The organism is Kitasatospora sp. NPDC057223 (assembly GCF_042669755.1).
In the GTDB taxonomy this organism is placed as follows: Bacteria; Actinomycetota; Actinomycetes; order Streptomycetales; family Streptomycetaceae; genus Kitasatospora.
Map to the genome: position 1 here is coordinate 1 of NZ_JBHUWW010000036.1, position 55557 is coordinate 55557.

Consider the following 55557-nt stretch of genomic DNA (forward strand, 5'->3'; position numbering starts at 1 on the left):
GAGGACGACCGTCCTCCCGCCCCCGGGCCGCCGGGCGGGTCAGCCGATCGCGCGCAGGTGGTCGCGGTAGCCGGTGCCGAAGTTGGTCGGCGTGCCGTCGAAGTTGCTGATCAGGGACGGGCCGGAGCCGCAGTCCCAGGTGTTCCAGGTCCAGCCGAGGTAGGACAGCTTCTTGGCGTCCAGCCAGGACATCACCTGGTCGATGAAGCCGTGGGCGCAGTCGTTCTCGCCGATCTCGCCGGCCATCAGCGGCACCTGGGCGGCCACGGGGGACAGGGTGGAGTCGAAGCAGGCCACCGTGGAGCAGGTGTTGAAGTTGTACACGTGCCAGGCCGCGCCGAGGTTGCCGGTCGGGTCCACCGGCTTGTGGGCGAGCCACTGGCCGAGGTCGTTGGAGTAGGCGAGCCCGCCGAGCAGGATGACGTTCTTGGCGCCGGTCGCGCGGACGGTGTTGACCAGCGTCTGCATGCCGCTGACCGGGTAGGAGATGCCGGGGCAGGCGCTGCCGCCGTCACGCCAGCAGAGCCAGGCCTGGGCGACGGTGGACACGGCGCGGTCCGGGTAGGGCTCGTTGAACAGGTCGAAGACGATCGAGTTGTCGCTCTTGAAGGTGTCAGCGACGGAGGTCCAGAACGGGACGGCCTCGGCGCCGGGCATCGGCTTCTGGCAGGTGGCGTTCACGTCGGAGCAGCCTGCGGAGTTGCCGGTGTAGAGGCCGTGGCTCCAGTGCATCTCGACGATCGGGGTGATGCCGTTCGTGCGCAGGGCGTCGACCCAGCTCTTGATCGCGGCACGGTAGTTGGCGCCGCCGTACTCGGGCTTGACGTTGGACGCGCCGAGCCAGCAGTCCTCGTTGAGCGGGACGCGGACGGCGTTGACCTTCCAGCTCTTGATCGCCGCGATGGAGGCGGCGTCGACCGGGCCGTCGAAGAAGCCGTAGCCCTGGACGCACATGAACTCGGTCCCGGAGCGGTTGACCCCGTGCAGGGTCACGGTCTTGCCGGCGGCGTCGGCCAGGGTGTTGCCGACCACGTGCAGGGCGGGGGCGTTGCCGCTCGCGGTGGGTGTCGCGGTCGCGGTGGGCGTGGCGGTGGCCGTCGGCGACGCGGTCGCCGAGGGGCTTGCCGTCGCCGAGGGGCTGGCGCTGGCGGTCGGGCTGGCCGTGGCGGTCGGCGAGGCGGTGGCCGAGGGGCTGGCCGAAGGACTCGCGGCGGCGCCGGTGCAGCTCACGCCGTTGACGGCGAACGCGGTCGGGGCCGCGTTGGTGCCGCTGTAGGCGAAGTTGGCTCCGGCGCTGACCGAACCGCCGGGGTTGATGGTCCCGTTCCAGGACAGGTTGGTCACGGTGACGTTCTTGCCGGACTGTGCCCAGGTGCCGCTCCAGCCGCTGCCGGAGAGGGTCTGGTTGCCGGAGTACGCGTAGCTGAGCGTCCAGCCGTTGATCGCGGCGGTGCCCTTGTTGTTGACGGCGACGTTGGCGGTGAAGCCACTGCCCCAGTCGTTGGTGGTGTAGTCGACGGTGCAGGCGGTGGTGGCGGCCGCGGCGCTGCCGGGGCCGATCAGGGTGAGCGTGGCGGCGGCGGCCGCGGCCAGCGCGGACCCCATCGCCAGGGCTTTTCTACGGACGGACATGGGTGGCTCCTAGCGGGGGAAGATCGCGTCATTTCATGGGCGCGCTCCCACAGGCCCGACAGGGAAGATAGCGACCGACGCCTGTCATGACAATGCGTCATGCCGTATGACTTCGGGTTTAGCCGTCCAACAGGGAAGTCTTGGGTGTTCTCGCGCACCCCCTTGACACCTCCCGTAACCGGTCCGATTCTTGGGAGCGCTCCCACAGTGCCGGGTCCGATCCCACTCGGAACGACCCGCAGTCCCCCACCGCTCCACCCAAGGTCTCGTGAGCAGAGTGCCTGTTCCGCAGGCTGCGGTGCTCGCGAAAGCAAGGCAAGGACAGCAAGGACAGCAAGGCAAGGACAAGCAAGGCAAGGACCCGCTTCCCCCCACCTCATGGAGCTCGTCTTGTCACCTCCCACCCTGCACTCCCGCACGCCCGGAAGGCGTCTCACCGGTTCCCTCGGTGTCTCGCTCGCCCTGCTCGCCACGGGCCTGACCACCGCCGTCGGCACACCGGCCTCGGCTGCCGCCCTCCAGTGCACCGTCGACTACACCACCAACGACTGGGGCAGTGGCTTCACCGCCAACGTCGCCGTCAACAACAAGGGCACCGCCGCGATCAACGGCTGGACGCTCAGCTACGCGTACTCCGGCAACCAGACCCTCTCCGGCAGCGGCTGGAGCGGCACCTGGGCACAGTCCGGCAAGAACGTCACCGTGACCAACCTGTCCTGGAACGGGACCATCAACCCCGGCGGTTCGGTCAGCGCCGGAGCCAACTTCGCCTACAGCGGCACCAACGCGGCCCCGACCGCGTTCGCCGTCAACGGCGTGAGCTGCACCGGCGCCCACGCGGCGCCCGTCACCACGCTCACCAGCCCGGCCCCCGGGTCGAGTTACGCCGCCGGCGCGAGCGTGCCGATCGCCGCGACCGCCTCGGCGTCCGACGGTGCGACCATCAGCAAGGTGGAGTTCTACGACAACACCACCCTGCTGGGCACCGACACCACGGCTCCGTACAGCTTCACCTGGACGGGGGCGGCCGCCGGCAGCCACTCGGTCTACGCGAAGTCGTACGACAGCACGGGTGCGACCGGGGAGTCCGCCCCGGCGGGCATCACGGTGGCGGCCGGTCCGGCCATCTCGGCCGTTCCCACGGCGGTCTCGGTGGCGCAGGGCAAGACCGGGACCTTCGCGCTGAAGCTCTCGGCGCAGCCGACGGCGAACGTCACCGTCACCACCGCCCGCACCTCCGGCAACACCGGCCTGTCCGTCACCGGTGGCGCGAGCCTGACCTTCACCCCGGCCAACTGGGCGACCGCGCAGACCGTCACGCTGACCGCCGACGCGGCCGGCACCGGTGCGGCGACCTTCACCTCGACCGCGCCCGGGTACACCTCCTCGGCCGTCACGGTGACCGAACTGGCCGCCGCCAGCGGGGTCTACAACGACCGGTTCCTGCAGCTGTACAACAAGATCAAGGACCCGGCGAACGGCTACTTCTCACCCGAGGGCATCCCCTACCACTCGGTGGAGACGCTGCTCGTCGAGGCGCCGGACCAGGGCCACGAGACGACCTCGGAGGCGTACAGCTACCTGCTCTGGCTGGAGGCCCAGTACGGCCGGGTCACCAAGGACTGGACGAAGTTCAACTCGGCGTGGACGCTCATGGAAACGTACATGATCCCCACCCACGCCGATCAGCCCACCAACAGCTTCTACAACGCGTCGAAGCCCGCCACCTACGCCCCCGAGCGCCCGCTGCCGAGCGACTACCCCGCTCAGCTGGACACCTCGGTGACGGCTGGTCAGGACCCGATCGCGGCCGAACTGACCAGTACCTACGGCACCAGTGACATCTACGGCATGCACTGGCTGCAGGACGTCGACAATGTGTACGGCTACGGCAACTCGCCCGGCAAGTGCGAGGCGGGGCCGACCGACACCGGCCCGTCGTACATCAACACCTACCAGCGCGGTGCGCAGGAGTCGGTGTGGGAGACCATCCCGCAGCCGACCTGCGACAAGTTCGCCTACGGTGGCAAGAACGGCTACCTGGACCTGTTCGTGAAGGACACCTCGTACGCCAAGCAGTGGAAGTACACCGACGCGCCGGACGCCGATGCCCGTGCCATCCAGGCCGCCTACTGGGCGGACACCTGGGCCAAGGCGCAGGGCAACGGTGCCACCGTGGCGACCACCGTCGCCAAGGCCGGCAAGATGGGTGACTACCTGCGCTACGCCATGTACGACAAGTACTTCAAGAAGATCGGCAACTGCACCGGGCCGAGCACCTGCGCGGCGGGCTCCGGCAAGGACTCCTCGCACTACCTGCTCTCCTGGTACTACGCCTGGGGCGGTGCGAGCGACACCAGTGCCGGCTGGTCCTGGCGGATCGGCGACAGTGCCGCGCACGGCGGCTACCAGAACCCGATGGCGGCCTACGCCCTGGTGAACGACGCGGCGCTGGCGCCCAAGTCGGCCACCGGCAAGACGGACTGGACGACCAGCCTGGGCCGGCAGATGGAGTTCATCCAGTGGCTGCAGTCCAGCGAGGGCGCCATCTCCGGTGGTGCGACCAACAGCTGGGAGGGCAGCTACGCCACCCCGCCGACCGGTACGCCGACTTTCTACGGGATGTACTACGACGAGGCGCCGGTCTACCACGACCCGCCGAGCAACCAGTGGTTCGGCTTCCAGGCCTGGGGCATGGAGCGGGTCGCGGAGTACTACTACGCGAGCGGTGACGCCAAGGCCAAGGCCGTGCTGGACAAGTGGGTGACCTGGGCGCTGTCCAAGACCACCTTCAGTGCGGACGGCAGCTACCAGATCCCGTCCACGCTCGCCTGGACCGGCAAGCCCGACACCTGGAACGCGACCACGCCGGGCGCCAACACCGGCCTGCACGTGAACGTGGTCGACTACACCAAGGACGTCGGCGTGGCGGGTTCGTACGCCAAGCTGCTCTCCTACTACGCGGCGAAGTCCGGCAACACGGCGGCGAAGACGGCCGCGCAGAAGCTGCTGGACGGTATGTGGACCAACAGTCAGGACGCCCTGGGCATCGCGATTCCCGAGACCCGGACGGACTACAGCCGCTTCAACGACTCACTCTCGGTGCCGTCCGGCTGGACGGGCACGATGCCGAACGGTGACGCGGTCAACTCCTCGTCGACCTTCCTCTCGATCCGGTCCTGGTACAAGGCCGACCCGTCCTTCGCCAAGGTGCAGACGTACCTGAACGGCGGGGCCGCTCCGACCTTCACCTACCACCGGTTCTGGGCGCAGGCGGACATCGCGACCGCGATGGCCACCTACGGGGAGCTGTTCAACGCCTGACCGTACCTCCGCAGGACCCACCAATAGCTGGGCGCACGGTCCGACCGACACGGACCGTGCGCCCTTCCTGCGTGGCCGAATTGTGCTGACCGTGTGTCGACCTCTTGCGGAATGCGACACCTGTTCACTAGCGTCCCGATCATTCCCATGGACCTGCCAACCCGTAGGTCCATCTGAAACTCGGGAGGGTCAACCCCTATGAGAGTTCCTCGGATACGCCGGACCCGGACGGCCGTGGTGGCACTCACCCTCGCCACCGCAGGCGCACTCGCGCTGCCGGCCGGTACCGCCGTCGCGGCCGCCCCGGCCGCCGCGGGTACGACCGGACCACTGCTCAGCTACGTGGTCAACACCAAGGCCAACCACGGCCAGGTGCAGAAGGTCGAGCGCGCGATCACGGCCCTCGGCGGCACCGTGGTGTACTCGTACGAACAGATCGGCGTCGTCATCGCCCGGTCCGACGACCCGCAGTTCGCGGCCGGTCTGCGGACGGCCAAGGGTGTCGACTCGGTCGGGGCCAGCCGCACCGCGGGCATCGTCCAGAGCGACGTCGAGACCACCGTCGCCGCCGCCGCGCCCGCCGCCGCCCCGGCGGACGGCAGCGAGCCGCTGGAGGCCAACCAGTGGGACATGCGGCAGATCGGCGTGGACAAGGCCCACGAGCTGTCGCTCGGCAGCCGCGACGTCACCGTCGGCGTGCTGGACTCCGGCATCGAGGCCACCCACGAGGACCTCGCGGCCAACGTGGACGCCTCGCAGTCGGTCTCCTGCATCGACGGCGGGCGGCCGAACACCGACTGGAACGCCTGGCAGCCCACCGCCAGCGACCACGGCACGCACGTCGCGGGCACCATCGCCGCCGCCAAGAACGGCAAGGGCATCGTGGGCATCGCCCCGAACGTCCGGCTCGCCGCCGTCAAGGTCGTCGACGACGGCGGCTTCATCTACCCCGAGTACGCGGTCTGCGGCTTCGTCTGGGCCGGTGAGCACCACTTCAAGGTGACCAACAACAGCTACTACATCGACCCGTGGCTGTTCAACTGCAAGAACGACGCCGACCAGGCGGCCGTGATCACCGCCGTCCGCCGCGCGGTGGCGTTCTCGCAGCGCAACGGTGTGCTGAACGTCGCGGCGGCGGGCAACGAGAACATCGACCTCGCCCACAAGAGCGTCGACACCTCCAGCCCCGACGACACCACGCCGGGCACCCGCCCGGTCGACGCGGACTGCCCCTCGCTGCCGACCGAGCTGCCCGGCGTCGTCGTCACCACCTCGGTGGGCGTCAACGGCGACAAGTCGTACTACTCCAGCTACGGCAAGGGCGTGGCCACGGTGGCCGCCCCCGGCGGTGACTCCCGCTACCAGATCCCGGCGACACCGGACAGGAACGGCCGGGTGCTCTCCACCGTCACCGGTGGCGGGTACGGCTACAAGCAGGGCACCTCGATGGCCTCCCCGCACACCACCGGCGTGGTCGCGCTGCTGGCGAGCACCCACCCGTGGGCGGACCCGGAGGAGCTGACCGAGCTGCTGCTCGACCAGGCCGAGTCGCACGCCTGCCCGTCCGCCCCGTACAACCCGGGCGGCGCCGGTGCGTGGACGGCGACCTGCGAGGGCGGCGAGAACGACAACGGCTTCTACGGCGCCGGCATCGTCAACGCCCAGAAGGCCGTGCAGTGGTGGCGCGGCTGACCGGCTGACCCGCCGTACCCGTGACGTGGGGACATCGCCTCGGGCGGTGTCCCCACGGTGCGTCATACCGGCGCGGATGAGTAGCCGTACTCATGCCGGGTGCCCCGGCGGCGGGCCACCATGGGGGCCGAGCGTACGAGCGGCGGAGGCGGCACATGACGGCACCGACCCGGACGGGGCAGCAGCCCTCCGGACCAGCACCCGTCCCGCGGGCGGGTGACCGGGCCCGCGGGCTCTGGCTGGTAACCGGCTTCGCCTGTCTGCTGGGCGCGGTGGCGATGCTGGTGCCGACGGTCATCGCGGTGCTGGTCAGTGCGGCCTTCATGGCCGGCGACGGCTCCGGCGTCCTGGACGTCCTCGGCCTGCTCCTGCTGCCGGCGGCCGGCCCGGCGGCCGGTCTCGCGCTGGTGGCGGTGGCGCTCGCGGTGCCGGACGTCCGCCGGGCGAACCGGGCCGCGCTGTTCGCGCTGTTCGCCGCGGGACTGCTCTGCGGCACGGCGGTCGAGTGGTTCGGCTGGATCCGGCCGGCCGTGCTCTGAGCCCGGAGCCGGCCGGCGGGCCGGGTCAGTCGAAATGCGCGCGCCCGTCGAACTCCACGGCGGGCTTCCCGTGCAGGTCCGGGACCTGCTGGAGCCAGGCGGGCCGCCCGGCCAGCGAGGCCGCCGCTCGCCGGGCCTCGGCCTCGCGCCGCTCCTCGGGGGTGGCGAAGCCGTCCGGCAGCCAGCCGGCCGAGTCGGCGGCGCGGGCGGCCAGGTGCCGGACGTACGCCTCGCGCAGTTCGGCGGGCGAGGCGAAGCCCGGCTCGTCGGCCAGCCACTCGTCCGGCACCAGGCCGACCACCTCGCGCAGCAGCTCCTCGCCGACCAGGGGCGCGAGCTCGGCGTCGGCGAGCCGCACATCGGGCCGGTAGCCGCCGAGAGCGTGGTTGCTGAGGTCGTAGCGGCGGCCGACCGCGGCGCCGGCGCCCGACCAGCGGTGGTGGAAGACGAGCGCGGCGCCGTTGTCGATCAGCCAGAGCCGGCCGTGCCAGGTCATCAGGTTCGGATTGTGGACGGTGCGGTCGACGTTGGCGGTCAGGGCGTCCAGCCAGACGATCCGCCCGGCCTCTGCCGGGTCGACGTCGATCATGCCGGGCTTGAAGTCGAGGGCGCCGGGGAGGTAGTCCATCCCCAGGTTGAGGCCGCCGCTGGCACGCAGGATGTCCTGGATCTCCGGGTCCGGTTCGTGCGCGGCCACCGCCGGGTCGAAGTCGACCAGCACCAGCGGGGGCACCCGCAGCCCGAGCCGCCGGGCCAGCTCGCCGACGATCACCTCGGCCACCAGCGCCTTGCGCCCCTGCGCGGCACCGGTGAACTTCACCACGTAGGTGCCCAGGTCGTCGGTCTCCACGACGCCGGGTACGGATCCGCCCGCGCGCAGCGGGTCGACATAGCGGACTGCGGTCACCTGATCGAGCACACCGGCCAGCCTAGACCCTCCGCTGATCAGCGCGGGTGAGCGGAATGTCCTCCGGCGGCCGGCCAGGCCTGCGGGCGGGCGCCGCCGCAGCTCGCGGGTCGGGTTTGGCGGCCGGACGCGCCGGTGGTTGGCTTGTGGGGACAACCGGAGCCAAGTCGAGGAGTGCAAGGCCATGGGACAGGTGTACGCCACCACCGAGCGGGTCTACGAGGCGTCCCCCGAGCGGGTGTACGAGGCGCTCGCCGACTACGAGGTGACCCGCCCGAAGCTGCTGCCCGCGCAGTACAGCGAGTACGAGGTGCGGGCGGGCGGCACCGGCGCGGGCACCCAGGTGCACTGGCGGCTGCAGGCCACCGAGAAGCGGGTCCGGGACTGCCTGTTCACCGTCTCGGCGCCGAGCCCGGAGAAGCTCGTGGAGACCGACGCGAACTCCAGCATGGTGATCACCTGGACGGTCTCGGCCGTCGGCGAGGGCAGCACCCGGGTGACCGTCGAGACCACCTGGAAGGGGGCCGGCGGCATCGGCGGCTTCTTCGAGCGGACGTTCGCGCCGAAGGGCCTCAACCGGATCCACGACGAGGTGCTGGCCGGCCTGGCCAAGGCGATCGGCTGACGGTACTTCAGGCCAACCGCCGCGGCGGGTAAGCCCGTTCGATCGGGTCGGACACCCGTGCGGCCGATCGTGCCGTACGGGTGGACGCTGCCACGGGGGAGTGGCGGCGGCCTGCCGGCGGGGTGGCCGGAGCCTAGGCTCGCCGCCGTGCCCATGACGATCCTTCACATCGCCCAGCCCGTCGACGGCGGCGTGGCCCGGGTGCTCGTCGACCTGGTCCGCGGCCAGCAGGAGGCGGGCCACCGGGTGCTGGTGGCCTGCCCACGGGGAGGCAGGCTGGCGGACGGCGCGGCCGCCGCCGGCGCCCTCGTCCAGGACTGGCCGGCCCGGCGGTCGCCCGGCCCGGCGACCGCCGCCGAGGTGTGGCGGCTGCGCCGGATCGTCCGGGGCGCCGCACCGGACGTGCTCCACCTGCACAGTGCCAAGGCCGGGCTGGCCGGCCGGCTGGCCGTGCGCGGCGCCGTGCCGACCGTGTTCCAGCCGCACGCCTGGTCGTTCGCCGCGGTCGAGGGCCCGGTGGCCGCGGCGACCCTGCGCTGGGAGCGGTACGCGGCCCGCTGGGCGGCCCGGGTGCTCTGTGTCAGCGATCAGGAGCGGCAGGACGGCGAGGCGGCCGGCGTCCGTGCCGCCTGGGCGGTCGTCCCGAACGGGGTGGACACCGCCCACTACGCGCCCGCCGAGCGGCGCGCGGCCCGGATGTCGCTCGGGCTGGACCTGGAGGCGCCGCTCGCGGTCTGCGTCGGCCGGCTCTGCCGGCAGAAGGGCCAGGACGTCTTGCTGGCGGCCTGGCCCGAGGTGCTGCGGCGGGTGCCCGCGGCCCGCCTCGCGCTGGTCGGCGGCGGCCCGGACGAGGCCGTGATCGCTTCGACCGTACGGGAGTTGGCCGCGCCGTCCGGGGTGCGGCTGGCGGGGGACGTGCCGGACCCGCGGCCCTGGCTGGCGGCGGCCGACCTGGTGGTGCTGCCGTCGCGCTGGGAGGGGATGGCGCTCGCGCCGCTGGAGGCGATGGCGTCCGGGCGGCCCGTGCTGCTGACCGACGTGCCGGGTGCCCGGGAGTGCCTGCCGCCGCAGGAGCGGGTGCGCGGGGTGGTGCCGGCCGGGGACCCGGCGGCGCTCGCCGTCGGGATGGCGCGGGCCCTGGCAGATCCGATCGAATGCGAACGGCGCGGATCGGTCGCGCGTGATCATCTGGAGCGCTGCCACGACGTGCGCGCCGTGGTCGAGCAGGTCGACGAGCTGTACCGGACTGTTGTGCGGACGGGCCGGGCGCCGGCGGCAGCCGGGCGCGGGGACGGCCGTGTCCCGGGGCGGATCTGATCGTTTTACCAGCCGTGAATGCTCGCTGCCAGGGTGCTGCCGTATTCGCACCTCAACCGAATAGGACGAGGCGTCAAGTCGGAAATTCCTATTAATGGGCGGGTGGAATGAAGTGGCACGTCAACTTCCGGGAAACAAGCCAGCGTTCGGTACTGTCTGAATTTGCCTGCTTCGTTTCCTTTCGCCACGACATTCTGCGAGAAATGCCGGAAGTCGTTCGCGGCAGCAGGTACTACCCGGACCGCGCCCAGCGTGCCGGGAGCGCGGCGCCAGGCCATTCGGCGCCGCACTCCCGACGACACGGGCACACAACAGGGGAGTTCGTGCGCTGATGAGCATTGACCACGAGAGCGTGCCGAGGGCGGGCCGGCCGCTGCCCGGCGGCCGCCGGCCCGCCACCGGAGTCCTGGACCGGCCCGCCGCCGCGCAGGCCCGCTGCGCACCGGCGATCGGCCGCCACCGCCGCCCGTTCCGCTCCCGACTCGCCCTGCCGGCCGGTCTGGTCACCGTCGACGTCCTCGCGCTGGGCGGCGCGACGCTGCTCAGCACCACCACCCTGGGCACCGCCGGCCGCGCCCACCCGCTGCTCGGCATCGCCACCCTGCTGCCGCTGCTGCTCGCGCTCAACCTCGCCGGCGGCCTCTACCGCACCCGGCTCACCCTCTCCGTCCTCGACGAACTCCCGGCCCTGACCGCCCGGTCCGTCGTCGCCACCGCCTTCGCCGTCACCCTGGCGGGCTGCCTCGACGGCCACTGGCCGGGCCGCGGCACCGCCACCCCGCTGCGGCTGCTCACCCTGCTCGCCGTCTTCCTGCTGCTCGACACCCTGGGCCGCGCCCTCGCCTACCGCCTGGTCCGCCGGGCCCGCCGCCGGCGCCCCAGCCCCGTGCTGCTGCTCGGCGCCGGCCAGCTGGGCCAGCGCGTCGCCGCCGCCCTCACCGAGCGCCGCGAGTACGGCCTGCGGCCGGTCGGCTTCCTCGACCCCGACCCGGTGCTGCTGGCCGGCAGCACCGGGCTGCCCGTCCTCGGCGGCCGCGAGGTGCTGGAGCGGGAAGTCCGCCGCCACCGCGTGCACCACGTCGTCGCCACCGAGGGCGCGGCCGACGAGGGCGAGACCGCGGCCGCGCTGCGCGACGCCGCCCGCCTCGGCTGCCAGGTCTGGCTGGTCCCCGCGCTGCGCGAGTACGGCTCCGTCGAGGCCGGCCCCGGCCGGCGCGGCGGCGACCACCTCTGGGGCTACCCCTGCCTGCGGATCGGCCGCCCCGCGATGCGCCGCCCCGGCTGGCCCGCCAAGCGCGCCCTGGACATCACCGCCGCCGCCCTCGGCCTGCTCGCCCTCGCCCCGGTGCTCGCCGCCTGCGCGCTCGCCGTCCGCTTCGACACCGGCCCGGGCGTGCTGTTCCGCCAGCAGCGCACCGGGCTCGACGGCAAGGCCTTCACCCTGCTCAAGTTCCGCACCCTGCGGCCCAACAACGAGCACGAGTCGGCGACCCGCTGGAACATCTCGCAGGACCACCGGATGGGCGCCGTCGGCCGGCTGATGCGCCGCAGCTCGCTCGACGAACTGCCGCAGCTGTGGAACATCCTGCGCGGCGACATGAGCCTGGTCGGGCCCCGCCCCGAGCGCCCGTACTTCGTGATGCGCTTCGGCCAGGCCTACCCCGAGTACGCCGACCGGCACCGCGTCCCGGTCGGCCTGACCGGCCTCGCCCAGGCCAACGGCCTGCGCGGGGACACCTCCATCGAGGACCGCGCCCGCTTCGACAACCGCTACATCGAGAGCTGGAGCCTCTGGCAGGACGTCAAGCTCCTGCTCCGCACCGCCGCCCTGATGCTCCACCCGGACGGAAGCTGACGCCGTGGCCCTCACCCTTCCCGCCGCCGCCCGTCCGGCCCCGGCCTTACAGCGGGCCGGGGCGCTGCTGGCAGCCCGGCCCAGCCTGCTCGCCGCCGCCACCGTGCTGCTGGTGTGCGTACCGACCGGCGAGAAGGACGTCGCCGCCGCCGTCCACATCACCCCCGCCGACCTCGCCTCGCTCGCCCTGGTCGCCCTCACCGCGCTCGACCTGCTGCGCGGCCGCACCCCCGTCCTGAGCCGGACGGTCTGTTCGATCTTCGCCGCCGTCGTGTTCGCCGCCGCCGTCGCCACCGTCGGCTCGATCGACCCGGCGGCCAGCCTGACCGGCTTCGTCCGGCTGAGCCAGGTCTTCGTCCTCGTCCCCGCCGCCGTGCTCTGCTCACTGCGGGACGAGACCGACCGGCGGCTGATCCTCGGCTCCTTCGTCGCGGCCGCGCTGCTCCAGGGCGTGGTCGGCGCCGACCAGTACCTGACCCGCACCGGCGCCTCCTACACCGGTCAGCCGATCAGGGCGGTCGGCACCTTCGGCGCGCTGGACATCATGGCGATGTCCAGCGTGGTGAGCTACGGCCTGCTCAGCGCGCTGGCGCTGGCCCTGGCCGAGCGCCGCCCCGGCGGCAGCCGGCGGCTGCGCCGGGCGATGTACGCGGCGGCCGCCTTCCTGGTGTTCCCGCTGGCGGTCTCCTTCAGCCGGGGCAGCTGGATCGCCACCGGCATCGCGGCCGCCGTCCTGCTGCTGCGCGCGGACGCCCGGCTGGCCGTCCGCAGCGCGCTGGTGACGGCCGCCGCCGCCGTGGTCCTGATCGGCGGCCTCGGCCTGGGGGCCTCCGGCGTGACGGCCCGGCTGACCAGCATCGGCTCCGTCTCGGCGGCTCCCGACCACTCGGTGAGCGACCGCTACGACCTGTGGTCCACCGCGCGGCAGATCTGGCAGGACCACCCGGCGACCGGCGCCGGCCCCAAGGCCTTCCAGCAACTACGCGACAGTCACGCCCCGTTGAGGCTCTCCTCGGGCAGCGACGCGGAGGACGCGGGCCTCAAGTTCCAGCGCGAACCGCTGCTCTCCCCGCACAACATGTACCTCCTGGTGCTCAGCGAGCAGGGCCTGATCGGGATGGTCGCCTACGCGGCGCTCTTCCTCGGCCTGCTGCTGGGCTGCCTGCGACGGGCAAGCGGCGCCGGGGCGGCCGCCCTCGCGCTGCTCGTCTGGGTGATGGTCGACTTCCTGTACGCGGACATCGGCGGCACCACCACGGTGCTGACCTCCGTCGTCCTGGGCCTCGCCGCCCGCACCGCGCTGCCCGCCCGCACGGACCTGCCCGCCGGTCCGCCGGCCGAACCGGCCGGGGCGGCCCGGAGATGAGTACCGAACAGCCCGCCCGCACCGCCCCGCCACCGCTCCCGGCCGCCCGCACCGCCCCGGACGCCCCGCCGGGGGCCGACCCCGCACCCGGCACGGAGCCACCGCCCGGCCGGCCCCGGCGCGGCTTCATGGCCAAGGCGTTCGGGGTCACCGCGCTGCTCAGCGCGGCCGGTTCGGCCCTCGGGCTGTTCCGCGACCTGCTGCTCGCCCGCTACTTCGGCGCCAACCAGGGCACCGACGCCTTCCTGGTCGCCTGGACGGTGCCCGAGACGGCGGCGCCGCTGCTGATCGAGGACGCGATGGCCTTCCTGATGGTGCCCGCCTTCAGCCTGGCCCTCGTCCTGCGCGAGGAGGACCCGGACGGACCCGACCCGGTACGGCAGTTGGTGCGCGCCACGATGCCCTGGCTGCTGGCCGCGCTGTGCGCGCTGTCGCTCGGCGCCGCGCTCGGCGCCCCCCAGCTGGTCGAGCTGCTGGCCCCCGGGCTGCCCGACCCGGGCCTCGCCGTCACCTGCACCCGGATCACCGCGCTCACCATCCTGCCCTTCGGTGTGGCCGGCTACCTCGGCTCCGCGCTGCGCGCGCACCACGACTTCACCGCCCCGGCGGGCATCTACGTCGTCTACAACCTCGGCATCCTGGCCGTGCTGCTGAGCGCGAACGCGGTCTGGGGCGTCCGCTCGGCCGCCGTCGGCGTCGCGGTCGGCAGCCTGCTGATGGCCGCCCTGCTGGCCGGCCCGTTCGCCCGCCGGCTGCGCGCCGGCCGGCCCGCCCGGCGCCCGGCTGCGGGCAGCCCGGCGGCCGGCCGCCGGCTGGTGCTGATCCCGCTCGCGATACTCCCCGTCGCGGTCTTCACCCTCACCCGCCAGGCGCAGGTCTTCATCGAGCGCTACCTCGGCTCCGGCCTGCCGCCCGGCACCATCTCGCACCTCAACTACGCCGCCAAGGTGTCCCAACTGGCCATGACGGCGGCCATCCTGATCTGTACGGTGACCTTCCCGCTGGTGGCCAGGGCGCTCGCGGCGGGCGACCTCGTCACGGCCAGGAACCGGGTGGAGAAGGACCTCGGCCAGGCCGCCGCCGTCGTCCTGGTCGGCACCGCGTTCCTGATGGCCTGCGCGCCCTCGGTGGTCGCGCTGCTCTTCGAACGCGGCGCCTTCGGAGCGCAGGACACCGCCGCCACCGCCGCCGTGATCCGGGTCTACAGCGTCGGCCTGCCGGCCCAGGCGCTGATCGGCGTGATGGTCCGCCCGTACTTCTCGGTCCGCCCGGTGGTCCGCCGGGCGGACGACCCGGGGGCGGACGGCGGCGGCCGCAGCCTGCTCGACTGGTACCCCGCCGCCGCGATGGTGCTCGGTCTGGGCGTCACGATCGCCGTCGGACTGCTCGCCACCCCCGGCTACGGCGCCCTCGGCCTCGCCGCGGGCAACGCGGCCGGCATCACCACGACCGCCGCCCTGCTGCTGCGCGGGCTGCTGCTGCGCGGCATCGCGGTCCGGGTGCCGAAGGTGCTCGGCGGCCAGGCCCGGCTGCTCGCCGCCGCCGTCGGCGCGGCGGGCGCCGGCGCCTTCACGGCCGGGCTGCCGGCCGACCCCCTGCTCTCGACGCTGCTCGGGGGCGTCACCGTGGCGCTGGTCTTCGCCGCGCTCGGCGCGGGCCTCGGCGCCGCCGAGGTGCGGGGTCCCGTTCTCTCCGTCGTCCGGGCACTGTGCCCGCCAACCGTCGCCGATGAAGGGAAGCTGCCCCATGGACGCTGAACGGGGCCCTGTCCGCTCGGTCCTGTCAGGTGCGCGCCGTCGCTCCGCCGCCGCACCGCAGGCCGTACCGGACGGCCGGAGCCCGAGCCCGGCCCGCCGGCCGCTGCCCTACCCGCGGCGGCCCGTGGCGGCCGAGCCGTGGGACGGCCCGCCGACGGCGCCGTGGATCCTGATGTACCACTCGGTCGCCGTCGAGGAGGAGGATCCGTACCTGCTCACGGTCAGCCCCGAACGCTTCGCCGAACAGATGGACTGGCTGCACCGGCGCGGCCGGCGCGGCGTCTCCACCCGGGAGCTGATGCGGGCCGAGGCCGCGGGCCGGGCCGAGCGGCTGGTCGGCCTCACCTTCGACGACGGCTACGCCGACTTCGCGCGGCACGCCGTCCCGATCCTGCAGCACTACGGCTTCACCGCCACCGCCTACGTGGTCGCCGACCTGCTCGGCCGGGACAACGACTGGGACACCGAGGGCCCCCGCAAGAAGCTGCTGACCGTCCGCGAGGTCTCCGAACTGGCCGCCGCCGGCTGGGAGATCGGCTCGCACGGCCTCGGCCACCAGGCCCTGCCCGGCCTGCCCGCCGACCTGCTCGCCACCCAGACCCGGGAGAGCCGCCGGGCCCTGGAGGACGTCGTCGGCGGCCCGGTCACCGGCTTCTGCTACCCGTACGGCGCCGTCGACCTGCCCGCCGCCCTCGCCGTCCGCGACGCCGGCTACGACCACGCCTGCGCGATCGCGCACTCCCCGCTGACCGGCCGCTACGCCCTGCCGCGCTGCTACGTCGGCGACCGGGACGGCAGCTGGCGGCTGCGCGCCAAGCGCGGCCGGCACCGCCTGCGCGACACCGTCACCGAACTGCGCCGCAGCATGCCGGCCGCCCGCCGGTGGTCGTCCCGATGAGGGTGCTGCACATCGTCACCGGCCTGGCCTCCGGCGGGGCGGAACGCCAACTCCTCCTGACGGTACGGAACCTGCCCGCGCACCAGCACTGCGAGGTGGTCGCGCTGACCAACCCGGGCACGGTCGCCGCCGCCCTGCGGGCGGAGGGCGTCACCGTCCACGACCTCGCGATGCGCGGCAACCGCGACCTCGGCGCACTGCCCCGGCTGGTCCGGCTGATCCGGGCCGGCGGCTTCGACCTGGTGCACACCCACCTGTACCGGGCCGGGCTGTACGGCCGGCTGGCGGCCCGGCTGGCCGGGGTCCGCGCGGTGGTCGCCACCGAGCACTCGCTGCACCCCGGCGTGATCGAGGGCCGCCCGGTGACGGCCGGCGTCAAGGGCCTGTACCTGGCCGCCGAACGCCTCGGCCGCAGCACCGTCGCCGTCTCCCGGCAGGTGGAACGCACCCTGCACGACTGGGGGGTGCCGCCGGGCCGGGTGGAGCTGATCCCGAACGGCATCGACGCGGCCCGCTACAGCTGGCCGCCCGCCCGGCGGGCCGGGATCCGCGACCGGGTGCGGGCCGAACTCGGCCTGCCGCAGGACGGCTGGGTGATCGGCGCCGTGGGCCGGCTGGTGCCGGGCAAGCGTTTCGACGTCCTGCTGGACGCGCTGCGCGAGCTGGACGGTCCGGCGGGCACGCGGCCCTGGCTCGTGGTGATCGGCGACGGCCCCGAGCGGGCCGCCCTGGAGCGCCGGGCCGAGCGGCTGGGCGTCCGCGCCCGGCTGGTGCTCACCGGGGAGCGCGACGACGTACCCGAACTGCTCACCGCGCTGGACGTGCTGGCCGCCCCGTCGACCGAGGAGACCTTCGGCCTGGGGGTGCTGGAGGGGCTGGCCGCGGGCCTGCCCGTCCGGTACAGCGCCTGCCCGGCCCTGGAGGAACTGCCGGCCGACGCCGCGCCCGGCGCCCGCCGGGTTCCCTCGGACGCCCGGTCCTACGCGGCGGCCCTGTCCGACCTGTACGGGTGGCGCGGCGGCGGTCCGGCCGCCCAGCCGCCCGCCGTCGCCCGCTACGACATCGCCCGGGCGGCCGCCTGCCTGGGTGCCCTCTACGACCGCCTGGTGCCCGCGCGGCGCTGAGCGCCCGTACCCGGCTGTACCGCCCCGAAGTCCTACCGAGGAGATCCGAATGTCCGAACTGCGCCAGAGCGCTCGCCAACTGGCCCGCCGCTGGTGGCCGGTGGCCCTCGCGGTGCCGCTGGGCGCCGTGGCCGGGGCCGGCTACGCCGCCGTCGCGCACCCGGTGTACGCCGCCAACTCCTACGTGGTGGTGGTGCCGCAGAACCCGGGGGAGGGAGCGACCGCCGTCAACTTCGCCCAGGCGTACGGCCGGCTGGCCGGGCAGCCGCAGGTCCTCGCCGGGGCCGCGACGGTGACCGGCCGCACCATCTCCGCGCTGGAGGCGCTGGTGCACGGCACCACCTCGCCGGACGCGCCGGTGATCGAGATCACCGGCACCGGGCCGAAGCCGGCGGACGCCGTGCGGTCGGCCGACGCGGTGGCGAAGTCGCTGGTGGCGTTCGCGAACACGAGCAGCGCGGAGACCGGCGTCAGGCTCGTCCCGCTGGCCGCCGCCGCCGAGCCGGAGCAGCCGACCACGCCGTCCGGGCAGCTCGACGTGGCGGTCGGCGGCGCGGCGGGCGTCCTGATCGGCGCCCTGGTGATGATGACCCGCCGCCGCGGCGACCAGCCGGTGGCCGCCCCGGCCCCCGTGGTGCCCGCGCCCGCCGCCCCGGCCGCGCCCGTCGCGCCGGAGCAGGCCGATGCCAGGGGGACCGTCCGCGCCGGGAGTACCCGATGACCGCCGACGTCGCGGCGGCGGGCCTGCCCGCACAGGCGTCGGCCCCGCGCTGGACGGCCGAGATCCGCCGGGACGACGAGGCGATCGCCGAACTCGCCGCGGAGTGGGACGACCTGGCCGCCCGCTGCCGGATGGCCACCTCGTTCCAGTCCGCCGCCTGGCAGGCGTCCTGGTGGCGCAGCTACGGGCGGCCGGGCGCCCTGGTGGTGGTGCTGGTCCGCCGGGACGGCCGGCTGGTCGGCGCGGGGGCGTTCCAGCGCGGCTGCAACCCGCTCGGCGGCCTCAGCGGCTCGCTGAGCGGCCTCGGCGGCGGGTTGATCGACTTCACCGACGTGCTGCTCGACGACTCCTGCGCGGAGCGCGCCGCCGCGGAGTTCGCCGCCGTGCTCCCGCTGTCGCGGCCCTGGCACACGCTGGACCTGCGCGAGGTGCACCCGGAGGCGGCCGTCCAACTGGTGTTCGAGCAGTGGCGGGGGCGCCGGAGCCGCCTGGAGGACTCGCTCTGCCAGTACCTGCCCGCCGTCCCGATGGAGCAGTTGCTCAAGCGGCTGCCGGGCAGGACGGCCCAGCGCAGCCGGGTGAAGCTGCGCCGGATCGCCGAGTCGGGCGTGGAGGTGCGCACGACCGCGCCCGAGGAGGTGCCGGAGGCGATCGCCGGGCTGCTGCGGCTGCACTTCCTGCAGTGGCAGGACCGCGGGGTGACACCGGAGCACCGCACCGAGCGGTTCGCCCGGCACCTCACCGACTCCACCACCGGCCTGGTCGCGGGCGGCCGCGCCGCCGTCCACCAGTACTGGCTGGACGGGGAGCTGGTCGCGGTGAACCTGGTGCTGCTGGCCCCGGTGTTCGGCGGCCTCTACCTCTACGGTGCGCACCCGGCGCTGCGTGAGCGGCTGGACATCGCGGGCCTGCTGTTCGGCGCCGCGCTGGACGAGGTGGTCGGCGCCGGAATCCCGGTGCTCAGCCTGCTGCGCGGCCAGGAGCCGTACAAGCAGCGCTGGCGCCCGGACGCGACGGCCAACCAGCGCCTGCTGCTGGGCCCCGGCCGGGTGGCCCCGGGTGTGGCCGCGCTGCTGCTCGGCGCCAGGGCCCGGCAGAGCGCCGTGCACCTGCTGCGGACGCGGCTGCCGCGCCTGAAGGAGGCCCTAGCGGCCCGCCGCCGGAGCTGACGGCGAGGCCTTCGCCACCGGCGGTGAGGGCGGTGAAGGCGGCGAGGACGAGGCCGGCGCCGCCGGGGCGGGCCCGGCCCCGGCCGGGGCGCCTTTCGAGCCGGCCATCAACTGCTTGAAGACCGCGCTGGACCTCGGGTTCCGGTCGCACCCCCAGAAGCCGTGCGGGCAGTAGTCCGTCACGGTCTGGTAGAGCGTGTCGTGGGTGCGCATCCACTCCACCATCCGCCGGACGTACTCCGGGTTGTCGCCGTTCCTGAACAGGCCCCACTCGGGGTACGACACCGGCTTGCCGCGCCGGGCCGCGAACTCGACCTGGTCCTGCAGTCCGTACGGCTCGGAGACGTAGCTGTCGAAGGTGGCGCCGGCCGGCTGGTCGTAGCTGTCCATCCCGATGATGTCGACCACGTCGTCGCCGGGGTAGCAGCGTGTCCAGGCGATGGCGTCCAGGCCCCGGTTGGGGGTGAAGTCGAAGCGGAACCGCTGCCCGGGCACCGATCGCATCACCTCGACGATCCGGCGCCAGTAGGCCTTCCAGGCGGTCGGGTCGGGTTTGCAGCGGTGGGTGTAGGTGGTGCCGTTCATCTCCCAGCCGGGGGTGAGGACGGTGTCGTTGCCGCCCAGCGCGACCAGTTTCCGGGCGAGTTTGAGGAAGTGCTGGTCGAAGTCGCCGCGGGCGCCCTGGGCGAGCAGTTTCGCCACCTGGTCGTCGGGGACGGCGGCCTCGTTGGGCACCAGCATCGGCACGCCGAGCACGAGCGTGCGGGCCGGGTCGGCGAGCCGCCACTGCGACCAGAGCCCGAGCACGACCGGCTCGCCCTCGACGTCGGCCCAGGTGTTCCCGGCCAGGTAGGTGTGGCCGACCTGGAGATTGGCGTTGCCGAGCCACTGCGCGTAGCGGCCGATCTGCGGGATGTACCGGTCCCAGGAGCCGACGAACGCGCCGAACGCCGGTTCGTGCCTGGGCCGCTGGACGACGGGCCGGGGCGCGGCGCCGCGCGGCGCGCTCTCGTCGGCGGAGAGCGCGGCCTGCCGCTCGCGCTGGCCGGGCGGTGCCCCGGCCGGGACGCTCGCGGTGGCCAGCAACAGCAGCAGCGCGGCGGAGCCCAGGGTCAGGCGGCCGAATCGCATGGTGTCTCCTCTGGGCGTCACGACCGGGATCGGCTCGGGCCCGCGATTCCGACAGTAGGGCCACAATCCGACGGTAAGCCGACAAGACGTCAGAAATGCCGAAATTCACCCTGAAGTGGACGCTGTTCGAGCGTTGTGCGCCCGGCGGACGGCTGCGGGGCCGGCCGGCCCCGCAGGGTCCGGAGCCGCCGGGGCCGCCGGCCGGCATCTGTGTACCACCTCTGTAACAGTCCGCAGTCGCGCCCGGGTCGTACGGCAACGGCCCCGGCGGCGCCGCGCCCGTGCGGCGACACCCCCGACAGCGCAGGTCGGCGGGCGGTCGCGGCGAGCCCTCGCCAGGCGGCCGAAAACGCGTCCGGGAGGCGGACCACCGGGGATGTCCGGCTGACTCGCGGGGGCAACGGCAGGTACGCTCCGCCCGTGTCCTGGAAGCCGCTGCGTGTCCTCACCCCCCGATCGGTCCTCCCTGCCCTGGCAGTCCTGCTGGTGCTCGGAGCGGGCGCTGCCGCGCACGCGAACAAGCCGGTTCCGTTCGGCGACCGGGTGGCCGAGCCCGGCGGCGCGGACGCCAGCCCGGTGACCGCGCAGTCCCTGGACACGGCCGGCCTGGAGCTCAAGGTGGGCCCCGGCCTGGAGGCGTACGACCCGGCGACCGGCGAGCACGCCTGGTCCTACCGCCGGGAGGGCGCGACCGCGCTGTACCTGGCGATGGCCGGGGAGAGCGCCGTGGTGCTCTGGGACGACGGCCTGGTCACCTCCGTCCGGCCGTCCGACCACGAGGTGCGCTGGCACCGCGCGGTGCCGGGGCTCGCGGACTGGCTGCGCGGCGACGGGGAGCCGGGCGCCGACAAGCGGACCGAGGCGCAGCGCAAGCAGTTCGCGGTGGACCGTGCCTCCAAGGCCCTCTACACCGTGCCCGAGGCCTCGCCCTGGGTGGCCGTCGTGACGCCGGGGCTGACCATGGGCTTCCGCGATGCCGACGGTGATCTGCGTTACAACTCCAGCCCGGCCGGCAACTGCGTCTACGACCCGCTGCGGACGGTCCGGACGGACTACGCGGTGCTCGTCCCGCGCAGCTGCACGGCGGGCAGCGGCAACGGGCACTCGCCGTCCGGCGGGGTCACCGGGTTCCGCCTGGACAGCACCGGCTGGCAGCTGGCCACCGGCCCGGGCGTGGTGATGCGGGCCCTGGACGGGCAGCGGGTGCAGATCGACGACGGCCCGATCGTGGGCAGCCGGGTCTTCGACACCAGGGCGGCCGCGCCGGAGTCGGCCTGCGGGAGTGCGGCGGAGCCGTTCGCGGCGGTCCGGCCGCAGGGCGCCTGCGCGGAGCCGACGGCCAACCCCGGCCTCTGAGCGGCCGGGCGGGGAGGCGGGCCGCGGTGGCCGAAACGACCGCTGCGGGGGCACATCCCTGCCGAGGTTCCCGCGTGGCCCGGTAGACTGGGCGCCATGGCTGACTTCTCCGGGCACTAGCGGGCGGACGGCGAGCCGATCGGCGCACCTCAGCGGTGTGTTCTTCGGCCGGCCGTGTTCCGTGACGCCGCCCACCCACCCCGCCGTGCCGGTCCGGTGCCCCCAGCCTCTGGGGTGCCCCGGGTGCCCGCGCCCGCCCACGTCCCAGGAGTACCCCAGCCATGATTTCCGCGAACGCCCTCGAACTGCGCGCCGGCGCCCGCGTCCTGATCGAGTCCGCCAGCTTCCGGATCGCCCCCGGCGACCGGATCGGCCTGGTCGGCCGCAACGGCGCCGGCAAGACGACGCTCACCAAGGTGCTGGCCGGTGAGGGCATCCCGGCCGGCGGCACGGTCACCAACTCCGGCCAGGTCGGCTACCTCCCGCAGGACCCGCGCACCGGCGACCTCGACGTGCTGGCCCGCGACCGCATCCTCTCCGCCCGCGGCCTCGACAGCGTGCTGCGCAAGATGCGCGAGAACGAGGAGCGGATGGCGAACGGCAAGGGCGCCACCCGCGAGAAGGCGATGAAGAAGTACTCCAACCTGGAGACGGAGTTCCTCACCAAGGGCGGCTACGCTGCCGAGGCGGAGGCCGCGACCATCGCCGCCGCCCTCGGCCTGCCGGACCGCATCCTCGGCCAGGAGCTGCACACCCTCTCCGGTGGCCAGCGCCGCCGCGTCGAGCTGGCCCGGATCCTCTTCTCGGACGCCGACATCCTGCTGCTCGACGAGCCCACCAACCACCTCGACGCCGACTCGATCGCCTGGCTGCGGGACTTCCTGCGGACGTACAAGGGCGGCTTCATCGTGATCTCCCACGATGTCGAGCTGGTCGAGACGGTCGTGAACAAGGTCTTCTACCTGGACGCGAACCGCTCCGCGATCGACATCTACAACATGGGCTGGAAGCAGTACAAGCAGCAGCGCGAGGACGACGAGAAGCGTCGCAAGCGCGAGCGCGCCAACGCCGAGAAGAAGGCCGCGACGCTCAACTCGCAGGCCGACAAGATGCGCGCCAAGGCCACCAAGACGGTCGCCGCGCAGAACATGGCGCGCCGTGCCGAGAAGCTGCTGGCGGGCCTGGAGCAGGTCCGGGTCTCGGACAAGGTCGCCAAGCTGCGCTTCCCGGACCCGGCCCCCTGCGGCAAGACCCCGCTGACGGCCGAGAGCCTGTCGAAGTCGTACGGCTCGCTGGAGATCTTCACCGACGTGGGCCTGGCGATCGACCGGGGTTCGCGGGTCGTCATCCTCGGCCTGAACGGCGCCGGCAAGACCACCCTGCTGCGGATGCTCGCGGGCGTGGAGCAGCCGGACACCGGCGAGGTGATCGCCGGCCACGGCCTGAAGATCGGTTACTACGCGCAGGAGCACGAGACGCTGGATCCGGAGCGGACGGTGCTGGAGAACATGCGCTCCTCCTCGCCGGACACCGACCTGGTGCAGATCCGCAAGATCCTCGGTTCCTTCCTGTTCTCCGGCGACGACGTCGACAAGCCGGCCGGGGTGCTCTCCGGCGGGGAGAAGACCCGGCTCGCGCTGGCCTCGCTGGTGGTCTCCAGCGCCAACGTGCTGCTGCTCGACGAGCCCACCAACAACCTCGACCCGGCCAGCCGCGAGGAGATCCTCGGCGCGCTGCGGGAGTTCAGCGGCGCCGTCGTGCTGGTCACCCACGACGAGGGCGCGGTCGACGCCCTCCAGCCGGAGCGGATCATCCTCCTGCCGGACGGCGTCGAGGACCTCTGGAGCCCGGCCTACGCGGACCTCGTCTCGCTGGCCTGACAGCTGCCCCGCGGCCGCCCTTGAGGGCGGCCGCACAGCCCCGAATGTCGTCATGTGCATGATGACGGCTGCCCGCTCGCGGTAGACGCGTGGTCCACCGTCGGTACGAGGCGATCTGGTCCTCCCGGCGTGTCCGGGAATGAAGTGGTCCGGGATTCCGTTTGTGTGGGACCTCCTCGGCCCGGCGCCCCTCAGGTGCCGGGCCGGCCGTGCTGATCAGCCCTTTCGTCCGAAAGATGCCTCTCCGGGCAGGGGGGCGTGCACCCAGCGTGAGCGCCCTTGTGCGCTGGGATCACTACCGGCAGACTTCCCTTCCCGACATCGACCTTGTCGAATGGGTGGCCAGGATGCTGTCGATGGGTGATCATGGGAATCTGACCGAGCAACGCTACGAGGAGGCACGGGTGGCCGAGACTCTGAAAAAGGGCAGCCGGGTAACCGGTGCCGCGCGTGAGAAGCTCGCGGCCGATCTGAAGAAGAAATACGACTCCGGGGCGAGCATTCGCGCGCTGGCGGAGGAGACCGGTCGCTCGTACGGCTTCGTGCACCGCATGCTGAGCGAGTCCGGAGTGCTTCTCCGGGGCCGCGGCGGTGCCACGCGGGGCAAGAACAAGGCTACTGCAGGAGCTGGTTCCTGACATTCCGTCAAGCCGGCGGGCGGTACGACCGCAGGGGCCCGAAGGGGTCGTGGTCGCCGCGTCGGGCACTGCGCAGCGGATGCGCAGTCGAGCGCTCAGGATGAATCGGCGGCAGGGCGTCGGCCGGGGAGACGACAGGAGGTCGTCCGCCCCCGGGCCGGGCGAACCGGCCGCCGATCGTCATGTCCGGCCACGGTCTGTCCGGCCGCGGTCTGTCCGGGCCTGGTCGCGGGCGGGTCGGGCTCGCCACGGGGTGCCCCTGCCGCCGCCGCTCCGAGTTTGTTACTCTCCGGTAGCCGAAGGGCCGGGCGTCGCTGCCCGCCGTCGGCCGTGGTCCGCCGCCACCCCCTCGGCGGCGCGTCCCCACGCGACCCCTTCACCGCCGGAGGTGCCCCATGACCGCTCCCGCCACCGACCCGCAGGCCCAGGCCTGGGAGCAGGACGGCGTCCGCCTGGAAATCGACGGTGACGTCGCCCGGGTGACGCTCTGTCAGCCGAAGCGGCGCAACGCCCAGTCGCCCGCCATGTGGCGCGCCCTGGCCGCCGCCGGCCGCGAGCTGCCCGGCAGCGTCCGGGTGGTCGTGCTCCAGGGCGAGGGGGTCTCCTTCTCGGCCGGTCTGGACCGCGCGATGTTCACCGCCGAGGGTCTGCCCGGCGAGCGGAACTTCCTCCAGCTGGCCGCCGCCGAGGACAAGGACCTCGACGACACCATCGCCGGCTACCAGGAGGCCTTCACCTGGTGGCGCCGTCCCGACCTGATCAGCATCGCCGCCGTCCAGGGCCACGCCGTGGGGGCCGGGTTCCAGCTCGCGCTGGCCTGCGACCTGCGGGTGGTCGCCGAGGACGTCCAGTTCTCCATGAAGGAGACCTCGCTCGGGCTCGTCCCCGACCTGACCGGAACCAAGCCGCTGACCGAACTCGTCGGCTACGCGAGGGCGCTGGAGATCTGCGCGACCGGCCGATGGGTCGGCGCCGAGGAGGCGGTGGCCACCGGCCTGGCCAACCTCGCGGTGCCCGGCGCCGAACTCGACGGCGCCGTCCGCGACCTCACCGCCGCACTGCTGGCGGCCCCGCGCAACGCCGTGATCGAGACCAAGGCCCTGCTCCAGGGGGCCGGCGGCCGCTCCTACGAGGAGCAGCGTTCGGCCGAACGGGTGGCGCAGGCCAGGCGGATGCGCGACCTCGCGGGCATCGGGGACTGACCGCGGGGGCGTACCCCGTCCGGACGGCCCGGCCCCTCGGGGGGCCGGGCCGTCGGCGCTTTCCAGGGAGCGGGCCACGTGGCGGAATGCCAGAGTTGGGGTGAATTGCGATATAGCTGGACACGCAACGACAGGAGACCCCGCCATGTCCGACACGCCGACGCCCGCCACCCTGCACAAGAACGCCGCCGCCTCCGGCGCCGGCGCCCCCTCCACGGGGGCGTCCGCCGCGCCGAAGTCGTCCGCCGAGCGCGGGCGCACCGCGCTGGCCGTGGGCGTGGTGGAGAAGATCGCCGGTATGGCCGCCCGCGAGGTGCCCGGCATCCACGCCCTCGGCTCCGGCCTCACCCGCACCTTCGGTGCGATGCGCGACAAGGTGCCCGGCGGCAAGTCCAGCATCGGGCGCGGCATCAAGGCCGAGGTCGGCGAGAAGCAGACCGCCATCGACATCGCCCTGGTCGTCGAGTACGGCGTGGTGATCCCCGAACTCGCCAGCCAGGTACGGGAGAACATCATCACCGCGGTCGAGCGGATGACCGGGCTGGAGGTCGTCGAGGTCAACATCGCCGTGAACGACGTGCACCTGCCCGACGAGCCGGACATCGAGGAGGAGGAGGACCTCGCGCAGTCCGGCCAGCGCGCCAGGCTGCAGTAGCAGGGCCGGCCCCACCCCACGCACGGACGAGCGCCCACACGAGGAGTAGCGGATGAACCTGGCCATCGTCGGCCTGGTGGTAGGAATGGCCCTCGGCTTCGCCGGCTACTTCGGCGGGTTCGCGGCCTTCCTGCTGGTGGCCGTCCTCGGGGCGATCGGATTCGTGGCAGGCCGCCTGCTGGAGGGCGACATAGACCTCGGTGACCTCGGAGACCTGCTGCGCGGCCGCGACCGGCGCCGCTGATGCCGGCCGTCGTCCCGCCCTCGACGGCCGCCGACCGGCGGGGCAGCCTGCGGGTCGCCGACCGGGTGTTCGCGAAGATCGCCGCGCGGGCCGCCCGGGACGCGCTGGACGGCGCCTGGGCGGGGCGCGCCGAGCGGGGCGCCCCGCCCAGGGTCTCCGTCTCGGTGCCCGGCCGCACCGCCACCGTCCGGGTCGGCGTGGAACTCCCGTTCCCCGCCGACCTGGCCGCGCTGGCCCGGCAGGTGCGCGACCGGGTGGCGGGCCAGGTCGCGGCTCTCACCGGCATCAGGGTCGCCGAGGTCACCGTGGTGGTCGAGCGGCTGCTGCCGGCGACGGGCGGGGAGTGACGTGAGGCAACGCGCGCGAAGGCGTCCGCGATGACCCGGCCCGCCACCGGCCCCGTGCCCGGGCCCGAAGCCGAACCTGCCGCCGCCGCACCGCTCCCGCGGGTCCGCCGGCCGCGGGCGCCGCGTACGCTCGCGACCGCGTTCGTCGTGGTCGCCGTCGTGGTCGTCGGCGGGGCACTGCTCTACGACGTCGTCGCCGTGCGCACCGGCCACTCGGCCCGCGCCTGGCGCGCCCACCTCGCCGACGAGCTCGCGACCCGCCACCTCGACGACGTCTGGGTGCTGCTCGGGGCCGGAGCCGCCGTCCTGGTCGGCGGCTGGCTCTGCTGGCTCGCCTTCGCCCCCGGCCTGCGCCGGTGGCTGCCGATGCGCCCGGCCGCCCGGACGGACGCGGTGATCGACCGAGCCGCCGTCGGGGCCCTGCTGGTTACCCGGGCCGACGAGGTGCCCGGCGTGGAGGGGACCACGGTACGGATCAACCGCCGCAGGGTCCGGGTGGCCATCGCCGGCCCGGCCGACCCGGCGGCCGTGCAGCGCGCCCTGACGGCCGAACTCGACCGGATCGGGCTCGCCCGCCCGCTGCGCCTCGACGTCCGCACCCGCCCCGCGAAGCCCTGAGAGGAACACCCCGATGAGCCGTTCGACCGTCAACCGGGTGGTGCTCGCGCCGGCCGGGCTGGTGCTGTTGCTCGGCGGCCTGCTCGTGCTGGCCGGCGGCCTCGACCTGTACGGGCGGCTGGGCATCGACCCGCCGGGCTGGTGGCCGCTGACCTCGCCCGACCAGCCGCTGTTCAGCCACGCCTCGCGCACCCGCTGGACCGACCGGGACTGGTGGTGGCCGGCCGTCGTCGCCGGCCTCTCGCTGCTGCTGGCCCTCGGGCTGTGGTGGCTGTTCGCCCAGCTGCGGCGCACGGCGCCGAGCACCCTCGCGCTGCCCGCCCCGGCCGACGCCGGGCTGCGGCTGCGACTGCGGACCAGGGCCCTGGAGGAGGTGCTGGAGTCCGGCGCCGAAGGGCTCGCCGAGGTCGGGCGGGCGCGGGTGCGGATCGCGGGCCGGCCCAGGCGGCTGACGGTACGCGGCGCGGTCACCCTGGCCCCCGGCGGCGGCCCGGCCGCCCTGGTGGAGCAGTTCGACGCCGGGCCGCTCGCCGCGGCCAGGTCGAGCATCGGGCTGGACGAGCTGCCGGCCGCCCTGCGGGTGCGGGTGGCGGCGACGAAGCGGGCCGCCACCCCGAAGCACCCCCGGGTGATCTGACGGAGGGTCAGAGTCCGCGCAGGGCGCCGCCGTCCACCGGGATCATCACGCCGGTCAGGTAGGAGGCGGCGGGGGAGAGCAGGAACGCCGCGACCTTGCCGAACTCCTCGGCCGTCCCGTAGCGCCCGAGCGGGATCGCGGCGCTCGCCCGCACCCGGGCGGCCTCGGCGTCCCCGCTGAGGGCGTCGAGTTCGCGGACCCGGTCGGTGTCGATCCGGGCCGGCAGCAGGCCGACCACCCGGATGCCGCGCGGGCCCAGTTCGTCGGCGAGCGACTTGGCGGCCATCGCCAGGCCCGGCCGCAGGCCGTTGGAGACGCCCAGCCCCGAGATCGGCTCGCGGACGGAGCCGGAGAGCACGAAACCGATCACGCCGCCGGCGCCCAGCTGGGCCGCCGCCGCCCGGGCGATCCGCAGCGCACCGAGGAACACCGACTCGAAGGCCCCGCGCCAGGTCTCGTCCTCGGCCAGCAGCACCGGCCCGGCCTTCGGGCCGCCGACGCTGATCAGCACGCCGTCCAGCCGGCCGAACGCCGTCCCCGCCGCCTCGACGAGCCGGGCCGCCGAGGCCGGGTCCGCGTTGTCCGCCACCACGCCGTGCGCCCGGCCGGCGCCGCCCAGCTCCGCCACGGCCGCCGCGACCGACTCCTCGGAGCGGCCGCTGACCACCACCCGGGCGCCGTCGGCCGCCAGTTCGCGGGCGGCGGCCAGGCCGAGGCCCCGGGTCGCACCGGTGATCACGTACACCTTGTCCTGCAGTCCAAGATCCATGAGGGACATTGTGGCCTGCCCGGGGGCTTCGGGGGAGCCGGACGGGCGGTCGGGCCGCTGGCGTTGACGTCGGCGTCAAGGTCTACCGTCGGTTGCGGCGGCGTGGAGCGGCCGGAGGGAGCGGGGGCATGCGGATCGGTGAGCTGGCCAGACGGGCGGGGACGACCACCCGGACGCTGCGGTACTACGAGGCGCGCGGGCTGCTGCCCGCCCGCCGCAGCGGCAACGGGTACCGGGCGTACGGCGAGGACGACCTGCGGCTGCTCCAGCAGATCAGGCTGCTGCAGGACTTCGGGTTCGGCCTGGAGGAGACCCGGCCGTTCGTCGAGTGCCTGCAGGCCGGCCACCCGGCCGGCGACACCTGTCCGGCCTCGCTGGAGGTGTACCGGGCCAAGCTCGCCGAACTGGACGAGTGCATCGAACGGCTCCGGCAGGTCCGCGAGCAGGTCGGGGCGCAGCTGTCCCGCGCCGAACTGGAGGCCGGCGCCGCCGGACCCGGGCAGGAACCGCGCTGCGAGCTGGCGCACGACTGAGGGAGAAGCAGATGGTGCAGGTGCTGGGAGTCGCGGCGGTGACCGACGAGTCGTTCGCCGCGGAGGTGCTGGCCGAGCCGGGCCCCGTCCTGGTGGACTTCACGGCCGACTGGTGCCCGCCGTGCCGGCAGATCGCGCCGGTGCTGGCCGAGGTGGCGAAGGAGCAGGCCGGGCGGCTCAAGGTGGTGACGCTGGACGTGGACCGCAATCCGCAGACGCAGGCCGACTACGCGGTGCTGTCGATGCCCACGCTGATGGTGTTCCGGGCCGGCGAGCCGGTGAAGGTGCTGGTCGGCGCCCGGGCGAAGGCGCGGCTGCTGCGGGAGCTCGACGACGTGCTCTGAGCCGCCGGCGGGAGCGGGCTCAGGCCGCCGGAACGGGCTCCGGGCCGGCCCCGGCCGCGACGACGGCTTCGGCGGCCTCCTTGGCGCGGTCCCTGGCCTCGCGCCGGACGAGCACCCACACCCCCACCGGGATCATCGCGGTGAACAGCCACCACTGGACGGCGTACGCCATGTGCGGGCCGATGTCCGAGTGGTTGGGCTCGGGCAGCAGTTCGGGCTGGCTCGCCGGGGCCGGTGCGGTGGCGGTCAGCTCCAGGTAGCCGGGCAGTACGGCGGCCCCGCTCCGGCCGGCCTGCTGGGCACTGTTGATCAGGTTGAACTGGCGGTCCGGCAGGCCGCCGCGGTCCCGGATGCCGCTGCCCGCGGCGGTCTCGTCGGCGCGCATCCGCCCGGTGACGGTGACGTCCCCGGCGGGTGCGGCCGGGACGTCCGGGTACACCGTGGCGGACGCGCCGGAGGCCACCCAGCCCCGGTTGACCAGCACCTCGCCCTGCCCGTCGGCGAGCCTCAGCGGGGTGATCACGAAGTAGCCGATGTTGTCCCCGCCGGCGTCGGTGCGCTTGCGGACCACGAACTCGTGCGCCGTGTCGTAACTCCCGGTCGCGGTCACCGCACGCCAGGTGAGGTCCTTGGGAACGGCCCGGCCGGGGGCGGTCAGCGAGTCGAACGCGACGGGCGGTGCGGTCAGCGAGCGCGCGATCAGCTCGTTGCGGGCCACCCGCGCCTCGTGCCGGTGCAGTTGCCAGAACCCCAGCCGGACCGTGGCGGGGATCAGCAGCAGGGCGATCAGCACGGTGACCAGCCAGCGCCGGGAGAGCAGAAAACGGTACACACCGGCACGGTACGCCCACCTCACGCGCGCGCCGGACACCGGGGTCGGTCAGCCCGCCACGTACGGAGCGACCTCGCGCAGCAACTGGAGGAAGGCGTCCTCGCCGACCGCCGGGGTGCCGAGATCGCGGGCCTTGCGGGCCTTGCCGCTCCAGCTGCCGGGCTCGTTGGTCACCAGCAGGCTGGTGAGCCGGCTCACCGAGGTCGCGATGTGCAGGCCGGCCTCCACGGCGCGGTCCTCCAGCACCTCGCGGTCGGTCGCGGTGTCCCCGGTGATCGCCACCCGCATGCCCTGCATCAGCGGGCGGCCGTCCTGCCAGCGCCCGGGGTTGGGGTACGGGCACGGCGGGCGCTTCCTGGCGGCGCGGTACGAGGAGCCCGTCCAGGAGCTGCGGCCGGCCGTCTGCGTCTCCTCCTCGCCGAGGTCGGTGACGGCCACGCAGGCCTGCAGCGGCAGCGGGACGCCCCCCAGCCGGGCGAGGTGCAGGCTGGGCCGGAAGGCCTCGGCGAGCACCCGGGCGTCGTCCAGCGCGTTGTGCGCGTGGCGCTGCTGGACCCCGAAGTGGGCGGCGAGCGAGGCGAGCTTGCCGTTGGGCAGCGGCAGCCGGAGGTCGCGGGAGAGCACCATGGTGCAGATCCGGTGGTCGACCGGCGCGCGCAGGCCGGCCCGCGAGTACTCGCGGGAGATCATGTTCCAGTCGAACAGCGCGTTGTGGGCGACCATCACCCGCCCGCGCAGCCGCTCCGCGAGCTCCTCGGCGATCTCCCCGAAGGTCGGCGCGCCCCGCAGCACCTCGCTGGTCAGGCCGTGGATCCAGACCGGGCCCGGGTCCCGCTCGGGGTTGACCAGGGTGTACCACTGGTCGGTGACCTCGCCGTCGTCGTCCAGCTGGTAGACGCCGGCCGAGATGACGCGGTCCGAGCGGCCGAGACCGGTGGTCTCGACGTCGACCACCGCGAAGCCCCCGGCGGGGGCGGCGGAGCGCTGCGCGGGGACGGGAGCCGCCCACGGGGCGTTGTTCGTCGGTGACTGGATCGCGTGCATAAGCAACCAGGGTAAGGGCCGCGCGGGGGCGCTCCGGCCCGAATGTCGCAGACCGGGTGCCGGAATAGAGTGTGACCGTAGTCGTCGCACATCCAGACGAATGCCCCAGACCGCCCGCACCCCGGCGGCAGCCCCCTGCGAAGGACGATCCCTCATGCGCGCCACCGTGATCCACGGCACCAACGACATCCGGATCGAGGAGGTGCCCGATCCCGTCGTCAGGCACCCCACGGACGCCGTCGTCCGGGTCGTCAACGCCTGCATCTGCGGCAGTGACCTGTGGGCGTACCGGGGCGTGGCCGCCCGGGTGGCCGGGCAGCGGATCGGGCACGAGTTCCTCGGCATCGTCGAGGACACCGGCTCCGAGGTGCGCGACTTCCGGCGCGGCGACTTCGTGGTGGCCCCGTTCGTCTGGTCGGACGGCACCTGTGACTTCTGCCGCGAGGGCCTGCAGACCTCCTGCCCGCACGGCGGGTTCTGGGGCGAGGTCGGCTCGGACGGCGGGCAGGGCGAGGCCGTCCGGGTGCCCTTCGCCGACGGCACGCTGGTGCGGCTGCCCGCGGAGGCGGCCTCGGACGAGAAGCTGCTGCCCGGCCTGCTCGCGCTCTCCGACGTGATGGCCACCGGCCACCACGCCGCCGTCTCGGCGCGGGTGCGGCCGGGCTCGACCGTCGCGGTGGTCGGCGACGGCGCCGTCGGGCTGTGCGGCGTGCTGGCCGCGCACCGGCTCGGCGCGGGCCGGATCATCGCCCTCGGCCGGCACGCGGTGCGGACCGACATCGCGCGCAGGTTCGGCGCCACCGACGTCGTGGCGGAGCGCGGCGAGGCCGCGATCGAGGCGGTCAGGGAGCTGACCGGCGGCCAGGGCGCCCACGCCGTCCTGGAGGCCGTCGGCACCGAGGAGTCGATGCGCACCGCGATCTCGATCACCCGCGACGGCGGGGCGGTCGGCTACGTGGGGGTGCCGCACGGCGGCAGTGCCGGCGTGGACATCGGCCAGATGTTCGGCCGCAACGTCTCGCTGAACGGCGGCGTCGCCCCGGCCCGCGCGTACATCCCCGAGCTGCTCCCCGACGTGCTCTCCGGCGCGATCGACCCCGGCCTGGTCTTCGACCGCACCGTCGGTCTGGACGGCGTGCCGGACGGCTACCGGGCGATGGACGACCGCTCGGCACTCAAGGTCCGGATCACCTTCTGACCCCTCCCCGGAGGGGGCGGGACCACCTGCGGGGCGGCGCCGAGGCGGGCGTCGCCCCGTTCGTACGTCCGAACCTGACGTGTTTCGGCCAATTCGGGAGCGCGCCGGGGTGAAGATCCGGCTGATCGTGCTCAATCTCTTCTCGTGACCCCCGGGTCACTCCTAGCATCGGCGGCGCACAGGACTGTGACGCCCCTCACGTCCGGCTGCCCCCCTGTGCCCACAGTCCCGCACGCCGCCCCGACGAAGAGGCCAGGAGACACCGGGTGGAATCACCGCCGCCGACCGAAACCGAACAGTCGAACGTCCAACGCATCGAGGAGAGCGAGGAGTTCCGCGAGCTGCGGCACTCCTTCCGGAGCTTCGCGTTCCCCGTCACCATCGGCTTCATCCTCTGGTACCTGCTGTACGTCCTGCTCTCCAGCTACGCCCCGGCCTTCATGGCCACCAAGGTCGTCGGCCACATCAACGTGGCCCTGGTGCTGGGTCTGCTGCAGTTCCTCACCACCTTCGTGATCGCCGCCTGGTACGCCCGCTACGCGGACCGCAGGCTCGACCCGCCCGCCACCGCCATCCGCGAGCGCTTCGAAGCGGCCGCCGTCCACGCGCCCCGGGAGGCCGCCGAATGAGCACCCCGCTGGCCACGGCCGAGCTGGCCACCGCCGCCACCGAGCACCGCGGCCTGACGATGACGCTGTTCGGCCTCTTCGTCCTCGCCACCCTGGGCATCACCATCTGGGCCGGCCGCCAGACGAAGGACGCCGCCGACTTCTACGCCGGCGGCCGCGGCTTCACCGGATTCCAGAACGGCCTGGCGATCTCCGGCGACTACATGTCCGCCGCGTCCTTCCTCGGCATCGCCGGCGCCATCGCGCTGTTCGGCTACGACGGCTTCCTCTACTCGATCGGCTTCCTGGTGGCCTGGCTGGTCGCCCTGCTGCTGGTCGCCGAGCCGCTGCGCAACTCCGGCCGCTACACGATGGCCGACGTGCTGGCCTTCCGGATGCGCCAGCGGCCGGTGCGCACCGCCGCCGGCATCTCCACCATCGTGGTGTCGATCTTCTACCTGCTCGCCCAGATGGTCGGCGCGGGCTCGCTGGTCGCCCTGCTGCTGGGCGTCGAGGGCGGCGCCGCCAAGCGCTGGACGATCGTCGCGGTCGGCGCGCTGATGGTCGTCTACGTCGCCGTCGGCGGGATGAAGGGCACCACCTGGGTGCAGATCGTCAAGGCGGTGCTGCTGATCGCGGGCACCGCGCTGATGACCGTCCTGGTCCTCGCCAAGTACCACTTCAACATCTCGGCCCTGCTCGGCGCCGCCGCCGACGCCAGCGGCAAGGCCAACGCGTTCCTGGAGCCAGGGCTCAAGTACGGCGTCACCGGCACCACCAAGCTCGACTTCATCAGCCTGGGGCTGGCGCTGGTCCTGGGCACCGCGGGCCTGCCGCACATCCTGGTGCGGTTCTACACCGTGCCCACCGCGAAGGCCGCCCGCAAGTCCGTGCTCTGGGCGATCGGCATCATCGGCGGCTTCTACCTGATGACCCTGGCGCTGGGCTTCGGCGCGGCCGCCCTGGTCGGCCCGAAGGTGATCAAGGCGTCCAACGCGGCCGGCAACACCGCCGCCCCGCTGCTCGCCGAGAAGCTCGGCGGCGGAGCCGGCTCCACCGGCGGCGCGGTGCTGCTCGCGGTGATCTCGGCGGTCGCCTTCGCCACCATCCTGGCCGTGGTGGCCGGTCTCACCCTCGCCTCGTCGGCCTCCTTCGCCCACGATCTCTACGCCAACGTGATCCGGCGCGGCAAGGTCAGCGAGAAGGAGGAGGTCCGCTCCGCGAAGCTGGCCGCCGTCGCGATCGGCGCCGTCGCCATCGTGCTCAGCATCTTCGCCGAGAAGCTCAACACCGCCGCACTGGTCGCGCTGGCCTTCGCGGTGGCCGCCTCAGCGAACCTGCCCACGCTGCTCTACTCGCTGTTCTGGAAGCGCTTCAACACCCGCGGCGCGGTCTGCTCCGTCTACGGCGGCCTGCTCACCTCGGTGCTGCTGGTGGTCTTCTCCCCGGTCGCCTCCGGCAAGGCCACCTCGCTCTTCCCGCACTCCGACTTCCACTGGTTCCCGCTGGACAACCCCGGCCTGGTCTCCATCCCGGTCGGTTTCCTGCTCGGCTGGGTCGGCACGCTGCTCTCCAAGGAGGGCGCCGATCCGGCGAAGTACGCTGAACTGGAGGTCCGCTCCCTCACCGGACTGGGCGCGCACTAGGTTCACCAGCCGGACGGCACCCGTCGGGTGTCACCGCCTCCGGCTAAGCTGGCCCGGCCTGCCCGTGATGGCGGCCGGGCCAGCCGTACTCCAGGGAAGGGGCGCACGGTGCTCCTCGACACGTTCGGCCGTCAGGCCGTCGATCTGCGGGTCTCCCTCACGGACCGCTGCAACCTGCGCTGCACCTACTGCATGCCCGAAGAGGGCCTGCAGTGGCTCGCCAAACCGGAGTTGCTCACCGACGAGGAGATCGTCCGGCTGGTGACGATCGCGGTGCGCGACCTGGGTGTCCGCGAGGTCCGCTTCACCGGCGGCGAGCCGATGCTGCGCCCCGGGCTGGTGGGCATCGTGGCCGCCTGCGCGGAGCTGGAGCCGCGCCCCGAGCTGTCGCTCACGACGAACGGCATCGGCCTGGCCCGGACGGCCGTCGCGCTGAAGGCCGCTGGGCTGGACCGCGTCAACGTCTCGCTCGACACCCTCGACCCGGACACCTTCCACACCCTGACGCGCCGTCACCGCCACCACGACGTACTGGACGGCCTGGCCGCCGCCGAGGCCGCCGGGCTCGACCCCGTCAAGCTGAACGCCGTCCTGATGCGCGGGGTGAACGACCACGAGGCCGCCGACCTGCTCGGCTGGTGCGTCGAGCGCGGGTACGAGCTGCGCTTCATCGAGCAGATGCCGCTGGACGCGCAGCACGGCTGGGACCGCTCGCAGATGGTCACCGCGGAGGAGATCCTGGAGCGCCTCGCCACCCGGTTCGCGCTCACCGCCGAGCCGTCCGCCGTCCGCGGCGCCGCCCCGGCGGAGCGCTGGCTGGTCGACGGCGGGCCGGCGAGCGTGGGCGTGATCGCCTCGGTCACCCGCCCGTTCTGCCGGGCCTGCGACCGGACCCGGCTGACGGCCGACGGCCAGATCCGCAACTGCCTCTTCGCCACCGGGGAGACGGACCTGCGCACCGCCCTGCGCTCCGGTGCGCCGGACGCCGAGATCGGCGAGCTGTGGCGGGTGGCGATGTGGGGCAAGAAGGCCGGGGCGGGCATCGACGACCCCGAGTTCCTGCAGCCGGAGCGCCCGATGTCGGCGATCGGCGGCTAGGGCCCGTCTAGTTCGGGCTCCCGGCCTCCTCGGCCGCCGTCCACTCGGCGAACGGCAGGACCTCCTTGAGGAAGCTCCGTACGCTCAGGAACTGCGAGAGGTGCTCGCGGTGCTCGTCGCAGGCCAGCCAGGTCTTGCGGCGGTCCGGGGTGTGCAGCTTGGGGTTGTTCCAGACCAGCACCCACCGGGCGTCCGCCCGGCAGGCCTTGGCCGAGCAGACCGGGCTCTGCGGCTGCCCCGCGGCGCCGCCGAAGAGGCTGAGCGGGGGCTGCTGGCCGGGCTGGTCCTGGGGGTTCATGTGGTGGCCGTCCTGGGGCTGGGTGGCCCTCCGGCTGGGGGAGGGGCGGGAGTGTGCACCGCCAGTCTCGCACCCGCGACCGCGCCTGGGCATGGCGACGCCGGGCAGCCACGGGGGGAGCCGCCCGGCGTCGGTCCGTCGCTCCGACGGGGGATGCGGAGCGCGTACGCAGTATGTCACGGTAAGACCCCCACTTGGGGAGATCTTTCATGATTAATCTGAGGTTCCCCTGAGCTTTCTGCCGGTCGAAACAGGTGGAAACCATACAAAGGGGACAGTCAGTCGACGAAGCCTTCCGGCGCCTTCGGCCGGGCCACCGCGCCGCCCGCACCGGCGGCGCCCCCGCCGCCCGTCCCGCCCGGGCCGAGCATCAGCGGCGTCTCGGCCGGCACCGCGAAGGTGCTCGGCAGCCCGGGCGCCCGCTCCCGGCCGGCGTTGGCGATCAGCACCGCGAAGTAGGGCAGCAGCACGGCGCCCGCCAGCGCGGCGATCGCCACGTACCGCTGGACGTCCCACAGGACGACGGCGAGCAGCACGCACAGCGTGCGGAGCAGCATCGAGATCACGTAGCGGCGCTGGCGGCCGCGGACGTCCTCGGTCAGGCTGCTCCGTGCCCCCGTGATCCGGAAGACCTGCCGGCTCTCGGCATCCTTGCCCATGTCCTACCGCCTTCGTCCGCATCCGCATCCGCACACCGCGCCGCGCGCCTCGCGGGGCGGCCTCCTCACGGTACGCCGCGTCCGCCGCGCACAGGAGAGGGGGGACGCCGGCTCCGGGGGCCGTCACCCGGACGCCCGGCCCGGACGCCGGGGTGCGGACGGGCCGGGCGGGGCCAAGACTGTGAACTCACGGGGGGAGCCACCGGCGGTCGGTGGCCCCGGCCCCCGGGGAGTCCGCATGTGGGCAGTCGTCTCGGCACTGATCGAAGGCCTGGTCCTCGGCGCACTGGCGCGCCTGCTGATCCCCGGCAAGCAGGACGTCCCGATCTGGCTGACCATGATCCTCGGAATGATCGGCGCGATGATCGGCAACCTGCTCGCCCGGCTCTTCGGGGTGGCGTACACCGGCGGCTTCGACTGGTGGCGCCACCTCTTCCAGCTCGGCGCCGCGATCGTGCTGATCGCCACCGTGGCGCCGCTCTGGGCGGGCCGCCGGAAGGTCTAGCCCCCCGCGCCCGCCGGGCGGGCGAGGTACTGGGGCGCCACCGCGTCGGTCAGCCAGACCCCGTTCGCGCTGAGCCGGAACTCGTGGCCGGCCGCCGCCATCGCGGTGGCGTCGACGGACAGCACCACCGGACGGCCGTGCCGGGAGCCCACCCGCACGGCCGTCTCGGTGTCCGCCGACAGGTGGACGTCCCGCCGGGACATCGGCCGCAGGCCCTCCCGGAAGATCGCGTCCAGGCTGCGGGTGGCCGTGCCGTGGTACAGCACCGGGGGCGGCACGGTGGCGGTCAGACCGAGGTCGACCGCCACCGAGTGCCCCTGGCTGGCCCGGATCGACAGGCCGTCGTCGGAGAACGCGAAACGCCGCTTGTTGTTCGTCCCGACCACGATCTCCAGCTCGGCGCGGCTCAGGCCGCCCCCGTGCCGGGCCAGCGCGGCGAGCAGTGCGTCCACCCGGACCCAGCCCGCCTCGTCCAGCGTGATCCCGACCGAGGCCGGGTCGTGCCGCAGGATGCGCGACAGCCGCTTCGAGGTCTTGACCGTGCGTTTCTCGTCCACTCTTCGATCATTCCTGTCAGGTGTGGCTCCTACGAGGCCTGGCTCACGGAGCTCATGTTGAAGTCCGCCACCCGGACGGGCGGCATCGCGGCGCGGGTGAACCAGTCACCCCACTCGCGCGGCAGGCAGCGTTCGGTGCGGCCCACCTCGGTGATCCGGCCGAGCAGGTCCACCGGTGACTCGTTGAAACGGAAGTTGTTGACGGCGCCGACCACCTCGCCGTTCTCCACCAGGTACACGCCGTCCCGGGTGAGGCCGGTCAGCAGCAGCGTCGCCGGGTCGACCTCGCGGATGTACCAGAGACAGGTGACCAGCAGCCCGCGCTCGGTGCGGGCGATCATCTCCTCCAGCGTCGGTGCGCCGCCCTGGTCGCCGCTCTCCAGCACCAGGTTGTCGACTGGCGGGGTGAGCGGCAGCCCGGTCAGCCCGGCGGAGTGCCGGGTGGCCAGCAGGTTCGCCAGTTCGCCGTCCCTGATCCAGTCGGTCGCGGCCAGCGGCAGCCCGTTGTCGAACACCGAGGCGTCGGTGGCGGTGGAGTGCGTGAGCACGAACGGCGCGGCCTCCAGGCCCGGCTCGGCCGGGTCGGAGCGCAGGGTGAGCGGCAGCTTGCTCAGCTTGTCGCCGATCCGGGTGCCGCCGCCCGGCTTGGAGAAGACCGTCCGCCCCTCGGCCGCGTCCCGGCCGCCGGCGTTCCAGTGCATGTAGATCATCAGGTCGGCGACGGCCGACGGCGGCAGCAGCGTCTCGTACCGGCCGGCCGGCAGGTCGATCCGCCGCCCGCCCCAGGCGAGGCGCCGGGTGAGGGTCTCGTGCAGCGCGGTGACGTCCACGTCGAGGAAGTCCCGGGTGGCGGCGCCCGCCCAGGCGGAGCCGGAGAGGTCCGCCGTCTTGGCGTTCAGCTCGACGGTGCCGGTCGGCTGGTCGTGGCGCAGCCGCAGGCCGGTGGACGTACCGAGGTAGCTGGACGTCACCTCGTGCCGGGCGAAGCCGTACAGCAGCTCGCCCTGGGCGGCGGCCCGGGCGAACGCCGCGCCGAGGGCGGGCGCGAACGCCTCGAACACCTCGACCGAGGTCTCGGCCGGGGGAGCGGTGAAGTCGGGGGAGGACGGCCGGTCGGTGACCAGCGGCTGCGCGTCCTCGGCCGGCCCGGCGTCGCGGGCCGCCGCCTCGGAGGCCCGGACCAGGCTCTCGACCTCGTCGGTCGTCACGGCCTCGCGGGCGACCACGCCGGAGGCGGTGCCCTCGCCGCCGGCCACCGTCGAGATCACCGTGAGCCGCCGGCCGCGGGTCACACCGTTGGTGGTGAGCGAGTTGCCCGCCCAGCGCAGGTTGGCCGTCGACTCCTCGTCGGCGATCACCACGCAGCCGTCCGCGCGCGAGAGCCCGAGGGCCTGCTCGACCAGTTCGTGGGGGTGGACGATGGCCATCAGTGACCCGCCTCCTGCTGCGTGTTGAGCACGTTGACGTTGCGGAACAGCGCGGACGGGCAGCCGTGGCTGACCGCCGCGACCTGGCCCGGCTGCGCCTTGCCGCAGTTGAAGGCGCCGCCCAGGACGTACGTCTGCGGGCCGCCGACGGCGGACATCGAGCCCCAGAAGTCGGTGGTGGTCGCCTGGTACGCGAAGTCCTTGACCTGGCCGGCCAGCCGGCCGTTCCTGATCGCGTACGCGCGCTGCCCGGTGAACTGGAAGTTGTACCGCTGCATGTCGATCGACCAGGAGCGGTCGCCGACGATGTACAGGCCCTTCTCGACGCCCTCGAACAGGCCCTCGGTGCCGGGGCCGCCCTCGACGGGCTGGAGCGAGACGTTGGCCATCCGCTGCACCGGCACGTGGGCGGGGGAGTCGGCGAACGCGCAGCCGTTGGAGCGGCCCAGGCCCTTGAGGGCGGCCATGCCGCGGTCGAGCTGGTAGCCGGTCAGGACACCGTCCTTCACCAGGTCCCAGGACTGGGTGGCGACGCCCTCGTCGTCGTAGCCGATGGTGGACAGGCCGTGCTCGGCGGTGCGGTCACCGGTGACGTGCATCAGCTCCGAGCCGTACTTCAGGCTGCCGAGCTTGTCGAAGGTCGCGAAGGACGTGCCCGCGTACGCGGCCTCGTAGCCGAGCGCGCGGTCCAGCTCGGTGGCGTGGCCGATCGACTCGTGGATGGTCAGCCACAGGTTGGACGGGTCGATCACCAGGTCGTAGCTGCCGGCCTCGACGCTCGGCGCCTTCATCTTCTCGGCCAGCAGGGTGGGGAGTTCGGCCAGCTCGGCGTCCCAGTCCCAGCCCGTGCCGCGCAGGTACTCGAAGCCGCGGCCGGCCGGCGGTGCGAGGGTGCGCATCGAGTCGAAGGCGCCCGTCCGCTCGTCGACCGAGGTGGCCTCCAGGACCGGGTGCAGCCGGATCCGCTGCTGGGTGGTGACGGTGCCGGCGGTGTCGGCGTAGAACTTGTTCTCCTGCACCGTCAGCAGCGTCGCCGTGACGTGCGAGACGCCGTCGGCGGCCAGCAGCCGGGAGCTCCAGCCGGCCAGCAGCGCGGTCTTCTCCGCGTCGGGCACCTCGAACGGGTTGACCTCGTACGCGGAGATCCAGGTGGCGTCCGCGTACACCGGCTCGGGCGCCAGCTCCACCAGCTCCTTCGAGCCCGCCGCCCGGCTGATCCCGCCGGAGAGCCGGGCCACCGCGACCGCCTGCTCGGCCACCCGGGCAGCCGCGTCGGTGGTCAGGTCGACCCCGGCCGCGAACCCCCACGCGCCGTCCAGCAGCACCCGGACGGCGAAGCCCAGTTGCACGCTGTCGGAGGTGCCGGCCGGCCGGGCGTCGCGCAGCCGCCAGGACGCGCTGCGGACCCGCTCCAGGCGGAAGTCCGCGTGCGAGACGCCGAGTTCGCGCGCGCGGCCGAGCGCGGCATCGGCCAGCGCGCGCAACGGGTAGGCGAGGAACAGTGGATCGACGGCGCGGCCGTTCGGTGCGCCGGCGCTGGACGTGGGGGGCATCGGGCTCCCTGGGTCGGGGACGATTCGGAGGGTCAGGCCCCCGCGCAGGGGCGCCCGTACCGAATCATCACCCGTCCAGGGGCTTTCGGCCAGCAGATTTCACGGTGTGCCAGGCGCGCCGCCCGCCGTGCCGCCGCCGGTCAGGCCACGCCCTCCCACCAGCCGTCCAGCTCCGGCGGGTTGTCCACGTCCACCCGCTCGCCGGGGCGCGGCACGGCCAGCGGCACGGCCTGCGCCTTCGCCTCCGCGAGCAGCCGCTCGACCGGCTCCGACCACGGGTGCAGGCCCAGGTTGAAGGTGCACCAGTGCACCGGGACGAGCAGCCCGGCCCGCAGGTCCCGGTGAGCGGTGACGGCGTCCTCCGGCGTCATGTGGATGTCCGCCCAGGCCTCGTCGTATGCGCCGATCTGGACGAGCGCGGCGTCGAACGGGCCGTGCTGCTCGCCGATCGCCGCGTACCCCTCGAAGTACCCCGAGTCGCCGGTGTAGAACACCTTGCGCGTGGGGCCGGCGATCACCCAGGAACCCCAGAGCGTCGTGTTGCGGGTCAGGCCGCGGCCGGAGAAGTGGTGCGCGGAGGTGAGGGTGAGCACCAGGTCGCCCAGGGTGCACGTCTCGTTCCAGTCCAGCTCGATGATCCGGTGCTCCGGCACGCCCCACCGGCGCAGGTGCCCGCCGATGCCGAGCGGCACCGCGAACGGCGCGGACTGGCTGAGCACCAGCCGCTTCACGGTCGCCATGTCCAGGTGGTCGTAGTGGTCGTGCGAGATCAGCACCGCGTCGACCTGCGGCAGCTCCTCCAGCTCCACCGGCACCGGGTGCAGCCGCTTCGGGCCGACCTGCGCGGCGGGGGAGCAGCGGTCGCTCCAGATCGGGTCGAGCAGCACCCGGGTGCCCTCGATCTCGACGAGCGCCGAGGCGTGCCCGTACCAGGTGATCTCCACACCCTCGGCGGCCGGGCGCGGCCCGCCGAGCGGACGGATGGTGGGCACCGGTCCGGACGGCGTCCGGCCCTCGCGCTCGAACAGCATCCGGCGCACGGTCGAGCGGTCGAAGTCCGGCGTGGACGTGTCCCGGGCCAGCGCGGACGGCGCGTTGTGGAACGTGCCGTCCCGGTACTGGGGGGAGCTGCGGACCCGCTCCTCCCGCTCGCCGTCGGGGCGCCGGCCGAAGGCCGCCGGCAGGTCGCGCAGCGACCAGGCGGCCGCCCCCGCTCCCGCTGCCAGGGCGGCCAGGGCCAGCAGTCGTCCCCGTCGGCCGGTGGTACCGGGCTGTGCCTCGCTCATCAGGGCTCTGCCTTCACTGGGATTCGTCGGGCTGGAAATCGTCGGGCTGGGATGCGTCGGGCCGGGGGCGCCGGCGCCGGGTCGTGACAAGTCCGCGCGGGCGACCCTTGGTTGTCCGCACCGAGAGGGCAACGGGCACGGCCTCCCGAGTTGTTCCCGCCGCGCCCGACCACCCTGGTGACAACCGTGCCACGGCGGCCACGATTGTCAGAACGCGACAGTTCAGCAGGTACGGCGCTGTGGGAGCCCGATTCGTCGCATCCTCCGCACGACCGATAGCGTCACACTGTGTGCGCGTTTCGACGTACGCGGACGATCAGGCAGGCAGCACCGGGCACCCCCCACGCAGTCGCCGCCCGTTCCCCCACAGTCAACAACGGAGAGAGGTGGATCGTTGAGCCGCTCGGTTCTCGTCACCGGAGGCAACCGGGGCATCGGCCTCGCGATCGCCCAGGCTTTCGCCGAGGCGGGCGACAAGGTCGCCATCACCAGCCGCTCTGGTGAGGTGCCCGAGGCGCTGGCGAAGTACGACGTGCTCGCGGTCCGCTGCGACATCAACGACTCCGCGCAGGTCGACGCGGCCTTCGGCGAGGTCGAGGCGAAGCACGGTGCGGTCGAGGTGCTGGTCGCCAACGCCGGCATCACCAAGGACACCCTCCTCCTCCGGATGACGGAGGAGGACTTCACCTCGGTCGTCGACACCAACCTCACCGGGGCGTTCCGCGTGGTCAAGCGCGCCTCGAAGCTGATGATGCGGGCCCGCAAGGGCCGCGTCGTGCTGATCTCCTCGGTGGTCGGCCTCAGCGGTTCGCCCGGCCAGGCGAACTACGCCGCGTCCAAGGCCGGCCTGGTGGGCTTCGCCCGCTCGCTGGCGCGCGAGCTCGGCCCGCGCAACATCACCGTCAACGTGGTCTCGCCCGGCTTCGTGGACACCGACATGACCGCGGTCCTCAGCGACGACCGTCGCAAGGAGATCGTCGCCGGAGTGCCGCTCGGCCGCTACGCCGCGCCCTCCGAGATCGCCTCCACCGTGCGGTTCCTCGCCTCCGACGAGGCCGCGTACATCACCGGAGCCGTCATTCCTGTCGACGGCGGATTGGGCATGGGGAACTGAGCACATGAGTGGAATTCTTGAGGGCAAGCGGATCCTGATCACGGGTGTGCTGATGGAGTCCTCCATCGCCTTCCACACCGCCAGGCTGGCCCAGGAGCAGGGCGCGGAGATCATCCTCACCGCCTTCCCGCGCCCCAGCCTGACCGAGCGCATCGCGCGCAAGCTGCCCAACCCGGTCAAGGTCCTGGAGCTCGACGTCTCCAGCGACGAGCAGCTGGCCGGCATCGCCGACCAGGTCCGCGAGCACCTGCCGACCCTGGACGGCATCGTCCACTCGATCGGCTTCGCCCCGCAGGACGCCCTCGGCGGCAACTTCCTGAACACGCCGTGGGAGTCCGTGGCCACCGCCATGCAGGTCTCCGCGTTCTCGCTGAAGTCGCTCACCACGGCGCTGCTCCCGCTGATGCAGGACGGCGGCTCGGTGGTCGGCCTCACCTTCGACGCGCAGTTCGCCTGGCCGCAGTACGACTGGATGGGCCCGGCCAAGGCCGCGCTGGAGGCCACCTCCCGCTACATGGCCCGTGACCTGGGCTCGCGCAACATCCGCTGCAACCTGGTCTCGGCCGGCCCGATCGGCTCGATGGCCGCCAAGTCCATCCCCGGCTTCTCGGAGCTGGCCTCGGTCTGGGACGCCCGCTCCCCGCTGAAGTGGGACCTCTCGGACCCGGAGCCGGCCGGCCGCGGCGTCGTCGCGCTGCTCTCGGACTGGTTCCCGAAGACCACCGGCGAGATCATCCACGTCGACGGCGGCCTGCACGCCATCGGCGCCTGACCGCACACCGGCAGCGGCACTGCCCGGCACCGGCTCTCACGAGCGGGTGCCGGGCAGTGCCTTTTCCGCGCTCCCGCAGAACATCCGTCCGGTCGGCCCTCCGCCGGCCGGCCCTCGGCCGGTCAGCCCTCGGCCGGGCGACAGGAGCCGATGGCGCGGCCGGCCTCGACCGAGGCGCGGGCCGCGTCGCCGGCCCGGATGGCGTCGATGATGCCGTCGTGGCCGACGTAGCGTTCGGCGACCAGCTCGGGCCCGACGTCGTGGCGCAGGTGGGCCCGCATGACCTCGCCCAGGTCCGCGTACACGGCGGCGAGCACGTCGTTGTGGGCGGCGGCCACCACGGCCTGGTGGAAGGCGGCGTCGGCCTGCACGAAGTCCTCCGCGTCACCCGAGGACCAGGCGCTCTCGCGGCGCGCGAGCGTGCTCCCCAGCAGGTCCAGGTCGCGCCCGGTGCGCCGGCCGGCGGCGAGCCCGGCGGCGGACATCTCCAGGGTGGAGCGCAGCTCGGCGACCTGGACCTGGTCGGCGTCGGCGAAGCGCCGGTGCATCACGCCGGCCAGCTCACTGGTGGCCATGACGTAGGTGCCGGAGCCCTGCCGGATGTCCAGCAGCCCGTTGTGCGCGAGCGCCCGGACGGCCTCCCGGACGGTGTTGCGGGCGACCCCCAGCTGCTCGACCAGGGCGGCCTCGGTGGGGATGCGGGAGCCCACGGGCCACTCGCCGGAGGTGATCTGGGTGCGCAGTTGCGCGATCACCTGGTCGGACAAGGGGGTGCGCCTCGGAGAGGTCAGCGCCACGGGGGGCTCCTCGCGGGTAGATCGGATCGGGCCATCATGCCAACAACGGGGGCTGCTGCGCCCGGCCGCCGTGAAGGGGGTGCGCTAATTCATCCCATCATTCTATGATGTCGTCCATGTCCACCGCAGACTCCCCCGCCGACGCGCGCACCGCTCCCCGGCCGGCCGCGCGCACCGAGCCCGCCGCCGGGCCCCGCACCGAGCCGCCCGCCGGGCCCGGGCACCGGCCGGAGCGCCGCGCCAGGTTCCTCACCGTGCTGTTCGCGGTCGCCGTCGCGGTGGCCGCGTTGAACCTCCGGCCGGTCGTCACCAGCCTCGGCCCGCTGCTGGAGCGCGTCCGCGAGGACCTCGGGATGAGCGCCACCCTCGCCGGACTGCTCACCGCCCTCCCCTCACTCTGCTTCGCCGCCTTCGGCTTCGCAGCCCCGGTGCTGGCCCGCCGGATCGGCCCGATCGCGGTGGTCACCGCCGGCATGGGCGCGATCACCCTCGGCCTGGTGGCCCGCTCCTTCGCCGGCGGGACGGCGGTGTTCCTGCTGCTCACCGCGGTCTCGCTGGCCGGTGTGGCGGTCGCCAACGTGCTGATCCCGGTGGTGATCAAGCGGTACTTCCCCGGGCAGGTCGGCCCGATGATCGGCCTCTACTCGATGGCCCTGTCGGCCGGCACGGCGCTCGCCGCGGCCGTCACCGTGCCGCTGACCTCGGCCATGGGCGGCGGCTGGCGCCTCGGCCTGGGCATCTGGGCGGTGGCCGGCGCGATCGCCCTGGTGCTCTGGCTGGCCACCCTGCTGACCCACCGCGAGAAGGCCGGCGGGCACTCCCGGTCCGCCGAGCGGCTGCCGATCACGCGCAGCCGGACGGCCTGGGCGCTGGCCGGCTTCTTCGGGCTCCAGGCCACCGGCGCGTACGTCACGATGGGCTGGATGCCGAAGATCTTCCAGGACGCCGGCATCTCCGAGGGCACCTCGGGCGTGCTGCTCGCGGTGACCATGGTGGTCGGCGTGCCGGTCTCCTTCGTCCTGCCGAACTGGGCGGCCCGGCGCGGGGACCAGCGGATCTTCGTGGTGGTGCTGGCGGCCTGCGGCATCGCCGGCTACAGCGGTCTCGCGCTGGCACCGGCCGGTGCGCCCTGGCTGTGGGCCGCGCTGATGGGCCTGTCGAACTGCGCGTTCCCGCTGGTGCTGACCATGATCGGGCTGCGGGCCCGGAGCGCGGGCGGCGTTGCCCAGCTGTCCGCCTTCGCCCAGGGCATCGGCTACCTGATCTCGATTCCCGGCCCGATCCTGATCGGCAGCCTCTACCAGGCGACCGGCGAGTGGTACCTGCCGATGGGCCTGCTGGCCCTGCTGCTGGTGCCGCAGATGGCGCTCGGGCTGCGGGCGGCGCTGCCCCGCACCATCGAGGACGAGGTCGGCCGGGCCGCCGCGCCCGCCGCCCGCTGAGCGGTCGGCCCGGGGCCGCCGTCCGAGGGGGCCGGGCCGGGGGCCGCCGGGGGTGGATGGGAGACTCGGGACATGCCCGTACTCGAACCCAACCCCACCGACGGCCACAAGAAGCTGGCCCAGATCGCCGGTCTGATCGTCGGCATCGTCGTCCTGCTGGCCGTGGTCGCGATCGTCGCGCGGAACGTCGGCTGATCCGGCCCGGCTGCGGCTGACGTCCGGCCCCGCCGCGGGCGATCGGCCCACTCCTGAGAGTGGTGCTGACCGCAGCGCCGCGCCCGGCGGCCGGTTTTCTGCCAAGCTTGCTGGGTATGAGCGCCGACACGCCCCGCAGGATCATCGTCCTCCGTCACGCCAAGGCCGACTGGCCGAACCAGGTCGACGACCACGAGCGACCGCTGGCCGACCGCGGCCGACACCAGGCGCCGGACTCCGGCCGCTGGCTGGCCGACTCCGGCATCAACCCCGACTACGTGCTCTGCTCGACCGCCCTGCGCACCCGGGAGACCTGGAAGCTCGCCGTGCACGAGCTGCCGCACCGGCCCGCGAAGACGGTGTACGAGGACCGGGTCTACGACGCCAGCCCCGGCGAGATCATCAAGGTGCTCCAGGAGACCCCGGACGACTACGCCGACCTGGTGCTGGTCGGCCACAACCCCGGTGTGCTCGGCCTGACCCAGGTGCTGGCGGGCGACGAGGGCGACCGGGAGGCGCTGGAGCGGCTGCGCCTCGGCGGCTTCCCGACGGCGGCCATCGCGGTGCTGGCGTTCAGCGGCCCGTGGAAGGCCGTGGAGCCCGGGGTGGCGGAGCTGGTGTCGTACCACACGCCGCAGGACTGACACGCGGGACGCACTGCGGAAGGGGCGCGAGGATCGGCTCCTCGCGCCCCTTCCGCACTGCTCACCGCCCCTGCTTCACTCCGTCGGGGTGCCGTCCAGGGCGTCGGCCGCCTCGACCTCCTCGCGGGTGATCCCCAGCAGGTAGAGCACCGTGTCCAGGAACGGCACGTTGACCGAGGTGTCCGCGGCCTCGCGGACCACCGGCTTGGCGTTGAAGGCCACCCCGAGGCCGGCCGCGTTCAGCATGTCCAGGTCGTTGGCGCCGTCGCCGATCGCCACCGTCTGCTCCAGCGGCACCTTCGCCTGCTCGGCGAAGCGGGCCAGCCAGCGCGCCTTGCCCGCCCGGTCGACGATCTCGCCCGTCACCCGGCCGGTGAACTTCCCGTCCGCCACCTCCAGGGTGTTGGCCGCCGCGAAGTCCAGCCCCAGCAGCTCGACCAGATGGTCGGTGACCTGGGTGAAGCCCCCCGACACGATCGCCACCTGGAAGCCGAGGCGCTGCAGCGTACGGATCAGCGTGCGGGCGCCCGGCGTCAGCCGGACCTCGGCCCGCACCTTGTCCGTCACGCTCGCGTCGAGCCCGGCCAGCAGCGCGACCCGGGCGCGCAGCGACTCCTCGAAGTCCAGCTCGCCGGCCATCGCGGCGGCCGTCACCTCGGCGACCTTCTCCTCGCAGCCCGCGTGCGCGGCGAAGAGCTCGATCACCTCGTCCTGGATCAGCGTGGAGTCGACGTCCATCACGACCAGCCGCTTGGCGCGGCGCTGCAACCCGGCCTGGACGACCGCGATGTCGAGCCGCTGGGCGGCGGCCTCCTGCGCGAGCTCGGCCCGCAGCACGTCGGTGGCGACGCCCGACACGGCCAGTTCCACGGCCGTCACCGGGTACTTGGCCAGCCGGAACACCCGGTCGATGTTGCCGCCGGCCGCGGTGATCCGGGCGGTCAGCCCGGAGACGGCGGAGGCGGTCAGCGGGTGGCCGAGCACGGTGACGTGCGAGCGGCCCTCGCGGCGCGGGCGGTTGTCGCCGGTGCCGGAGATGATCTCGGCCTGGAGCTTCAGCTCCTCGGCCCAGCGGTGCACGGTGACGCGCAGTGACCCCTCGGCGCCCGGCGAGCCGCCGGCCGGGGGAGTGGTCAGGGCGCAGAGGGTTATCCGGCCCCGGGTCACCATCTGTTCGATGTCGATCACGTCGACGCCGAACTCGGCGAGGGTGGCGAACAGCCCGGCGGTGATGCCGGGTCGGTCCTTGCCGAACACCTTGACGAGCAGGGTGCGCTCGTCCTCGGTCCGGGGCTGCGGGCTGGGGACGGGCTCAGCGGCCGGGGGCGATGCGTTCATGGTGGCTCCCACGCTACCCGGCGGCAGCCGTCGCCACGGCACCGGTCCGGCCCGTGGACGCGGCCGCACCGGTGCCGTGACGACGGCTGCCGCGAATCGTTGCCACCTGGTCACAGTCCGCGGGGTCGGCTTTCACCTACGGGCGCCGGACTGGAATGATTCCCCGCGTCGCATCACGCACATCACACCCCCGCAGGGGGCCAAATCGGGGGACCGAGAGAGCGGGGCAGGCGCGCAGTGCCGCAACTCGTCATTGACATCAACGGGCAACAGCGGACCCTGGAGCCGGGGCGGGCCTACACGATCGGGCGCAACCCGCAGGCCGACTTCCAGTTCGAGGACGCCCGGGTCTCCTGGCAGCACGCCACCATCTCCTTCAACGGGGCGGGTTGGGTGCTGGACGACCACGGCAGCACCAACGGCACGTACGTCGGAGGCGGCCGCACCCTGCAGGCGCAGCTCTTCCCCGGCGCGGTGGTCAACCTCGGCAACGGCGAGAACGGCCCCCGGCTGAGCTTCTCCGCACCCGCCCCGGCCCAGGCCCCCGCGCAGGCGCAGGCCTGGCACGACGCGGCGACCAACCGCAGTGCCGTCCCGGCCGCCCAGCCCTGGGCACCGCAGGCCCCGGTGCACCAGCCGCCCGTCCACCAGCCCCCGGTGCACCAGCCCCCGGTCCACCAGCAGTGGGACGCGCCCACGCCGCCGCCCGCCTTCCCGCAGCAGCACGGCGGCCCGCAGGGGTTCCCCGGGCAGGGAGTGCCGCCGCAGGCCGCGGCGCCGCAGCAGTCCGGCCCGCAGCCGACCATGATCCGCAACCTGGCCGCCGGGATGCGCACCGTCCGGATCGGCCGCGCGCTGGACAACGACATCGTCGTCTCCGACCTCCAGGTCTCCCGCCACCACGCCGAGCTGCGCCAGCTGCCCGACGGCCGCTACGAGATCGTCGACCTCGGCAGCCACAACGGGATCTTCCTCAACGGCCACCCCGTCCAGCGCCAGCTGATGGGCCCGCAGGACCGCCTGACCGTCGGCCACTCCAGCTTCGTGCTGGTCGGCGACCAGCTGCAGGAGTTCGTCGACACCGGTGCGGTCTCCTTCTCGGCCCGCCACCTGACCGTCGAGGTCGACTTCAAGGGCGGCAAGAAGGTCCTGCTCAACGACGTCAGCTTCGGCGTCCCGGAGAAGTCGCTGGTGGCCGTCATCGGCCCGTCCGGCTCCGGCAAGTCGACGCTGCTGCGCGCCCTCACCGGGTACCGCCCGGCCGACCGCGGCGACGTCCTCTACGACGGCCGCAACCTCTACAAGCAGTTCGCCGAGCTGCGCGCCCGGATCGGCCTCGTCCCGCAGTCGGAGATCCTGCACAAGGAACTCACCGTCCGCACCGCCCTCAAGTTCGCCGCCCGGCTGCGCTTCCCCGGCGACACCGAGTCCGCCGAGCGCGAGCGCCGGATCGACGAGGTGCTGTACGAGCTCCGCCTGGACAAGCGCGCCGACAACCGGATCACGGCGCTCTCCGGCGGTCAGCAGAAGCGCGTCTCGGTCGCCCTGGAGCTGCTCACCAAGCCGTCGCTGATCTTCCTGGACGAGCCGACCTCCGGCCTCGACCCGGGCATGGACCGCGAGGTGATGCAGATGCTGCGCACCCTCGCGGACGACGGCCGCACCATCCTGGTCGTCACCCACTCGGTGGCCGAACTCGCCCTCTGTGACAGGCTGCTGGTGATGGCGCCGGGCGGTTCGGTGGCGTACTTCGGCCCGCCGGACGAGGCCCTGCACTTCTTCGGCTACGAGACCTGGGCCGATGTCTTCCAGGCCTTCGAGAACTACCCGGACCACGACTGGGCCGGCCGCTACCGCGGGTCGGTGCACTACCAGCAGTACTCGGCGGACGCCGACTCGGTGGCCGCGCAGTCGCCGCAGATCGCCCGCGAGCAGATCCGGCCGCCGAAGCCGCAGAGCTGGGGCTCGCAGCTCTGGACGCTGGTCCGCCGCTACCTGGCGGTGATCGCCTCGGACCGGGGCTTCATCGCACTTTCCGTCCTGCTGCCGCTGGTGCTGGGCGGGGTGAGCGCGGTGATCCCCGACAAGTGCGGGCTGGCCGCCTGCGCGGGCACCGGGCGCAACGACGTGGCCCGGATGATCCTGCTGGTGCTGGCCTTCGGCGCCTGCCTGTCCGGCTCGGCGAACTCCGTCCGTGAGCTGATCAAGGAACGGGCGATCTACGAACGGGAACGCGCCACCGGCCTGTCCCGGTCCGCCTACCTGATGTCGAAGATCATCGTGCTCGGCGCGGTCAGCTTCCTCCAGGGCGGGATCATCTCCGCCATCGGCTTCGGCGTCCGCACCCTGCCCGACGAGGGCCTGATCTTCGCGCACGCGCCCGCCACCGAGATGGCGATCGGCATCATCCTGCTCAGCTTCACCTCGATGATGTTCGGCCTGGTCGTCTCGGCGCTGGTCAAGACCGCCGAGAAGACGATGCCGCTGCTGGTGATGTTCGCCATCGTGCAGATGGTCTTCACCGGTGCGATCTTCCAGCTCTTCCACAAGCCGGGCCTGGAGCAGCTGGCCTGGCTGATGCCCGCCCGTTGGGGCGTCGCCGCGGCCGGCAACACCCTCGACCTGGCGCACATCTCCCCGGTCGTGGTCACCAGGCCGCCGGCCAAGCCCGAGCTGGACCCGCTGTGGGGCCACTCCGTCGGCTTCCTGATCCTCAACTGGATCGCGATGATCGTCCTCTCGGTCGGCCTCGCCTTCGCCGTCCAGCGCCTCCAGCGCCGGCACGAGCCCGAGGTCATGCGCCAGGGCTGATCCGCCCGCCGGCCCACCGCCCCGCACGGGCGGCCCTCCCACCCCGGGAGGGCCGCCCGTCGGCGTTCCGGCGGCCGGTCCTAGGCCTGCAGACCCGGGCCCGGCACGTCCGCGGACCGACGACCGGCCGCCGGCCCGGCGGTAGGTTGGCGGTATGCCGCCCGCGTCCAGTGAAGAACCCGCGCCGTCCTGCGACCCCTGTCTCGGCGGGATCGTGGCCGTCAGCAACGCGGTCCTGGCGATGAGCCGCCACCTGGAGGTGCGCGAGGTCCTGCGCCGGATCACCGCCTCCGCCCGCACCCTGCTCGGCGCCGAGTACGCCGCCCTCGGCGTGCCCGACGACCACGGCGGCTTCGCCCAGTTCGTGGTGGACGGCATCACCGACGAGCAGTGGCGGGCGATCGGCCCGCTGCCCCGCCAGCACGGGGTGCTCGCGGCGATGCTGCAGAAGTCCGGGCCGACCCGGCTCGCCGACGTCCGCAGGGCGCCGGACTTCGGGGGCTGGCCCGATGCGCACCCCGACATGCACGCCTTCCTCGGCATGCCGATCCTGGACGGCGAGGAGGCCGGCAGCGCCGACGGCGCCGGGCACGAGGTGCTCGGCGTGATCTTCCTCGCCAACAAGAGCGCCGGCGGCGGCTTCACCGACCGCGACGAGGAACTGCTCCGGATCCTCGCCGCGCACGCCGCCATCGCCCTCGGCAACGCCCGGCTCTACGAACGCAGCCGCGAACTCACCCTGGCCGGCGAACGCGCCCGGATCGCCCACGACCTGCACGACGCCGTCTCGCAGAAGCTCTTCTCCCTGCGGCTGACCGCCCAGGCCGCCGCCACTCTGGTCGGGCGCGACCCGGCCAGGGCCCGCGCCGAACTCGGCGAGGTCGCCCGGCTGGCCGCCGAGGCCGCCGACGAACTGCGCGCCGTGGTCGTCGAGCTGCGCCCGGCCGCGCTGGAGGAGGACGGCCTGGTCGCCACCCTCGCCTCCCAGGTGCAGGTGCTGGACCGTGCGCACACCGCCTCGGTCGCCTTCGGCACCGAGGGCGTGCGCGCACTGCCGGCCGGCCAGGAGGCGGCGGTGCTGCGGGTCGCCCAGGAGGCCCTGCACAACGCGCTGCGGCACTCCGGCGCCGAGCACGTCCTGGTCAGCCTGACCGGCACCGCCGCCCGGGGCGCCGTGCTCCGGGTCACGGACGACGGCCGGGGCTTCGACCCGGAGTCCGTCCGGCGGGCGGGCCGCCACCTCGGGCTGGTCTCGATGCGCGACCGCGCCGCCGCCGTCGGTGGCCGGCTCACCCTGGACTCGGCCCCCGGCAAGGGGACGGCCGTCGAACTGGAGGTCCCCGGTGCCTGAGAACCCGCTGATCCGCGTCCTGCTGGTCGACGACCACCAGGTGGTCCGGCGCGGCCTGCGCACCTTCCTGGAGGTGCAGGAGGACATCGAGGTGGTCGGCGAGGCGGCCGACGGCGCCGAGGGCGTCGCCAAGGCCCAGGAGCTCGGCCCCGACGTGGTCCTGATGGACCTCAAGATGCCCGGCGTGGACGGCATCGAGGCGCTGCGGATGCTCAAGGAGGGCGGCAGCACCGCCCGGATCCTGATCGTCACCAGCTTCACCGAGCACCGCACCATGGTCCCGGCGCTGCGGGCCGGCGCCGCCGGGTACGTGTACAAGGACGTCGACCCGGAGGCCCTGGCCGGTGCCATCCGCTCCGTCCACGCGGGTCACGTCCTGCTCCAGCCCGAACTCGCCGAGGCGCTGCTCTCGGAGGACGTCCCGCGCTCCCCGCAGGGCCGTGGCGCGGCCCTGACGGAACGTGAGCGCGAGGTGCTCGGCCACATCGCGGACGGCCGCTCCAACCGCGAGATCGCCCGCGGCCTGCACCTTTCGGAGAAGACCGTCAAGACGCACGTGTCGAACATCCTCATGAAGCTCGACGTCGCGGACCGCACCCAGGCCGCCCTGTGGGCGGTCCGCAACGGCGCGGCCCGCGAGAGCTGACCGCCCGGCGGGAGCCGGCGTGGCGCAGGTGCCGGGGGTCAGTCCGAGCGCTCGTCCACCAGCGCGTTGTACGCCGCGACCTGGGCCCGGCGGGCTGTCCGCTGCAGGGGGGCGAGCGCGGCCCGGCGGGCCGTCATCTCGGACGCGCTGACCGCCGCGCCGTGCCCGCCCGCGGCGATCGACAGCAGCGCCGTCACCTGCCGGGCCGACTCCAGCACCCGGACCGCGCGCGCCGGGTACCCCGGTGCCAGCAGCTCGGCGTGCTTGCGCCGGCGGTACGCCTCCAGCGCCCGCAGTGCCTGCGGGCCGGCCCCGGCCACGTCCAGGCGGGCCAGCAGCACGGTCGTCTCGCGCAGGCCGTCCGCCAGCTCGCGCTCCGCCTCGTGCAGCGAGGGCACGTCGGCGGGCGGCGCCTCCTGCACCTCGGAGCAGCGCCACAGCACGGTCGCCGAGCGGTCCCCCTCCGGCCCGAACACCTCGACCTCGGGGACCAGCCCCAGTGGCACGCCGACCGCCAGCACGGCCTCGCCCGCGCCCATCGCCCGCGTGTTGAACTCGGCGGGCCCGGTCAGCCCCAGCGGGTGGCCGGCCGCCGGCAGGGCGAGCCGCAGCCCTGTGACGCCGAGCACCCGGAGCCGTCCGAGTGCCCAGGTCAGGCCGTGCAGCTCGCCGGGGGCGTCACCGGGCAGGCCGGTCACCCGGTGGGTGTCGTCCTCGCCGAGGACGGCGGCGGCGGCGTTGTCGGGCGGGGCGAATCCGGCCAGCAGGGCATTGCCCCACGCGGTCAGGCGCCCTGATCGGGGCTCTTCGTACGGATTGTCGGCAGGTGTCACGAGCATCCGGCCAGCCTACGGAAATCTGTCCCACCCGGGTGGCGTAGGTTTGCCCTGTGCTGCGAGCGGCGCACCTCCTCCGTACCTGTCCGGCTGCTGGAGTAGGCTGCCCGCCCGCACCGCAGTCGAGACGAGTGGACCGCGCCCCGAGGACCCACGGCCAAGGCTTTCCTCGGTCAGTAGCCCCGGGCGGCCGAATTCTGTATTGGGGAAGGCGTAGGCATGAGCGACGTGCTGGAGCTGGTGGACGTATCCGTGGTCCGGGAGGGTCGCGAGCTGGTCGAGCAGGTTTCCTGGGCGGTCTCGGAGGGCGAGCGCTGGGTCATCCTCGGGCCCAACGGCGCCGGGAAGACCACCCTGCTGCAGATCGCCTCCACCTACCTGTTCCCGAGCAGCGGCAAGGTGACCGTGCTGGGCGAGAAGCTCGGCGAGGTCGACGTCTTCGAGCTGCGGGCCCGGATCGGCCTGGCCGGCTCGTCCATGATCGACAAGCTGCCCGCCGAGCAGACCGTCCTCCAGACGGTGCTCACCGCCGCGTACGGCATGACCGCCAGCTGGCGCGAGCAGTACGAGGAGACCGACGAGTTCCGGGCGCTCGCCCTGCTCGACCGGCTCGGCATGGCGGACTTCACCACCCGTAAGTTCGGCACCCTCTCCGAGGGCGAGCGCAAGCGCACCCTGATCGCCCGCGCGCTGATGACCGACCCGGAGCTGCTGCTGCTCGACGAGCCCGCCGCCGGCCTGGACCTCGGCGGCCGCGAGGACCTGGTCCGCCGCCTCGGCGCGCTGGCCCAGGACGAGTTCGCCCCGGCGATGGTGATGGTCACCCACCACGTCGAGGAGATCGCCCCCGGCTTCACCCACGTCCTGATGATCCGCCAGGGCAAGGTCCTGACGGCCGGCCCGATCGACACCGACCTGACCGCCCGCAACCTCTCGCTCTGCTTCGGCCTGCCGCTGACCCTGGAGCGCCACGGCGACCGCTGGTCCGCGCAGGGCCTGCCGCTCGGCTGAAGGACTCCTCCGGGCCGCCCCGGGGGAGTTCCGGGGAGTCCTGAACTCACTGAACCGGAGCCGGTCGCACGCGCGACCGGTTTCCGCCCATCCACCTGCGGGAACCTTCCGCCTCGAAGGCCCTACCTCCCTAGGATGGACACGTGGACAGCTGGATCTGGTGGCTCCTCGCCGCCGTCGCTCTGGGCATACCGCTGGTGATCACCGCGATGCCGGAGTTCGCCATGTTCGCGGTCGGAGCCGGCGCGGCCGCCGGCGTCGCGGGGCTCGGGGCGGGTGTCGTCTGGCAGGTCCTCACCTTCGTCGCGGTCTCCACCGCGCTGCTCGTGGTGGTGCGGCCGATCGCCTACCGCCAGCTCAAGAACGGCCCGCAGGTCAGGATGGGCATCGAGGCGCTCACCGGCGCCACCGCGGTCGTCGCGGAAACAGTCGACGGGGAGGGCGGGCGGATCAAGCTGAACGGCGAGATCTGGTCGGCCCGCGCGCTCAACCCCGGCAGCGTGTACCAGCCGGGGCAGCAGGTCGACATCGTCGAAATCCAGGGCGCGACCGCCCTGGTCGTCTAGGGGGAGAGTCCGTGGAACCCGTCCTTATCGTCCTGGTCGTCCT

54 protein-coding genes (1 of these 54 only partly in view) are annotated in these 55557 nt (G+C 73.5%); 39 read left to right on the top strand and 15 right to left on the bottom strand.

Annotation, left to right across the window (positions count from 1 at the left end):
* Positions 1–39: 39 nt before the first annotated feature.
* The gene (locus ACFUK0_RS15510; RefSeq protein ID WP_380250231.1) at positions 40–1632 is read right to left on the bottom strand and encodes a cellulase family glycosylhydrolase; all 1593 of its coding nucleotides are present in this window, start codon (positions 1630–1632) and stop codon (positions 40–42) included.
* Positions 1633–2010: 378 nt separating this feature from the next.
* Between ACFUK0_RS15510 and ACFUK0_RS15515 the strand changes: the two genes are divergently transcribed.
* From ACFUK0_RS15515 to ACFUK0_RS15525, 3 genes are all read left to right on the top strand, one after another.
* On the top strand, positions 2011–4956 hold the full coding sequence (locus ACFUK0_RS15515) for a glycoside hydrolase family 48 protein (protein WP_380250233.1): 2946 nt from the start codon (positions 2011–2013) through the stop codon (positions 4954–4956).
* 198 nt (positions 4957–5154) lie between these two features.
* Positions 5155–6648, top strand: a complete 1494-nt coding sequence (locus ACFUK0_RS15520; RefSeq protein WP_380250235.1) for a S8 family serine peptidase — start codon at positions 5155–5157, stop codon at positions 6646–6648.
* Between the two features lie 155 nt (positions 6649–6803).
* Positions 6804–7187 (top strand): hypothetical protein, encoded by a 384-nt coding sequence (locus ACFUK0_RS15525; RefSeq protein ID WP_380250237.1) that lies wholly within the window; start codon positions 6804–6806, stop codon positions 7185–7187.
* Positions 7188–7212: 25 nt separating this feature from the next.
* On the opposite strand, the gene ACFUK0_RS15530 is transcribed toward ACFUK0_RS15525, so the two are convergent.
* Entirely contained in the window at positions 7213–8106 is an 894-nt protein-coding gene (locus tag ACFUK0_RS15530; RefSeq protein WP_380250239.1) for a HipA family kinase, read from the bottom strand.
* Positions 8107–8278: 172 nt separating this feature from the next.
* Between ACFUK0_RS15530 and ACFUK0_RS15535 the strand changes: the two genes are divergently transcribed.
* The 9 genes from ACFUK0_RS15535 to ACFUK0_RS15575 all read left to right on the top strand — a co-directional run bounded on the left by ACFUK0_RS15535 (position 8279) and on the right by ACFUK0_RS15575 (position 18926).
* A complete protein-coding gene (locus tag ACFUK0_RS15535) occupies positions 8279–8719 on the top strand; it encodes an SRPBCC family protein (protein ID WP_380250241.1) in 441 nt (146 codons plus the stop codon).
* A gap of 153 nt (positions 8720–8872) precedes the next feature.
* Positions 8873–10036 carry a glycosyltransferase gene (locus tag ACFUK0_RS15540; RefSeq protein ID WP_380250243.1) on the top strand — a complete coding sequence of 388 codons (1164 nt, stop codon included), beginning with the start codon at positions 8873–8875 and terminating at the stop codon, positions 10034–10036.
* Positions 10037–10367: 331 nt separating this feature from the next.
* Complete coding sequence (locus ACFUK0_RS15545) at positions 10368–11891, top strand: exopolysaccharide biosynthesis polyprenyl glycosylphosphotransferase (RefSeq protein ID WP_380250245.1); 1524 nt, start codon at positions 10368–10370, stop codon at positions 11889–11891.
* 4 nt (positions 11892–11895) lie between these two features.
* Positions 11896–13257, top strand: coding sequence for an O-antigen ligase family protein (locus tag ACFUK0_RS15550; protein ID WP_380250247.1), 1362 nt, complete (start codon positions 11896–11898; stop codon positions 13255–13257).
* Positions 13254–15014, top strand: coding sequence for a lipid II flippase MurJ (locus tag ACFUK0_RS15555; RefSeq protein ID WP_380250249.1), 1761 nt, complete (start codon positions 13254–13256; stop codon positions 15012–15014). The genes ACFUK0_RS15550 and ACFUK0_RS15555 overlap by 4 nt, the downstream gene beginning before the upstream one ends.
* The gene (locus ACFUK0_RS15560) at positions 15004–15912 is read left to right on the top strand and encodes a polysaccharide deacetylase family protein (RefSeq protein ID WP_380250251.1); all 909 of its coding nucleotides are present in this window, start codon (positions 15004–15006) and stop codon (positions 15910–15912) included. The genes ACFUK0_RS15555 and ACFUK0_RS15560 overlap by 11 nt, the downstream gene beginning before the upstream one ends.
* Positions 15909–17036 (top strand): glycosyltransferase, encoded by a 1128-nt coding sequence (locus tag ACFUK0_RS15565; protein WP_380250253.1) that lies wholly within the window; start codon positions 15909–15911, stop codon positions 17034–17036. Before ACFUK0_RS15560 ends, ACFUK0_RS15565 begins: the two co-directional genes overlap by 4 nt.
* A gap of 49 nt (positions 17037–17085) precedes the next feature.
* A complete protein-coding gene (locus tag ACFUK0_RS15570) occupies positions 17086–17757 on the top strand; it encodes a Wzz/FepE/Etk N-terminal domain-containing protein (protein ID WP_380250255.1) in 672 nt (223 codons plus the stop codon).
* The gene (locus ACFUK0_RS15575; RefSeq protein ID WP_380250257.1) at positions 17754–18926 is read left to right on the top strand and encodes a GNAT family N-acetyltransferase; all 1173 of its coding nucleotides are present in this window, start codon (positions 17754–17756) and stop codon (positions 18924–18926) included. The genes ACFUK0_RS15570 and ACFUK0_RS15575 overlap by 4 nt, the downstream gene beginning before the upstream one ends.
* On the opposite strand, the gene ACFUK0_RS15580 is transcribed toward ACFUK0_RS15575, so the two are convergent.
* Entirely contained in the window at positions 18903–20057 is a 1155-nt protein-coding gene (locus tag ACFUK0_RS15580; RefSeq protein ID WP_380250259.1) for a glycoside hydrolase family 26 protein, read from the bottom strand. The genes ACFUK0_RS15575 and ACFUK0_RS15580 overlap by 24 nt on opposite strands.
* A gap of 420 nt (positions 20058–20477) precedes the next feature.
* Between ACFUK0_RS15580 and ACFUK0_RS15585 the strand changes: the two genes are divergently transcribed.
* From ACFUK0_RS15585 to ACFUK0_RS15625, 9 genes are all read left to right on the top strand, one after another.
* Positions 20478–21413, top strand: coding sequence for a hypothetical protein (locus ACFUK0_RS15585; protein WP_380250261.1), 936 nt, complete (start codon positions 20478–20480; stop codon positions 21411–21413).
* A 281-nt stretch (positions 21414–21694) separates the two neighbouring features.
* Positions 21695–23293, top strand: coding sequence for an ABC-F family ATP-binding cassette domain-containing protein (locus ACFUK0_RS15590; RefSeq protein ID WP_380250263.1), 1599 nt, complete (start codon positions 21695–21697; stop codon positions 23291–23293).
* 404 nt (positions 23294–23697) lie between these two features.
* Positions 23698–23931 (top strand): helix-turn-helix domain-containing protein, encoded by a 234-nt coding sequence (locus ACFUK0_RS15595; protein WP_380250339.1) that lies wholly within the window; start codon positions 23698–23700, stop codon positions 23929–23931.
* Positions 23932–24326: 395 nt separating this feature from the next.
* Positions 24327–25133 (top strand): enoyl-CoA hydratase/isomerase family protein, encoded by an 807-nt coding sequence (locus tag ACFUK0_RS15600; RefSeq protein ID WP_380250265.1) that lies wholly within the window; start codon positions 24327–24329, stop codon positions 25131–25133.
* Between the two features lie 145 nt (positions 25134–25278).
* Complete coding sequence (locus ACFUK0_RS15605) at positions 25279–25788, top strand: Asp23/Gls24 family envelope stress response protein (protein ID WP_380250267.1); 510 nt, start codon at positions 25279–25281, stop codon at positions 25786–25788.
* Positions 25789–25840: 52 nt separating this feature from the next.
* A complete protein-coding gene (locus tag ACFUK0_RS15610; RefSeq protein WP_371479011.1) occupies positions 25841–26032 on the top strand; it encodes a hypothetical protein in 192 nt (63 codons plus the stop codon).
* The gene (locus tag ACFUK0_RS15615; RefSeq protein WP_380250269.1) at positions 26032–26379 is read left to right on the top strand and encodes an Asp23/Gls24 family envelope stress response protein; all 348 of its coding nucleotides are present in this window, start codon (positions 26032–26034) and stop codon (positions 26377–26379) included. The genes ACFUK0_RS15610 and ACFUK0_RS15615 overlap by 1 nt, the downstream gene beginning before the upstream one ends.
* Before the next feature lie 30 nt (positions 26380–26409).
* A complete protein-coding gene (locus tag ACFUK0_RS15620; protein ID WP_380250271.1) occupies positions 26410–26997 on the top strand; it encodes a DUF6286 domain-containing protein in 588 nt (195 codons plus the stop codon).
* A 13-nt stretch (positions 26998–27010) separates the two neighbouring features.
* On the top strand, positions 27011–27634 hold the full coding sequence (locus ACFUK0_RS15625) for an alkaline shock response membrane anchor protein AmaP (protein ID WP_380250273.1): 624 nt from the start codon (positions 27011–27013) through the stop codon (positions 27632–27634).
* Between the two features lie 7 nt (positions 27635–27641).
* Here the strand turns inward: ACFUK0_RS15625 and ACFUK0_RS15630 are convergent, their stop codons facing one another.
* Positions 27642–28403, bottom strand: a complete 762-nt coding sequence (locus ACFUK0_RS15630) for an SDR family oxidoreductase (protein ID WP_380250275.1) — start codon at positions 28401–28403, stop codon at positions 27642–27644.
* A gap of 128 nt (positions 28404–28531) precedes the next feature.
* On the opposite strand from ACFUK0_RS15630, the gene ACFUK0_RS15635 reads away from it, so the two are divergent.
* Positions 28532–28936, top strand: coding sequence for a MerR family transcriptional regulator (locus tag ACFUK0_RS15635; RefSeq protein ID WP_380250277.1), 405 nt, complete (start codon positions 28532–28534; stop codon positions 28934–28936).
* An 11-nt stretch (positions 28937–28947) separates the two neighbouring features.
* Complete coding sequence (gene trxA / locus ACFUK0_RS15640) at positions 28948–29280, top strand: thioredoxin (RefSeq protein WP_380250279.1); 333 nt, start codon at positions 28948–28950, stop codon at positions 29278–29280.
* 19 nt (positions 29281–29299) lie between these two features.
* Here trxA and ACFUK0_RS15645 read toward each other — a convergent pair whose 3' ends face one another.
* Entirely contained in the window at positions 29300–30112 is an 813-nt protein-coding gene (locus tag ACFUK0_RS15645) for an SURF1 family protein (protein ID WP_380250281.1), read from the bottom strand.
* 48 nt (positions 30113–30160) lie between these two features.
* Entirely contained in the window at positions 30161–31156 is a 996-nt protein-coding gene (locus ACFUK0_RS15650) for a DEDDh family exonuclease (protein ID WP_380250283.1), read from the bottom strand.
* 154 nt (positions 31157–31310) lie between these two features.
* Between ACFUK0_RS15650 and ACFUK0_RS15655 the strand changes: the two genes are divergently transcribed.
* The 4 genes from ACFUK0_RS15655 to moaA all read left to right on the top strand — a co-directional run bounded on the left by ACFUK0_RS15655 (position 31311) and on the right by moaA (position 35706).
* On the top strand, positions 31311–32354 hold the full coding sequence (locus ACFUK0_RS15655) for a zinc-dependent alcohol dehydrogenase family protein (protein WP_380250285.1): 1044 nt from the start codon (positions 31311–31313) through the stop codon (positions 32352–32354).
* A 266-nt stretch (positions 32355–32620) separates the two neighbouring features.
* The gene (locus ACFUK0_RS15660; protein WP_380250287.1) at positions 32621–32983 is read left to right on the top strand and encodes a DUF485 domain-containing protein; all 363 of its coding nucleotides are present in this window, start codon (positions 32621–32623) and stop codon (positions 32981–32983) included.
* Positions 32980–34608 (top strand): cation acetate symporter, encoded by a 1629-nt coding sequence (locus ACFUK0_RS15665; protein WP_380250289.1) that lies wholly within the window; start codon positions 32980–32982, stop codon positions 34606–34608. The genes ACFUK0_RS15660 and ACFUK0_RS15665 overlap by 4 nt, the downstream gene beginning before the upstream one ends.
* 108 nt (positions 34609–34716) lie before the next feature.
* Positions 34717–35706, top strand: coding sequence for a GTP 3',8-cyclase MoaA (moaA, locus tag ACFUK0_RS15670; protein ID WP_380250291.1), 990 nt, complete (start codon positions 34717–34719; stop codon positions 35704–35706).
* A 7-nt stretch (positions 35707–35713) separates the two neighbouring features.
* On the opposite strand, the gene ACFUK0_RS15675 is transcribed toward moaA, so the two are convergent.
* Together ACFUK0_RS15675 and ACFUK0_RS15680 are read right to left on the bottom strand one after the other, a co-directional pair.
* Positions 35714–36004: a hypothetical protein gene (locus tag ACFUK0_RS15675; RefSeq protein ID WP_380250293.1), complete on the bottom strand. Its 291-nt coding sequence runs from the start codon at positions 36002–36004 to the stop codon at positions 35714–35716.
* Between the two features lie 278 nt (positions 36005–36282).
* Positions 36283–36663, bottom strand: coding sequence for a DUF3099 domain-containing protein (locus ACFUK0_RS15680; protein WP_380250295.1), 381 nt, complete (start codon positions 36661–36663; stop codon positions 36283–36285).
* A gap of 238 nt (positions 36664–36901) precedes the next feature.
* Between ACFUK0_RS15680 and ACFUK0_RS15685 the strand changes: the two genes are divergently transcribed.
* Positions 36902–37168, top strand: a complete 267-nt coding sequence (locus ACFUK0_RS15685; protein WP_380250297.1) for a GlsB/YeaQ/YmgE family stress response membrane protein — start codon at positions 36902–36904, stop codon at positions 37166–37168.
* Here the strand turns inward: ACFUK0_RS15685 and ACFUK0_RS15690 are convergent.
* From ACFUK0_RS15690 to ACFUK0_RS15705, 4 genes are all read right to left on the bottom strand, one after another.
* Positions 37165–37725, bottom strand: coding sequence for an RNA 2'-phosphotransferase (locus ACFUK0_RS15690; protein ID WP_380250299.1), 561 nt, complete (start codon positions 37723–37725; stop codon positions 37165–37167). The two genes, ACFUK0_RS15685 and ACFUK0_RS15690, sit on opposite strands and share 4 nt — an antisense overlap.
* Before the next feature lie 29 nt (positions 37726–37754).
* Positions 37755–39152, bottom strand: a complete 1398-nt coding sequence (locus tag ACFUK0_RS15695) for a metallopeptidase TldD-related protein (RefSeq protein WP_380250301.1) — start codon at positions 39150–39152, stop codon at positions 37755–37757.
* The gene (locus ACFUK0_RS15700) at positions 39152–40705 is read right to left on the bottom strand and encodes a TldD/PmbA family protein (protein WP_380250302.1); all 1554 of its coding nucleotides are present in this window, start codon (positions 40703–40705) and stop codon (positions 39152–39154) included. Before ACFUK0_RS15700 ends, ACFUK0_RS15695 begins: the two co-directional genes overlap by 1 nt.
* 140 nt (positions 40706–40845) lie before the next feature.
* A complete protein-coding gene (locus ACFUK0_RS15705; protein ID WP_380250304.1) occupies positions 40846–41991 on the bottom strand; it encodes an MBL fold metallo-hydrolase in 1146 nt (381 codons plus the stop codon).
* Between the two features lie 394 nt (positions 41992–42385).
* On the opposite strand from ACFUK0_RS15705, the gene fabG reads away from it, so the two are divergent.
* Together fabG and fabI are read left to right on the top strand one after the other, a co-directional pair.
* Positions 42386–43105, top strand: a complete 720-nt coding sequence (gene fabG / locus ACFUK0_RS15710; RefSeq protein WP_380250306.1) for a 3-oxoacyl-[acyl-carrier-protein] reductase — start codon at positions 42386–42388, stop codon at positions 43103–43105.
* Between the two features lie 4 nt (positions 43106–43109).
* Positions 43110–43877, top strand: a complete 768-nt coding sequence (fabI, locus tag ACFUK0_RS15715; RefSeq protein WP_380250308.1) for an enoyl-ACP reductase FabI — start codon at positions 43110–43112, stop codon at positions 43875–43877.
* A gap of 122 nt (positions 43878–43999) precedes the next feature.
* Here the strand turns inward: fabI and ACFUK0_RS15720 are convergent, their stop codons facing one another.
* On the bottom strand, positions 44000–44674 hold the full coding sequence (locus ACFUK0_RS15720; RefSeq protein WP_380250310.1) for a FadR/GntR family transcriptional regulator: 675 nt from the start codon (positions 44672–44674) through the stop codon (positions 44000–44002).
* Between the two features lie 116 nt (positions 44675–44790).
* On the opposite strand from ACFUK0_RS15720, the gene ACFUK0_RS15725 reads away from it, so the two are divergent.
* The 3 genes from ACFUK0_RS15725 to ACFUK0_RS15735 all read left to right on the top strand — a co-directional run bounded on the left by ACFUK0_RS15725 (position 44791) and on the right by ACFUK0_RS15735 (position 46955).
* Positions 44791–46116: a CynX/NimT family MFS transporter gene (locus ACFUK0_RS15725; RefSeq protein WP_380250312.1), complete on the top strand. Its 1326-nt coding sequence runs from the start codon at positions 44791–44793 to the stop codon at positions 46114–46116.
* Between the two features lie 72 nt (positions 46117–46188).
* Positions 46189–46311: an SGM_5486 family transporter-associated protein gene (locus ACFUK0_RS15730; protein WP_380250314.1), complete on the top strand. Its 123-nt coding sequence runs from the start codon at positions 46189–46191 to the stop codon at positions 46309–46311.
* Between the two features lie 116 nt (positions 46312–46427).
* Entirely contained in the window at positions 46428–46955 is a 528-nt protein-coding gene (locus ACFUK0_RS15735) for a SixA phosphatase family protein (protein WP_380250316.1), read from the top strand.
* 75 nt (positions 46956–47030) lie between these two features.
* Here the strand turns inward: ACFUK0_RS15735 and serB are convergent, their stop codons facing one another.
* Entirely contained in the window at positions 47031–48293 is a 1263-nt protein-coding gene (gene serB / locus ACFUK0_RS15740; protein ID WP_380250318.1) for a phosphoserine phosphatase SerB, read from the bottom strand.
* 237 nt (positions 48294–48530) lie between these two features.
* Here serB and ACFUK0_RS15745 point away from each other — a divergent pair, with 237 nt between their 5' ends.
* The 3 genes from ACFUK0_RS15745 (at position 48531) to ACFUK0_RS15755 (ending at position 53101) form a co-directional block, all read left to right on the top strand.
* Complete coding sequence (locus ACFUK0_RS15745; RefSeq protein WP_380250320.1) at positions 48531–51104, top strand: FHA domain-containing protein; 2574 nt, start codon at positions 48531–48533, stop codon at positions 51102–51104.
* A gap of 154 nt (positions 51105–51258) precedes the next feature.
* A complete protein-coding gene (locus ACFUK0_RS15750; protein ID WP_380250322.1) occupies positions 51259–52455 on the top strand; it encodes a GAF domain-containing sensor histidine kinase in 1197 nt (398 codons plus the stop codon).
* Positions 52448–53101, top strand: a complete 654-nt coding sequence (locus ACFUK0_RS15755) for a response regulator (RefSeq protein ID WP_380250324.1) — start codon at positions 52448–52450, stop codon at positions 53099–53101. Before ACFUK0_RS15750 ends, ACFUK0_RS15755 begins: the two co-directional genes overlap by 8 nt.
* A gap of 38 nt (positions 53102–53139) precedes the next feature.
* Here the strand turns inward: ACFUK0_RS15755 and ACFUK0_RS15760 are convergent, their stop codons facing one another.
* Complete coding sequence (locus ACFUK0_RS15760; RefSeq protein ID WP_380250325.1) at positions 53140–53940, bottom strand: hypothetical protein; 801 nt, start codon at positions 53938–53940, stop codon at positions 53140–53142.
* Positions 53941–54156: 216 nt separating this feature from the next.
* Between ACFUK0_RS15760 and ACFUK0_RS15765 the strand changes: the two genes are divergently transcribed.
* The 3 genes from ACFUK0_RS15765 to ACFUK0_RS15775 all read left to right on the top strand — a co-directional run.
* On the top strand, positions 54157–54948 hold the full coding sequence (locus ACFUK0_RS15765) for an ABC transporter ATP-binding protein (protein WP_380250327.1): 792 nt from the start codon (positions 54157–54159) through the stop codon (positions 54946–54948).
* Between the two features lie 143 nt (positions 54949–55091).
* Positions 55092–55514 (top strand): NfeD family protein, encoded by a 423-nt coding sequence (locus tag ACFUK0_RS15770; protein ID WP_380250329.1) that lies wholly within the window; start codon positions 55092–55094, stop codon positions 55512–55514.
* 11 nt (positions 55515–55525) lie between these two features.
* Positions 55526–55557: the beginning of an SPFH domain-containing protein gene (locus ACFUK0_RS15775; protein ID WP_380250331.1), read on the top strand. The gene runs 985 nt beyond the window's last position; the window shows 32 of its 1017 coding nt (coding positions 1–32); it begins with the start codon at positions 55526–55528; the stop codon falls past the right edge of the window.

Bases quoted from the DNA above. Each gene is read 5' to 3' on its own strand.
- ACFUK0_RS15510 (WP_380250231.1), bottom strand. From the start codon at position 1,632: ATGTCCGTCCGTAGAAAAGCCCTGGCGATGGGGTCCGCGCTGGCCGCG.
- ACFUK0_RS15515 (WP_380250233.1), top strand. From the start codon at position 2,011: ATGGAGCTCGTCTTGTCACCTCCCACCCTGCACTCCCGCACGCCCGGA.
- ACFUK0_RS15520 (WP_380250235.1), top strand. From the start codon at position 5,155: ATGAGAGTTCCTCGGATACGCCGGACCCGGACGGCCGTGGTGGCACTC.
- ACFUK0_RS15525 (WP_380250237.1), top strand. From the start codon at position 6,804: ATGACGGCACCGACCCGGACGGGGCAGCAGCCCTCCGGACCAGCACCC.
- ACFUK0_RS15535 (WP_380250241.1), top strand. From the start codon at position 8,279: ATGGGACAGGTGTACGCCACCACCGAGCGGGTCTACGAGGCGTCCCCC.
- ACFUK0_RS15540 (WP_380250243.1), top strand. From the start codon at position 8,873: ATGACGATCCTTCACATCGCCCAGCCCGTCGACGGCGGCGTGGCCCGG.
- ACFUK0_RS15545 (WP_380250245.1), top strand. From the start codon at position 10,368: ATGAGCATTGACCACGAGAGCGTGCCGAGGGCGGGCCGGCCGCTGCCC.
- ACFUK0_RS15555 (WP_380250249.1), top strand. From the start codon at position 13,254: ATGAGTACCGAACAGCCCGCCCGCACCGCCCCGCCACCGCTCCCGGCC.
- ACFUK0_RS15560 (WP_380250251.1), top strand. From the start codon at position 15,004: ATGGACGCTGAACGGGGCCCTGTCCGCTCGGTCCTGTCAGGTGCGCGC.
- ACFUK0_RS15565 (WP_380250253.1), top strand. From the start codon at position 15,909: ATGAGGGTGCTGCACATCGTCACCGGCCTGGCCTCCGGCGGGGCGGAA.
- ACFUK0_RS15570 (WP_380250255.1), top strand. From the start codon at position 17,086: ATGTCCGAACTGCGCCAGAGCGCTCGCCAACTGGCCCGCCGCTGGTGG.
- ACFUK0_RS15575 (WP_380250257.1), top strand. From the start codon at position 17,754: ATGACCGCCGACGTCGCGGCGGCGGGCCTGCCCGCACAGGCGTCGGCC.
- ACFUK0_RS15580 (WP_380250259.1), bottom strand. From the start codon at position 20,057: ATGCGATTCGGCCGCCTGACCCTGGGCTCCGCCGCGCTGCTGCTGTTG.
- ACFUK0_RS15590 (WP_380250263.1), top strand. From the start codon at position 21,695: ATGATTTCCGCGAACGCCCTCGAACTGCGCGCCGGCGCCCGCGTCCTG.
- ACFUK0_RS15600 (WP_380250265.1), top strand. From the start codon at position 24,327: ATGACCGCTCCCGCCACCGACCCGCAGGCCCAGGCCTGGGAGCAGGAC.
- ACFUK0_RS15605 (WP_380250267.1), top strand. From the start codon at position 25,279: ATGTCCGACACGCCGACGCCCGCCACCCTGCACAAGAACGCCGCCGCC.
- ACFUK0_RS15610 (WP_371479011.1), top strand. From the start codon at position 25,841: ATGAACCTGGCCATCGTCGGCCTGGTGGTAGGAATGGCCCTCGGCTTC.
- ACFUK0_RS15615 (WP_380250269.1), top strand. From the start codon at position 26,032: ATGCCGGCCGTCGTCCCGCCCTCGACGGCCGCCGACCGGCGGGGCAGC.
- ACFUK0_RS15620 (WP_380250271.1), top strand. From the start codon at position 26,410: ATGACCCGGCCCGCCACCGGCCCCGTGCCCGGGCCCGAAGCCGAACCT.
- ACFUK0_RS15625 (WP_380250273.1), top strand. From the start codon at position 27,011: ATGAGCCGTTCGACCGTCAACCGGGTGGTGCTCGCGCCGGCCGGGCTG.
- ACFUK0_RS15630 (WP_380250275.1), bottom strand. From the start codon at position 28,403: ATGGATCTTGGACTGCAGGACAAGGTGTACGTGATCACCGGTGCGACC.
- ACFUK0_RS15635 (WP_380250277.1), top strand. From the start codon at position 28,532: ATGCGGATCGGTGAGCTGGCCAGACGGGCGGGGACGACCACCCGGACG.
- trxA (WP_380250279.1), top strand. From the start codon at position 28,948: ATGGTGCAGGTGCTGGGAGTCGCGGCGGTGACCGACGAGTCGTTCGCC.
- ACFUK0_RS15650 (WP_380250283.1), bottom strand. From the start codon at position 31,156: ATGCACGCGATCCAGTCACCGACGAACAACGCCCCGTGGGCGGCTCCC.
- ACFUK0_RS15655 (WP_380250285.1), top strand. From the start codon at position 31,311: ATGCGCGCCACCGTGATCCACGGCACCAACGACATCCGGATCGAGGAG.
- ACFUK0_RS15665 (WP_380250289.1), top strand. From the start codon at position 32,980: ATGAGCACCCCGCTGGCCACGGCCGAGCTGGCCACCGCCGCCACCGAG.
- ACFUK0_RS15675 (WP_380250293.1), bottom strand. From the start codon at position 36,004: ATGAACCCCCAGGACCAGCCCGGCCAGCAGCCCCCGCTCAGCCTCTTC.
- ACFUK0_RS15680 (WP_380250295.1), bottom strand. From the start codon at position 36,663: ATGGGCAAGGATGCCGAGAGCCGGCAGGTCTTCCGGATCACGGGGGCA.
- ACFUK0_RS15685 (WP_380250297.1), top strand. From the start codon at position 36,902: ATGTGGGCAGTCGTCTCGGCACTGATCGAAGGCCTGGTCCTCGGCGCA.
- ACFUK0_RS15695 (WP_380250301.1), bottom strand. From the start codon at position 39,152: ATGGCCATCGTCCACCCCCACGAACTGGTCGAGCAGGCCCTCGGGCTC.
- ACFUK0_RS15700 (WP_380250302.1), bottom strand. From the start codon at position 40,705: ATGCCCCCCACGTCCAGCGCCGGCGCACCGAACGGCCGCGCCGTCGAT.
- ACFUK0_RS15705 (WP_380250304.1), bottom strand. From the start codon at position 41,991: ATGAGCGAGGCACAGCCCGGTACCACCGGCCGACGGGGACGACTGCTG.
- fabI (WP_380250308.1), top strand. From the start codon at position 43,110: ATGAGTGGAATTCTTGAGGGCAAGCGGATCCTGATCACGGGTGTGCTG.
- ACFUK0_RS15725 (WP_380250312.1), top strand. From the start codon at position 44,791: ATGTCCACCGCAGACTCCCCCGCCGACGCGCGCACCGCTCCCCGGCCG.
- ACFUK0_RS15730 (WP_380250314.1), top strand. From the start codon at position 46,189: ATGCCCGTACTCGAACCCAACCCCACCGACGGCCACAAGAAGCTGGCC.
- ACFUK0_RS15735 (WP_380250316.1), top strand. From the start codon at position 46,428: ATGAGCGCCGACACGCCCCGCAGGATCATCGTCCTCCGTCACGCCAAG.
- serB (WP_380250318.1), bottom strand. From the start codon at position 48,293: ATGAACGCATCGCCCCCGGCCGCTGAGCCCGTCCCCAGCCCGCAGCCC.
- ACFUK0_RS15750 (WP_380250322.1), top strand. From the start codon at position 51,259: ATGCCGCCCGCGTCCAGTGAAGAACCCGCGCCGTCCTGCGACCCCTGT.
- ACFUK0_RS15760 (WP_380250325.1), bottom strand. From the start codon at position 53,940: ATGCTCGTGACACCTGCCGACAATCCGTACGAAGAGCCCCGATCAGGG.
- ACFUK0_RS15765 (WP_380250327.1), top strand. From the start codon at position 54,157: ATGAGCGACGTGCTGGAGCTGGTGGACGTATCCGTGGTCCGGGAGGGT.